Source organism: Aquimarina gracilis, from assembly GCF_035285365.1.
GTDB lineage: Bacteria > Bacteroidota > Bacteroidia > Flavobacteriales > Flavobacteriaceae > Aquimarina > Aquimarina gracilis.
In genome coordinates this window covers 115,344-173,014 of sequence record NZ_JAYKLX010000007.1, presented here as the reverse complement: position 1 = coordinate 173,014, position 57,671 = coordinate 115,344, and the positions used below count along the sequence as shown (strand labels likewise).

Below are 57,671 nucleotides of genomic sequence, written 5' to 3'. Positions count from 1 at the left end.
TTGGAAAAAACAAATCTTCATTTTACCATTTATTTGCTGATTTAGAAGTTTTTACAGAAAATTTATTGGAATTTCACTTAAGGCGTGCAAAAATGGTTTCAAAAAAAGAGTCGAATGCAAGAAGTGAGGAGGAATTGATATCAATCATCATCGAACATAAAATCGACTTGCTTTTTAATCGTCAATTAAGAGTACACAGAGACAACCCAGGGTTCAAAAAATGTTTATACCGTATAAATCAATTTTCAATTCAAGGACTAATGCCTGTATGGGAAAATATAGTTTCATTATCGGGGAATAGTCCCCTAGCAAAAATGGTTTTACATCTAAGTTTGGAAAATTTTTATCTTCAAATTACCGATGAAACATTAAACGAGACCTGGTTAAGAAAATACTTCGCAGATATTCGTAAGATGGTGCGTCTTTTCCAACTATCAAAGGATAATTAGAATAGACGGAAGCGTCTAAAGTTTAACATTAAGAGTCGTTAACTTTGTAAAAATATTCCATTACAAATGCAGACAAAAGGATTACATTTTTTAATACTCTGTTTGACGTTATTCATTAATCAAGGCTGTACCATGGTAAAAATAAAAATAAGCGAAAAAAGAAATCCTATTCCGCAACAAGTGTCTATTGGAGAAAATATAACGCTAACAACTTGGGGGACAATCAAAGTGAATAAATCACATTTTTTTCCTTCGAGTTTTCAACTTAAAATTGATGACAAGGTTATTTATATTGATCCTGTAGGAGTTGAAAACACAGAGAAAGCAGATTACATTTTAATCACTCATGCCCATCCAGACCACTTCTCCTTCAAGGATATTAAAAATCTTCTAAACGCTGAAACGAGGATTGTTTGTTCAAAAGGAGTTTCAAAAAAATTAAGTGATGTAAAAAATCAAATACAAATTGTAAAACCTAAAGAGCAATTACAATTCGAAAAATTTAGCATTCAGGCAACTTTTGCATACAACACAAAATCGGTTTTTTTATGGATCAAAGCGCATCCCAAATCTAAAGAGAATGTAGGTTATATCATTACATTGAAAAATGGTTTTAGCATTTACCATGCAGGTGACACAGACTATATTAATGAAATAAAAGAACTTAGCGATATTGATGTTGCTTTGGTTCCAATTGGAGGTGACAATTTAACTATGAATACAGAAGAAGCTGCTGAGATTATAAATAAAATTAAACCCGAAATTGTTATTCCGATGCATTATGAAATCAAAAACCACGAAGAATTGAATAGGTTTGAAACTTTGATTAACAAAAAAACCAGGGTGATTAAATTAGATTAGGAAAGTTGACCAAAAAAATTAGAATGGCGATATGACAATTCAAGATCTAGGATATAATGACAATTTCGAAAAAGCAAGAAGTGAAAATGATCTTGAGAATTTTGAAATTGGACGTGTAGTGGCCCAGCATAAAGAAAGATACATTGTCAAGAATGAAAAAGGCGAATTTGAAGCCGAGATTACAGGAAATTTAAGGTTTTCGGCCAAAAGTCGTGAAGATTTTCCTGCCGTTGGCGATTGGGTAGCATTACTAACTCAGGATTACGATTTTGCACTTATTCACAGTATCTTACCACGATATTCTGTTCTTTCCCGACAGGCAATTAACAAGTTTGGTGAGTTGCAGATCATTGCTAGCAATATCGATTATAGTATCATTGTACAATCAGTCAACAGGGATTTTAATATTAATCGATTGGAAAGATATTTAACGCTTTGTCATGCTTCCAAAATTGAACCTATAATTGTCATTTCAAAAACCGATTTAACAAATGAGCCCCACTTGGATAATTTGCTTAAAAAAATAAATGCCAGAGTAAAAAATATTCCTGTCATTCCCCTGAGCAATAAAACTAAGGTCGGGATTAATGAATTGAAAAAGTTACTTTATAAAGGAAAAACATATTGCCTTTTAGGTTCATCGGGCGTTGGAAAATCCTCGCTTATAAACAGTTTGAGCGGAGAAAATCTAATGAATACCGACGATATTAGTAAAAGTACAGATCGGGGCAAACACGTTACAACACACCGTGAGTTAATTCCATTGATAAACGGTGCGATACTTATTGACAATCCCGGCATGCGCGAAGTTGGTATTGCAGATAGTCCAGGTGGACTAGAAAGTACCTTTGAAAAAATATATGACCTGATGCAAGATTGTAGATTCTCGGATTGTACCCACACCTCAGAAAAAGATTGCGCGGTAAAATTGGCAATCGAAAATGGAGAAATACACGAATCCTACCTTGAAAACTATTTGAAAATGGAACGAGAAAAAACACACTACGAATCGACTATTGCAGAAAAACGAAGGAAAGACAAAAACTTCGGAAAAATGATAAAACATTATAAGAAGACAAAGAATCCAGATAAGTACTAATGCGCCAGATAAGTCTGGAAACGTTGCCAGTTTGTTAGTTCACCTCTACTTCTCTTTATTTCTAATACAAACTAAAGGCTAGTTTGCAACTTGTGTCCCATACATTACTTTTTTAATGGCACCAGAAACATTCTGGCGCCAGCAAAGGGGTTTTGAATCTTTTTTCCATACATCACATTGGTAAACATTGTACTTCTATATCTTATGCCATTCCTTATACCACGGCGCCCCGTAACCAAATTACCTCTCCACAGCAGTTGATCAGGCCTTCACGTAACCATACATACCCGTCCCGGGAGGTACCTCACCGCCCTGGGAGGTTGCCAGGTCATTTCTGGGGCAGTACATAGGCTTCCCGGGCTCCGGGAAAGACTTTGAAGCCTACGGGAAGGTGTTTGCAAGTGCTGTGGGATAGGTTGTTGGTGCTGTGAGACCAAATAATTGTTACGGGAAACGTATTGCGAGCTCCAGGAAAGCGGTTGTACCCTCCGGGAAGACATTGTTATATGCTGTGGAGCATACAAAAGGTTACAAAGACACTATTTTAAGAACTAAAATGAAGAAAAAAATCCCGGGACCTAGTGTAAAGGTCCTAGGATTGTGATTGTAGTATACAGAATGATGATTTCTATGCTTGGGATACGTTTTGTCTTCGAAGATCAATAAGCATATTGGCCATTTTTACTTCGTTGGTCGCTATGGTGTTTAACACCGCTACTTTTTAATTAAAATTTTCTGTCGACATACTGCCTTGTTTTAATTAATTATGATTTACGAGTGCAAGAATATGCCAGGCTAGTGTCATTTTTTGAAAAAAAGAGGCAACTGTGGAAACCCGTAAAAATATTTGATAGGAATTATTGATTTTTGGGAAATGTATGGTAATTACATTCTATCTGTAGAATATATGTACTAACACATATATTCCTACGTTGTCAATAATTTGAAAAAAAATCGATGAGCGAATTAAGTCAAAAAGAATTGGAAGTTTTTACTTCAAAAGCAAGAGCTGATAAAGCAATCAACTCATTGAAAGGAATCTTACTTGGAATAAATTTAGACAAACAAATAAATGAAAAGGAAATTAATGAACTGAAAAAATGGGTAGAAAACCATTACAGTTTAATAGATCGAAATCCTTTTAAAGAATTTATGACAATCATTAGCGAAACAGTTTCGAACAATATTTCCGCAACAGAAACAATAGAAGATTTATTTTGGCTTTGTCAGAAATATGAAAATGACAACTATTATTACAACGCTGTGACAACTGACTTACAAACCTTGCAGGGAATTTGTCATGGAATTTTGGCAGATGGAATAATAAATGAGAAAGAGGTCCGAGATCTTGAAAAATGGCTTGAGCAAAATACTCATTTAAGCACCTACTATCCTTACGATGAAATTAGGAGTTTAATGCTATCTATTATATCAGATGGAATAATTGAGGAAGAGGAAATTTTGATTTTAAAAGCGTACCTAAATCAATTTGTAAACATAGAAAGTAAAGAGATTGCTAAGCAAATTGACAAAGAAACTGCTAACATAAATATTTCGGGACATTGTACGAGCGACCCAAATATCGAATTTGACGGAAAGACTTTTTGCGTAACAGGAATTTTAAAAAGTGGAAATCGGTCTGAATTAGAAAGTTTAATTTCAGATTTAGGCGGAATACCAACAAAAACTGTTTCAAAAAAAACTGACTATTTAATTGTTGGGGATAATGGAAATCCAGCTTGGGCATTTGCGTGTTATGGACGGAAAGTGGAAAAAGCTTTAGAAATGAGGAAAAGCGGACATCAAATCTGTTTAGTACACGAATTTGATTTTATGGACGTAGTAGAAGATTTTAAATAAAGACTATTGGTAAATATGGTATAAGTAATTGCTTAGTCCTATCTATTTTTGAAAATCCCGGTAGATTTTCAGGTTGACAAATCTTTATAAAGTAAGTACTAAGTAACACAACTAAATATTGCCGAAACGTAAGCAATTAAAATAAATGAAAATGAAAAGAACTCTTTTACTATTGATCATTTCTCTGATTACAAATTTTAGTATTAATAGTCAAGAAACTTACAAAGTTGGTAATACCGAATATTACTACGGACAATATTATTCCACTACTGGAAAACCTCTTGTAAAAAGAAGTGAAGCTAATAAAAAGAAGTTTTTAAAATCATTAGGTTACGATGAAATTCCCTATGGTTATGAAATTGACCATATAAAACCTCTTTCTGAGGGAGGAACAGACGACCCCAGTAATATGCAATTATTGACTATCGAACAGCATAAAAGAAAAACAGCACGAGAAAGGGCCAACAGAAGTAATTCCACCTATAGATCAACGACACAAAAGTATTATTCAAATTCAATTTATAATAGTTCAAATTCAACCTATTCACGAATTGACAATAATGGACGAACAATTTATACTGGAAATAGAGGTGGAAAATATTATATAAATAGTAACGGAAAAAAGGTTTATGTAAAACCAAAAAAAAGTTCATCAAATAACTATTATTCGACCCCAACTTATTCTTCACCTATCTATTCAATACAAAGCAATTCATCAAGCAGATCTATTCAAACGGGACCAAGGGGTGGAAAATATTATGTTAATTCGAACGGGAATAAAACTTACGTAAAGAAAAAGAACTGATAAAAACTGTTTTACAATAATTGCAACAAGTAATTGCTTGTTTTAATCTACTTGTGAAAATTCTCGTAGATTTTCGGTTTGGTACTTGTTTGCAAAGCTATATACTAATCGAATATAACTACTAACTACTCATAGTCTAGACCATTGGCACTAATTTATACCTAGTAACGGGTATTGATTTGATAGCAAATCAAATTTAACTTATCCCATCAAAAATTAACATATTATGAATACAAAAACTCTATTACTAGCTATCTTATTTATAGTTATTTATAGCTGTAAAAATGAAGAAAAACAAGATTTCGACTTCGGAGACGAACTAGAACTGAATAGTTTTATCGAAAAATTTTCAACAAAAAGTATTGAAAGCTTTGCCGTCGATTCTTTACTAACAACTTCAACTACACCAAAAACTCGCGCCGAACTGGAAGGAATGAGAACAGTTGTAAAAATTTATGATGGAAAACAAAATGCAGGAATTAAGGTTCCTGGTTTCGGTGGTTTAACTCTTGGTAGAAAACAATCCAATATGAATGTATATTTTGTGGAAACAAAGATTGTAGAGACACCGACGGATACAACGGTTTATGGGATAGGGTATTCTATTCATTATCTATTCAGTAAAGTAAAAAGAGGGATTGATATCACAAATCTTGCAAGCGTTGCAGCTTCTGCTCAACTTCAAAGTAATAAAACATCTGTTTCATTCAGTCTTCAATCATTTGGAATTGTTGGTAAAGATTTAGGAAAATTCTTTAAACCAGAGGTTAACAGCAACTTCGATGTGGACGGTTTTGGTGTTATTCAATCTAAAATAGATGGAATCCATAATGTTATAACCGACTCTATTTTGGCTTCTAGAACAAAATTTACTCCTGAAAAATTATACTTTATTTCTTCCGAAGATTTGAGAAATTAACAGCACACGATTCTCATCAAAATACCTAAACAAAATGAAAAACATATACAATCCAGTTTTTATCCTTTATCTCCTTTTGTTTAACAATATTCTTTTAGGTCAAGAATTAAATTGTACCCCTGATCCCAATAATAGAGAACAAATTATTGAGGATAATGTTCCGAATTCATATACCTGTTATATGGAAATGAAAAGAGGTTGGACAGGGAGAAAATTGGGTACAGGAATGTTAATTCACCCAAGAGTTGTTCTTACCGCTGGACATAATACGGCATATTACTTATTTAGTAAATCTTTTCCTTATATATTTTCTTCAGTTACAAACGTAGATATGTATTTTGGCTCAATTGATAAAAACAATTATTTAATTAAAACTTCCGTAAAGCTAAAAAATAAAAAAAATAAGTTTTACAATAAGGGTTATTGGCTTAAAGGAACTATAAATAAGGACTTCTCTATTATTATCCTCCCCGATTCAACAGTTTACAAAAAAGTTGGTGGTCATTATAAAATAGAACCTATTTCAGATACTTCTCAATTGGGAGAGTTAATAACATTAATAGGTTCTCCGGGTGATAAAAATAAAAATGAAATATGGACAGAGTCGACTAAAAATTTTAAAATTAATGGAAATAAGTTATCCTATGATTTATTTACGGAAGTTCGAAATAGTGGGTCCCCAATATGGATAAAAAACACATTTGGCTATCAAGTAATTGGGGTTCATTCTCGAAAAGATTATGGTTGCAATGCCTCTGTTTTGATAAGCCAAGAAGTATATGATAAAATTATAGAGTGGTGTTCATCGGCAGGAATTAACCTGTAATAAAACTATAGCCGACTCGGCATAGATTATACCATCTGAAACAGTGACTATATATCAATATGTCTAAAAAGTTTATAGATAGTATCTCAGAACTACTGAAACAAAAAAGCTCTGAAACCAAATTCAGAGCTTTTCATGAAGAGCCGATAGAGGGACTCGAACCCACGACCTGCTGATTACAAATCAGCTGCTCTAGCCAGCTGAGCTATATCGGCAAAAGCGGTGCAAATATAATTTCTTAAACCATATTTGCAAATACTTTTTTTAAAAAAATTATAAAGCGTTTACTTTTTCTACCAGTGTCTTTGCCGTTTTTTCTAAATCGGTGCGAATGGCTTTAAAATGTTGTGAAGCATTTTCTACATCACGCTCGTTTACTCTTGCGATCAAACCATCAAAAGAGGTAATGGCTTCATCGATAATCGCTTCTCCTGCTTTGGTATCTTTTCCTGGGTTATCTAGTTCCCACACATATACTTCTTCTATAATATCGCCTAATACGTAGTTGATATCTTTTTTAAGGTCTCTTTTATTTGCCATATCTTATGTTATTTGGTACAAAATTAATGTTTTCGATCAAACCGCAGCCAATTCTTTTACTTTGGCTATGGCTTTGCCTAAATGTTTTGAGGCATTAAGGCTATTAAATTTTAACTGCACTACCCCATCCTTATCGATCACAAAGGTTTCTCTGCCTGGTAATAACCCCAGTAGCTCTGCTTTTACCCCAAATAGTTTTCTAAGGGTATTTTTGTGGTCTGATAAAAATAAAAAGGGTAGTCTATACTTGTTTTTAAATCGAGTATGTGATTTTATACTATCAGAGCTTATCCCGATCACCTCGGCACCCAAATCTTTAAAATCGGCATAGCTATCTCTAAAATCACAGGCTTCTTTGGTACAACCGGGTGTAAAGTTTTTGGGATAAAAATAAATGACTACAGGTTTTACACCAATGATACTGTTACTATCAAAATCATTGCCCTGGTCGTCTTTTACGGTAAACTGTGGTACTTTGTCCCCTACTTTTAATCCCATGTGTTATTGCCCGTTATAAATTACAAAATTGCGTGGTGTTTCATACAAGGTCACTTCGATATCATATTTGGGATCTAGTTTGGCACGCAAGCGGTTCCAGATCACTACAGCAATATTCTCTACCGTAGGATTTAGATTCTCAAACTCTGCTACTTCTTCATTCAGGTTTTTATGATCCATATAGTCTTCGACTTCGGTTTTGATATGATCCTTTAAAATCTTAAGATCAATCAAATACCCGGTTTCGGGATCTATGTGTCCAATTACCGCAACAATGAGTTCGTAATTGTGACCATGGTATCTTGGGTTATTGCACTTGCCAAACACCTGCTCGTTTTTTTCATCGCTCCAATCTTTTCGATACAAGCGATGTGCAGCATTAAAATGAGCCTTTCGGCAAGCTTTTATTCTCATAATGTAATGTGTGAATAGAATTTATCAAAAATGATCTTAAACCACGCGGTATAGATTTCTGGTCGATCACTAATATCTTGTTTTACCGCTTCTACCGGCATCCATTTCCAATCGGCCACCTCATCGGGGTTAATCACCGGATCGTCTTCATAGGTACCAATAAGTACATGATCAAACTCATGCTCGGTAAGCCCGTTATCAAAGGGTGCTTTATAAATAAACGAAACCGAATCTTTGAGCGCAGTGGTAAATCCCATCTCTTCTTGCAATCTGCGGGTGCCCGCCTGGATGTTGCTTTCACCATCGCGTTGGTGACTGCAACAGGTGTTGGTCCATAATCCCGGTGAGTGGTATTTATGCAACGCGCGCTGCTGAAGCATCAATTCATTCTTTTGATTAAGAACAAATACCGAAAAAGCACGGTGCAATACTGCCTTTTCATGGGCCTCGAGTTTTGGCATAAGGCCTATTTGTTCATCATTTTCGTTTACTAAAATGACTTTCTCTTCTTCTTTCATTAATTTTTTTGTTGATCCAAAATTACAAAATCGTACCAGTAAATCCCCTATGCATTCTATTGTTTTTAACATTTGAGGTTATAGGAATATAAAAAGATAACCTTGATAAACAAAATATAGTATGTATATTCAAAAAAACACCTCATATAGGTAAGGTGTTTCTTAAATATATATAGTTTCTGAAGCAGGTATTCTTATTTTACAATAATAAATTCGCTTCGTCTATTAAGCTGATAGTCTTCTTTTTTACATCTGGTACCGTCTACACAGTCATTGATTGGTTTGGATTCTCCATAACCTTTTGCGGTCAATCGATCTTCAGCAATTCCTTTTTCGATCATATAAGCTACTGTAGCTTGTGCTCTTTTTTCTGAAAGCATTAGGTTATAATTGGCATCACCGTGACTATCTGTATGGGATCCTACTTCGATTTTCATCTGTGGATGCTCATTCATGATCTCGATCACCTTGGCCAGTTCGATGGCTGCATCACTGCGTATATAAGATTGATCAAAATCGAAGTAAATTGTTTTAAGCGATAGTACTTCGGCCAGATCATCACCAAACGTAGCGGGTTTTACCTGCTTCTCTAGTGCTACAGGAGTATCGATAGTTTGCACCCCATTAGGCGGAGTATTTACCAATTTTTCTTCGGTGATATACCCTTCTTTTTCGGCTCTTACAAAATATTGTGCTGTACATGCTACTTTTGGATATGTATAGGTACCATCTTCACCCACTACAACACTTTGTATTAACGTATTGCTACTATCAAAAAATGAGACTTTGGTCCCGGGAAGCAGTTCGTTGGTATCCTTATCTGTAATCAATCCTTCAATAGAAATTTCGCAAGGTCTTCTAAGCTCTTCTTCTTCCAGGAAACTGTAAATATCATCACTTCCTGCACCTTCTTCTCTATTAGACGAAAAATACCCTCTTTTTGAGGTATCGTCTACAATAAAAGCAAAATCATCTTTTGGACCGTTTACGGGTTTCCCAATATTTACAATCAAGGCTTCTTCTTCGGTTTGAGGGTCAAGCCGGGTGACATACACATCGAGTCCTCCTAATCCCGTATGACCATCGGAAGCAAAATACAGATCATTATTTTGGCTTACAAAAGGAAAAGTCTCTTTTCCTTCGGTATTAATTTTCTCTCCCAGGTTTTTGGGTTCTCCAAAACTTCCGTCTCCATTAATTGCAACTTCATAAAGGTCAGAAAGCCCTTGTCCGCCAGGCATATCAGACGAAAAATATAAGGTTTTCTCATCGGGGCTTAACGCTGGGTGCGCGGTAGAATATTCATCATTATTAAATGATAAGCTTTCTGGGGTTGTCCATTTTCCCTTGTCATTTTTTTGCGCTCTATAAATCTTCAATTTAATGGTCCCTTGATTATCTTTTCCTACCTTCCGCTTATTATAATTATTGCGGGTAAAGTACATTGTTTTTCCATCTTTTGTAAATACCGGCGTTGATTCATGAAAATCTGAATTAATGACGCGGCTCAATTTCTCAACTTCTCCTAATTCTCCATTTTCTGGGTTATAATTGGCTTGAAACAGATCTAGAAAAGATTCATCATTCCATTGATGAACATTTTTTCTCATGATCAACGTGTCTCTTGAAGAAGCAAATACCACAAAATCTCCATAAAAAGCGGTTCCAAAATCTGCAAAAGGAGAGTTGATCGAAGCATTCTCAACTTTAAACCTTCCTGATTGAAAATCGATTCTTTCCAGATAATCGGGCTGGTCATTATACAATTTAACCCTTTGATCATTTTCAACAAGCTGAGTAAACTTGTCCATAAATACATCGGCTTCTTTGTATTGCTTCATAGCCTTTAGCGTTTGTGCATATCTGAAGTAATATTCTGGTTCGATATCGTTTGGATAGGTATCCAGTACTTCTTTGTACCACTTATTTGCGTCTTCAAATTGGCTATTGAAATAATAACTATTGGCAAGTTTTTTAAGAATATCAGCGTCTTTGTAGCCTTTCTCTATGATTTTTAGATACGTTTTTTGTGCATCAATATACTCGTATCTGTCGTACTGGCTTTTTGCTTTTTCTACTTTTTTGCTTTGGGCATAAAAACTATGGCTCAATAAGAGCGTTAAGAACAGTAATACTACTTTAAGTAAAGATTTCCCCATATTATAATCTTATCAATAAAAATGTCTTTAAAAGAAACGTGGTGTTAGCATTCTATTATATTTTTTGAAAAGTTCAAAACGTAACATCACTTCGTAACTTCCATCGTTAAACTGGGTTTGACCCAATTCTGTTGTTTCTCTATCATACGCGAACCCAATCATCATAGAGTCCGACACCTGAAAGCCAGCCAATGCACTAACTGCTGCATCCCATCTATAGGCCAAACCAAGGGTCAAGCGATCATATAACAAAAAATTTGCCGAAAGATCGACCTGCAACGGTGCTCCGAAAACCAATTTGGTAAGTACTGCAGGTTTAAATTTCACTTCGGTACTTAGATCAAATACGTGGCCTGCGATTAGGTAATAGTTTATACGTTCTTCGGCCAGAAAACTAATTGCCGTGCTGCTATCATCGGTTGTACTCTCATCAAAATGATCTGTTTCCAGTAAGTTTGGTGCACTTAAACCTAAATAAAACTTATCGGTATGGTAATACACCCCAATACCTACATTAGGACTAAACTTATTATCAATATTGTTCTCGAATAGATTATCATTACTATTAAACTGGGTTAATTGCTGAAAATCGACATTTAATAAGTGTCCACCAGCTTTCAAGCCAAAACTTAACTTTCCATACTCTGAAGTGGGTATGGTATACGAAAAATCTATATTAATGTACGTCTCATCAACGGGGCCAATCTCATCATTAACTACAGATAACCCAAGTCCTAAGCGTTCACTATCACCAATAGGTGTATTTACTGTGAGTGTTTGAGTTCTGGGGGCTCCATCTAACCCAACCCATTGACTTCGATGAAGTCCCATTATGCTCATCACACCACGACTACCAGCATAAGCAGGGTTTACACTTATCGTATTGTACATGTATTGGGTGTATTGCGCATCTTGTTGGGCATAGCCTCCCAACCAAAATAGGCTAAACAACGATAGTATACATATAATCTGTAATTTTTTATTCATGGTTATTTGATTTAGGGTACAACAAATATATACATTTCTATATCTAATTCTTTTTTACTCTATACGTTATATTTCTATTGGTTATTACAGTAGGTATTCGTACTACAATATCAATTGTTGCCAAATCGCAATTACCTGGGTTAGCCGTTTCGCAAATTTGATAGGTAATTGTGTAAGAACCACCAGGTACTCCAACCGGAATCGTAATAGTACCATCAGAATTTATAGCAACCCCCGTTAAACCTCCATCATTAGTAATACTTGGAGTTACATCAGAAGAACCAATGGTAGCTCCATTTAAGGTATCATTATTAAATACACTAGCGGCCGAAGTACTTCCAGGTATTATTGGAGCGCTCTTGAAATCATCATCCACGGCATCTAAAAAATTTGTATAGAATTGGCTATTACAGTTTAAAAAGATTCTGGCATCTTCCAAAAAGATATTTTTGGCTCCTGCTGTAAGGGATAATGTATTTATAATATTACCATCAGAATCATAAACCTGTGCTGTCCCTAAGAAAGGGTTATAATATACTACTGTTCCCGAGTCTGAAGCCATGCTTCGATTTACTGGGCCAGTAAAAGAAACACCTATCTGAATCAGAGAGGGTTCATTCATGTCCCATAATTCAGTAGCGCCGGTTACTGAATTATATAAAACAGTTGAATTTCCTTCGGAAGATAACTGATTAAAACCAGCAGCTCTGGTTGTAGAATCGATTAAAGTTTCTACAGTTCCATTTGTTTCATACAAAGATAATAGGCCGGTGGCTCCATCATACAAGGTAATTCTTGGACTACCGCTATTATTTTCAATTCCCACCAAAGATCCTACAGGAGCAGTAAATGTATCGAATAGAGTCCCGTATGGTGCAGTATTTCCTGATAAATCATAAACACCAACACTTCCATCGGTTCCATCATAAACAACTGCAAAACCATCCTCTGCTACAAAACTTGTTCCTCCCGCAATCGCATTAAATGTGCCTAGAACGGCACCATTACTTCCATTAATTACAGTAACTACTCCCGACGCTCTATCATAATAATAAGCCGCCGAAAAACCTCCTTCAATATCATTATTAAAGAGCTGATCAGAAAGTGGGTCCGCCGCATTGTAAGTATTCAACAATGTTCCAGATATGTTGTAATGATTTGTATTCGGGCTTAATGAGCAGGAAACGTCGGAAACCGGAATTTCTACAACAATAGTAACGTCGGCCGTATCACAATTTAATAGATTTCCGGTTTCGCAAATTTGATAGGTAACCGTGTATATTCCGGCGTTTGTATTAGCAGGTACTGTAATCATTCCATTGGAATCTATACTTACTCCTGCGAGGCCTCCATCATTAGCAATACCTGGGGTAACATCAGAGGATGTTACGGTTGCACCATCAATAGTATCATTTACGTAAACTGAAGTTGTACTACCAACAGCGTCATTAATTATTGGATTGCTTGTAAAATTATCGTTAGTTGCAACGATAACAGGCGATGCTATACAATTATTACTATTACCTAAATTAGAATAATCAAAGCTTCCATTGGTAATTTTATCAATAAATATTTGATTTATTGCAGAATTAGCTAAACCAGGTGTTCTATCAGCCAAAGTTGTAGTTTTGGTAAAGTTAGTAACATCTTCCCAATCACCACAACCGAAATAGAAAGTAGCCCTCGTACCACTACCAGTACCAGCATTAAATGAAGGATTGCCACTAATTGGAAAAGTAGGTTTAGGATCTCCGGCCATATCTGCTACGTCTCCATAAGAAAAACCATGATAAAAAGTACCATCTGGCATTCTGGTTTGCATCACATCTCCCCCATTTCTAAGTCCTATCGTGGTCCAACTTATTGGCGATACTGCGGTACAGGGAGAGTATGTAGGGTCACTTGACGAAGGCAAGGTATTGCATCCACTTAGCGAACTATCAATACTAGGAATTACATAAACACCATCATTATTAGAATCTGTAAGGTCGTCAGGAGGTAAAACACCGGAATCGGGATCACCGTTATTATAAATTACAATCAAAGATCCAGGAGGAATACTACTGTACGCACTTCCCAGAATTATATGTCCAGATGCAATCCCAACTCCAGAAGTACTTCCGTCAAAATCGCCATTATTATCATCAATAATCCAACCAGTAAGATCTACATTTGCTGTGGGATCTGTTGAGTCTCCGATCACCAAAAGTTCAACCCATTCTTTAGCCCCACCATCACCATTAGAAACTTCGTTAACAATAATACCAGGACTTTGCCCATAAAATATATTTAGGCACAAAAAGAAAAGTACACAAAGTAAATTTTGAGGTACTGGTTTTATTTTATAGGATAACTTGCCATAAAAACTTATTTGGAAATATCCATAAGTTCTTGACAGTGGGGTATTTTTTTTCATAAACCAACAGTTCTCACTACCTGCAAAAAAACAATACAATAATAATTTTGCAGCATTTATGACACTCAAAATCTTGAGGGCACCTGTAAATTACGAAATATTACAATAATTTTAACAAATAGCACTTCTAATTTCCTTTAAAAAGCACAAAAAAACCGATTTAAGGCATTTTTTATCGACAAAATGGCGATTTATTCATCAAATCAACCAAATTTCAACATTGCAAGACTATTATGTCTTATCTGCTTTTTTACTATTATATTTGCAACCTCATTATAAAATTATCATGAAGTTTACAGACGAAATTGGAAGAAGGAGGACTTTTGGGATTATTTCTCACCCTGATGCCGGAAAAACAACGTTGACAGAAAAACTATTGCTGTTTGGAGGAGCTATTCAAGAGGCTGGTGCAGTAAAATCAAATAAAATTAAAAAAGGGGCTACCAGCGATTTTATGGAAATTGAACGTCAAAGAGGAATTTCTGTGGCTACTTCAGTTTTGGCCTTTGAATATCAAGACATAAAAGTAAATATTTTAGATACTCCGGGTCACAAGGATTTTGCAGAAGATACTTTTAGAACTTTAACAGCGGTTGATAGTGTTATTGTAGTAATTGATGTGGCAAAAGGTGTTGAGGAGCAGACCGAAAAATTGGTGTCTGTATGCCGTATGAGAAACATCCCTATGATTGTGTTTATCAACAAATTAGACCGAGAAGGAAAAGATGCCTTTGAGTTGTTGGATGAAGTTGAACAAAAATTAGGATTGACCGTTACGCCTCTAAGTTTTCCAATAGGTATGGGATATGATTTTAAAGGGATCTATAATATCTGGGAGAAAAATATTAATCTTTTCAGCGGTGACAGTCGTAAAAACATAGAGGAAACTATTGAGATCTCTGATTTATCCTCTCAAGAGCTTAATACTACTATTGGTGACGATGCTGCTGATACTTTACGTGAAGAACTTGAATTAATCGAAGGGATCTATCCTAAGTTTGATCAAAACGCCTATCAAACGGGCGAATTACAACCTGTATTTTTTGGATCTGCATTAAACAATTTTGGAGTAAGAGAATTGCTCGATTGCTTTATTACCATTGCTCCTCCACCTAGGCCAAAGGAAAGCGATGTTCGCTTGGTAAAACCCGAAGAGAAAGATTTTACCGGGTTTGTATTTAAAATACACGCCAATATGGATCCTAAGCATAGAGATCGCTTGGCTTTTGTGAAAATAGTTTCGGGAACTTTTGAAAGAAATGTTCCTTATCTACATACCAGACACAATAAAAAACTTAAATTTTCTAGTCCCAATGCTTTTTTTGCCGAAAAGAAAGAAATAGTAGATGTTTCTTATCCTGGAGACATTGTAGGATTACATGATACTGGAAATTTCAAAATTGGGGATACACTTACCAAAGGTGAAGTACTACATTACAAGGGAATACCTAGCTTCTCGCCAGAACACTTCAGATATATTAACAATGCAGACCCCATGAAATCCAAACAGTTGGCCAAAGGAATTGATCAATTAATGGATGAAGGAGTTGCACAGTTGTTTACCTTAGAATTAAACGGAAGGAAAGTAATCGGTACGGTAGGAGCACTTCAGTATGAAGTAATTCAATATCGATTAGAGCATGAATATGGCGCAAAGTGTACCTATGAAAATTTAAATGTTCATAAAGCCTGTTGGGTAGATCCAGAAGATGAAACTAATGAAGAGTTTAAGGATTTTAAACGGGTAAAAAGTAAATTTTTGGCCAAAGATAAACAAGGGCAACTAGTGTTTTTGGCAGACTCGTCATTTAGTTTACAAATGACCCAACAAAAATATCCTTCAATCACGTTTCACTCTACCTCAGAGTTTTAGATTGATATATTTATTACATACAAAAAGAGCGATTTAATGTATTAAATCGCTCTTTTTGTATTACATTTTATTCTATTTAATTATGCCTCTCCTGTAGGTCCAAAATTCATAGGAATAGGAGGTTGTTCATAATCCTTTATTTCCCCATGTGCAGCCTCGAATCTATTAACATTATCACTAAGTGCCTTAAGTAACCTTTTGGCGTGTTGCGGTGTTAGAATAATTCTACTCTTTACTTTACTTTTTGGCCTTCCTGGCATAATATTTACAAAGTCAATTACAAACTCTGAAACCGAATGGTTAATAATGGCAAGATTACTATAAATACCATCTGCAATTGCCTCGTCTAATTCTATATTAATCTGATTTTGTTTTGGATTTTTATTATCTGCCATTTTGTTTTATTGAATTTTAAGTATCCCTTATAAAAAAGAAAGCCTGCCTAAAAAGGCAGGCTATTGTTATTAGTTATAATTAACTTCTTGTCGTTGTTCCATTCTGTCTTCAAACTCTTCTTTGGAACCTACAATAATAGTTTCATAGTCTCTCATTCCTGTACCTGCTGGAATTCTATGTCCAACAATCACATTTTCTTTGAGACCTTCTAGTGTATCAACTTTACCACTTACTGCAGCTTCGTTTAATACTTTTGTAGTTTCCTGGAAAGAAGCAGCAGAAATGAATGACTTAGTTTGTAGCGAAGCTCTTGTAATACCCTGAAGTATTGGCGTCGCAGTCGCCGGAGAAGCATCTCTAGCAGTAACCAAGTTTTTATCATCTCTACGTAAAACAGAATTTTCATCTCTTAAATCACGAGGAGAAACAATTTGTCCTGGCTTAAGATTTTCACTATCTCCAGCTTCCTCAACCACTTTCATTCCGAAAATCTCATCATTTTCTTCAATAAAGTCTGATTTATGAACTAATTGATTTTCTAAGAAAATAGTATCTCCTGGATCTTGGATTCTTACTTTACGCATCATTTGTCGTACAACAACCTCAAAGTGCTTATCGTTAATTTTTACACCTTGTAGTCGGTATACTTCCTGAACTTCGTTTACAAGATACTGTTGTACAGCAGATGGCCCTTTAATCTTAAGTATATCTTCTGGAGTAACTGATCCATCAGACAGTGGCATCCCTGCGCGAACATAGTCATTTTCCTGAACAAGAATCTGATTAGAAAGTTTTACCAAGTATTTCTTAATCTCTCCAATTCTAGATTCAACAATGATCTCACGGTTACCACGTTTGATTTTACCAAACGATACAACTCCATCAATCTCACTTACAACAGCTGGGTTTGAAGGGTTACGTGCTTCAAATAATTCTGTTACCCTTGGCAGACCCCCTGTAATATCCCCTGCTTTTGCAGATTTACGTGGAATCTTAACTAAGACTTTACCTACACCAATCTTGTCATTATCATCAACCATTAGGTGTGCACCCACTGGCAAGTTATAAGAGCGAAGTACTTCGTCTCCTTTACCCATTACCAGAAGAGTAGGTATTTTTTTCTTGTCTCGAGATTCTGAAATTACTTTTTCCTGGAAACCTGTTTGTTCATCGATTTCAACTTGATAAGTAACTCCTTGTTCTATGTTTTCATATTTTACTTTACCAGCAAATTCTGAAATAATAACTCCGTTATAAGGATCCCACTGGCAAATTACCTGATCTTTCTCAATCTTGTCACCATCTTTGATAAACAATTGAGAACCATAAGGAATCAGGTTGGTACTTAAAACGATTTTAGTTTTAGGATCGATTACTTTAATTTCAGAAGTACGAGAAATTACTACATCAATTTCATTTCCTTCACCATCTTCTCCTTTAACCGTTTTAAGTTCTTCTATTTCAGCTTTACCAGCAAATTTAGACTTCAATTGGTTTTCTTCAGAAATGTTACCTGCAATACCCCCTACGTGGAACGTTCGTAGTGTAAGCTGTGTACCAGGTTCTCCAATAGATTGAGCAGCTACCACACCAACAGCTTCACCTCTTTGCACCGTTTTTCCGGTAGCCAGGTTACGCCCGTAACACTTCACACAAATTCCTTTCTTAGCTTCACAAGTAAGCGCAGAACGAACTTCAACAGTTTCTACAGGAGAATCTTCAATTATTTTGGCAATAGTCTCGTCAATTTCTACACCAGCTTCCACCAATACTTCTTGAGTAAGAGGGTTTACAACATCTACAAGTGATGTTCTACCAACGATTCTGGCAGCAAGTCCTTCTATAATCTCTTCGTTTTTCTTTAATGGAGCCACTTCTACACCTCTTAGCGTACCACAGTCTTCGATATTAACGATCACATCCTGGGCAACATCAACCAAACGGCGAGTAAGATATCCTGCATCGGCCGTTTTTAATGCCGTATCTGCAAGTCCTTTACGTGCACCGTGTGTCGAGATAAAGTATTCAAGGATCGAAAGACCTTCCTTAAAGTTAGAAAGAATCGGGTTTTCGATAATTTCACCTCCAGCAGAGTTCGATTTTTTCGGCTTGGCCATCAATCCACGCATACCCGTTAACTGGCGAATCTGTTCTTTAGAACCCCTTGCACCAGAATCAAGCATCATATATACAGAGTTAAATCCTTGCTGATCCTCTCTAATACGCTTCATCGATAATTCTGTTAACTCGGCATTTGTAGAAGTCCAGATGTCAATTACCTGATTATAACGTTCGTTATTGGTAATAAGACCCATGTTATAATTGGCTACAATATTATCAACCTGCGAGTTTGCATCAGCAATCATCGTATGCTTCTCTTTAGGAATAATAATATCACCTAAACTGAATGACAATCCACCCTGGAATGCAAATTTGTATCCCAGTGTCTTGATTTCATCAAGGAATTCTGCAGTTTCAGGAACGCTGGTTACTTTAAGGATTTTACCAATAATATCACGTAGCGATTTCTTTGTCAATACCTCATTAACATATCCTGCAGCTTCTGGCACTTTCTCATTAAATAGAACTCTACCTGTCGTAGTTTCTATGATCTGATTAACCAGTTCTCCTTCTTCATTAAAATCTTTGGTACGAACTTTAATATTCGCATTAATATCCAATCGTTTCTCGTTATACGCGATCACAACCTCTTCTGGAGAGTAGAATGTTAAATCTTCTCCTTTAATTTCTAACTCTGGAGTTGATCTACGTGATTTGGTCATATAGTAAAGACCAAGAACCATATCCTGCGATGGTACTGTTACCGGAGAACCATTTGCAGGGTTAAGAATGTTATGAGATGCAAGCATCAATAACTGAGCTTCTAAGATTGCTTCTGGTCCTAATGGTAAATGTACTGCCATCTGGTCACCATCAAAATCGGCATTAAATGCTGTACATACCAATGGGTGTAACTGTATTGCTTTACCCTCTATAAGTTTAGGCTGGAATGCCTGAATACCCAGACGGTGAAGCGTAGGAGCACGGTTTAGTAATACCGGATGTCCTTTAAGAACATTCTCTAAGATATCCCAAACAACAGGCTCTTTTCTATCTATAATCTTTTTTGCTGATTTTACCGTTTTTACAATTCCACGCTCAATCAATTTTCTGATCACGAAAGGCTTGTATAGCTCTGCAGCCATATTTTTTGGAAGACCACATTCGAATAATTTCAATTCTGGTCCTACAACGATTACCGAACGTGCAGAATAATCAACACGTTTACCAAGTAAGTTTTGACGGAAACGCCCTTGCTTACCTTTTAACGAGTCTGATAACGATTTTAGTGGTCTGTTTGAATCAGTTTTAACAGCTGAAGCTTTACGTGTGTTATCAAATAAAGAATCTACCGACTCCTGAAGCATACGTTTTTCGTTTCGAAGAATTACCTCTGGAGCTTTGATTTCCATTAAACGCTTCAAACGATTATTACGTATAATTACTCGACGGTAAAGATCATTTAAATCTGATGTTGCAAAACGACCTCCATCAAGTGGTACCAAAGGACGTAATTCTGGTGGAATTACCGGCACTACTTTCAAGATCATCCATTCTGGACGATTTTCTCTGTTCTTATTTGCATCACGGAACGACTCTACAACCTGAAGTCTTTTAAGAGCTTCAGTTTTACGTTGCTTAGAAGTTTCGTTATTCGCTTTATGTCTTAATTCGTAAGAAAGTGCATCAAGATCAATTCTTCTCAAGATTTCGATCAAACACTCTGCTCCCATTTTAGCGATGAATTTGTTTGGATCTGTGTCATCCAAGTACAAATTCTCTTGTGGAAGGCTATCCAGGATATTAAGATATTCTTCTTCGGTAAGGAAATCCATTTTTTGCACAGGCTCACCTTCTTCATTTTTGGCAATACCTGGTTGAATTACTACGTAACGTTCGTAGTAAATGATCATGTCTAATTTCTTAGACGGAAGTCCTAATAAATATCCTATTTTGTTTGGTAAAGAACGAAAATACCAGATATGTGCTACTGGTACCACAAGGTTAATGTGACCAACGCGATCTCTTCGTACTTTCTTTTCGGTCACTTCTACACCACATCGATCACAAACAATACCTTTGTATCGAATTCTTTTATATTTACCACAAGCACATTCGAAGTCCTTTACAGGCCCAAAAATACGCTCGCAGAACAAACCATCACGCTCTGGTTTGTGGGTACGATAATTGATAGTTTCTGGCTTAAGCACTTCTCCGTTTGAAACTGCCAAAATTGATTCTGGAGAAGCTAAACCAATAGAGATCTTATTAAATCTCTTTACTGTATTCTTATCATTATTTCTTGCCATAATATATGGTTGCTAAAGAATTATTGTAATTTAATTTTGAATAATACTATATTTAATCATACCCTTCGACTTTGCTCAGGGTATGATTTTGCATGTATTATTCTTCCAATCTAATGTCCAGACCCAGACCTTTTAATTCGTGCATTAATACATTAAAAGATTCTGGTAATCCCGGTTCTGGCATAGGCTCACCTTTTACAATACTTTCGTATGTTTTGGCTCTTCCTATAACATCATCAGATTTCACAGTCAATATCTCACGTAGGGTACTTGAAGCACCATAAGCTTCAAGAGCCCATACCTCCATTTCTCCAAAACGCTGACCTCCAAATTGTGCTTTACCACCAAGTGGTTGCTGAGTAATCAACGAGTAAGGACCAATAGAACGTGCGTGCATCTTATCATCTACCATGTGACCTAATTTAAGCATATAAATTACACCCACAGTAGCCGCTTGATCAAAACGGTCTCCAGTTCCACCATCATATAAATAAGTATGTCCGAATCTTGGAATTCCCGCTTCATCAGTTAACTCATTAATCTGATCAAGAGAAGCACCATCAAAAATTGGAGTAGCAAATTTTCTACTTAATTTTTGTCCTGCCCATCCCAATACTGTTTCATAAATCTGGCCAATGTTCATACGAGAAGGTACCCCAAGTGGATTCAATACAATATCAACAGGTGTTCCATCTTCTAAGAATGGCATATCTTCTTCTCTTACGATACGTGCAACAATACCCTTGTTACCGTGACGACCTGCCATTTTATCTCCTACTTTAAGTTTACGTTTTTTAGCGATGTAAACTTTAGCAAGTTTTATAATTCCTGAAGGTAATTCATCTCCTACAGAGATAGTAAATTTCTCTCTTCTAAGGTTACCTTGTAAATCATTTTCTTTAATCTTATAATTATGAATAAGATCTGCTACCATTCTATTAAGGTCATCGTCTGTAGTCCATGTACCTTTGGTAAGGTGAGCATAATCATCAACACTATTCAGCATTTTTTGAGTATACTTTTTCCCTTTTGGAAGTACTTCTTCACCAAGGTCATTCATTACACCTTGAGAAGTTTTACCTCCTACGATAGCGAATAACTTATCTACTAATTCAGATTTAAGAAGCTCAAATTTAGTATCATACGATCTTTCTAAGATTTCGATATCTTCTTTATCCTGAGATCGTTTTCTTTTATCTTTGATTGCTCGAGCGAACAATTTCTTGTCGATAACAACCCCATGCAATGATGGAGAAGCTTTTAATGAAGCATCCTTAACATCACCGGCTTTATCACCAAAAATTGCTCTTAACAGTTTTTCTTCAGGAGTTGGATCACTTTCACCTTTTGGAGTAATCTTACCTATAAGAATATCTCCTGGCTTGATCTCTGCTCCTACTCGAATCATTCCGTTTTCGTCAAGATCTTTTGTAGCTTCTTCAGATACATTAGGAATATCATTGGTTAATTCTTCGTTACCAAGTTTTGTATCTCGTACTTCAAGAGAATACTCATCAATATGAATAGAAGTAAAGATATCGTCTCTTACTACTTTTTCAGAAATTACAATTGCATCCTCAAAGTTGTATCCTTTCCAAGGCATAAAGGCCACTTTCATGTTTCTACCAAGAGCAAGCTCACCATTTTCGGTAGCATATCCCTGACATAGCACCTGCCCTTTTGCAACCTTATCACCTACTCTTACGATCGGCTTCAGGTTAATACTGGTACCTTGGTTTGTTTTACGGAATTTAATAAGATCATACGTCTTAGAATCTCCATCAAAACTTACCATTCTTTGCTCTTCAGTTCTATCGTATTTGATAGTAATCTTATCGGCATCAACATATTCAACTACTCCTGCACCTTCTGCATTGATCAATACTCTAGAATCTGAAGCTACTTGTCGCTCTAGTCCTGTACCTACAATAGGAGCATCTACTCTTAATAAAGGAACTGCCTGACGCATCATATTCGATCCCATCAATGCACGGTTCGCATCATCATGCTCCAAGAAAGGAATCAAAGAAGCCGAAATAGAAGCTATTTGGTTTGGTGCAACGTCTGCATAATTTACATTGGTTGGATCAATCACTGGAAAATCACCTTCCATACGTGCAATTACCTTATCTGAATCGATGGTACCATCTTCCTTTAATGGTATATTTGCCTGAGCGATAAGTTTTTCTTCTTCCTCCTCTGCACTCAAGTATGTAAAACCACTAAGATCAACCCTTCCTTCTTCAACTTTTCGGTAAGGGGTTTCAAGGAATCCCATTGAGTTCACCTTGGCAAATACCGATAATGAAGATATCAGACCAATGTTTGGTCCTTCAGGTGTTTCAATCGGACATAGACGTCCATAGTGTGTATAGTGTACATCTCGAACCTCGAATCCTGCGCGCTCACGAGATAAACCACCAGGCCCTAAAGCCGAAAGTCTACGTTTGTGAGTAATCTCGGCCAATGGATTTGTTTGATCCATGAACTGAGACAACTGGTTTGTACCAAAGAACGAATTGATTACAGAAGATAACGTTTTAGCATTGATCAAATCGATCGGTGTAAAAACTTCATTATCTCTTACATTCATACGCTCACGAATAGTACGCGCCATACGAGCCAAACCAACACCAAATTGTTGAGATAATTGCTCTCCTACTGTTCTAACACGGCGATTAGAAAGGTGATCAATATCATCAATTTCAGCTTTAGAGTTGATAAGCTCAATCAAATACTTAATAATGGTAATGATATCTTCTTTGGTAAGCACCTGCTTATCCATATCGATATCAAGGCCTAATTTCTTATTCATTCTATAACGACCAACTTCACCAAGGTTGTAGCGTTGATCAGAGAAGAATAACTTGTCAATAATACCACGTGCAGTTTCCTCATCTGGCGGTTCTGCATTACGTAATTGACGATATATGTGTTCTACTGCCTCTTTTTCAGAGTTAGTAGGATCTTTTTGCAATGTATTATGGATGATAGCGTAATCACCTTTTTGATTATCTTCTTTATGAAGCAATATTGTCTTTGCTCCAGATTCGATAATCTCTTCTAGGTGGTCCTTGTCAAGAATAGTATCACGATCAAGAACAATTTCATTACGCTCGATAGATACAACTTCTCCTGTATCCTCATCAACGAAATCTTCATGCCATGTATTTAATACACGGGCTGCCAATTTACGTCCAAGTACTTTCTTTAATCCGGATTTAGAAACTTTTACTTCTTCAGCAAGGTCAAAAATTTCTAAAATATCTTTATCACGTTCAAAACCAATCGCACGGAAAAGTGTAGTAACCGGTAATTTTTTCTTTCTATCGATATAAGCGTACATCACGCTATTGATATCGGTAGCAAATTCTATCCAGGATCCTTTAAAAGGAATTACCCTGGCAGAATATAATTTTGTTCCATTTGCATGGAAAGATTGTCCAAAGAACACCCCTGGTGAACGGTGTAACTGGGATACTACAACACGTTCTGCACCATTAATACAAAAAGTACCACTTGGCGTCATATACGGAATTGTTCCCAAATACACGTCCTGAACAATAGTCTCAAAATCTTCGTGTTCTGGGTCTGTACAGAATAACTTAAGACGAGCTTTTAATGGTACACTATAGGTAAGACCTCTTTCTATACACTCCTGAAGATCATATCTTGGAGGATCAACGAAGTAATCTAAAAATTCTAGTACAAATTGATTACGAGTATCTGTAATCGGGAAGTTTTCCATGAAGGTGTTGTATAGACCTTCGTTTCCTCTTTCTTCAGACTTTGTTTCTAATTGAAAGAAATCCTGAAAGGATTTGATCTGAATATCAAGAAAGTCAGGATATTCAGGTCTGTTCTTTACGGAAGAGAAATTCAATCTTTCAGTTTGCGTTGCTAACATCAATGGACGGAATTAAATTAAAATTTTAAAAAGGTACGCGTATTTTCAATACTTAACATTTATATACGCAAAATGGTTTAGACCTCAGAGAATACTCTCTGGGTCTAAACCTATGTGTTAATCTGTGGTAAGCTTACTTAAGCTCAACCTCAGCTCCAGCCTCTTCTAATTGAGCTTTAAGAGCTTCTGCCTCATCCTTAGCTACTCCTTCTTTGATTGCTTTAGGAGCACCATCAACTAATTCTTTAGCATCTTTAAGACCAAGACCAGTTAATTCTTTAACAAGTTTTACAACTGCTAATTTAGAACCACCTGCAGCCTTAAGGATTACGTCGAATTCTGATTTTTCTTCAGCAGCTTCTCCACCACCAGCGGCACCACCACCAGCAACAGCTACTGCAGCAGCAGCAGGCTCGATGCCATATTCTTCTTTTAATATATCAGCTAACTCATTAACTTCTTTTACTGTTAAGTTAACTAATTGTTCTGCGAAATCTTTTAAATCTGCCATTTTCTATCGTTTTAATAAAATTTTTTAATTGAAATATAATTTGTTAAAAAGTGCGTACACTATTGATATTATCCTTCTTTTTCGGATAATGTTTTAAGGATACCCGCGATTGTACCTCCACCAGACTTCAATGCTGAAATAACATTCTTAGCAGGTGATTGTAACAATCCGATAATATCTCCAATAACTTCTTCTTTAGACTTGATATTAACTAAAGCCTCAAGGTTTTCGTCACCGATAAAGATAGCCTCTTCAACGAAAGCGCCTTTTAAAAGAGGTTTCTCAGATTTCTTACGAAACTCTTTGATAACCTTTGCAGGTGCGTTACCGGTCTCGGCAAACATTAATGAAGTATTACCTTTTAATACATTAGGTAAATCTCCGAAATCCTTATCAGAATTCTCCATTGCCTTGGCAAGAAGAGTATTCTTAATTACTTTTAATGATACATTAGCTTTGAAACAAGCTCTTCTTAAGTTTGAAGTAGTACCTGCATCCAATCCTGAAATATCAGCTAAATAAATATTAGCGTTTTCAGCCAACTGAGCAGTTAAGTCTTCAATTACTTGTGATTTTTCTTCTCTTGTCATAATCGTTTATCTTAATTACCCAGCAAAGTTTTTAGCGTCTATTTCTATACCAGGACTCATAGTAGAAGACATATATATAGATTTAATATACACTCCCTTTGAAGCCTGCGGCTTTAACTTTACTAATGTTGTTATCAATTCTTTAGCGTTTCCAGCTATTTTATCTGCATCAAAAGAAGATTTACCTATCGCCGCGTGAACGATACCCGTTTTATCCACTTTGAAATCTATCTTACCAGCTTTCACATCTGAAACTGCCTTTGCAACATCCATAGTTACAGTTCCTGTCTTAGGGTTAGGCATTAACCCACGTGGTCCTAATACTCGACCTAATGGACCTAATTTACCCATAACACTAGGCATTGTGATGATCACATCAACATCAGTCCATCCACCTTTGATTTTATCAAGGTATTCATCAAGACCAACATAATCTGCTCCTGCATCTTTTGCTTCAGCTTCTTTATCTGGAGTAACAAGCGCTAATACTTTTACATCTTTTCCTGTTCCGTGAGGTAACGTTACCACACCACGCACCATTTGATTGGCTTTACGTGGATCAACGTTCAAACGAACAGCAAGATCTACAGAAGCATCAAAATTTACATTTGTTATTTCTTTTACCAAGGAAGATGCTTCTGCCAATGTATAGGCTTTATTCTTTTCAACCTTAGCTTGTGCTTCTTTTTGCTTTTTTGTCAATTTTGCCATTTTGTAAACGTTTTTGATTTAGAAAGGAGCTTGTCCTTTTACGGTTACACCCATAGAACGAGCAGTACCAGCGATCATTTTCATTGCAGACTCCACTGTAAACGCATTTAAATCCTGCATTTTGTCCTCTGCAATTGCTTTAACTTGATCCCAAGTAATACTTGCTACTTTTTTACGGTTTGGCTCACCAGAACCTTTTTTCTGTTTTGCTGCCTCCAGTATTTGCACAGCTGCAGGTGGAGTTTTGATCACAAAGTCGAAAGACTTATCTGTGTACACATTGATAACAACGGGCAATACTTTACCAGCTTTATCTTGTGTTCTACCATTGAATTGCTTACAGAATTCCATGATATTCACTCCGGCAGCACCTAAAGCAGGTCCAACAGGTGGTGACGGATTCGCCGCTCCACCACGTACTTGTAGTTTAACAACCTTACTTACTTCTTTAGCCATTTTTCTAATTTTAAATTAGAATTGCTCTACATTTGGAAGCATCAGAACAATTCTGGATCTATATAATGTAACAATTATTATACTTTTTCAACTTGCATATAACTTAACTCTAGTGGCGTTTTTCTTCCGAAAATCTTCACCATAACCTCAAGTTTACGCTTTTCTTCATTTACCTTCTCAACAGTTCCATTAAATCCATTAAATGGACCATCGATAACTTTTACAGTTTCACCAACTGTATAAGGTATAGCAACATTATCGGTTTTAACTGCCAATTCGTCTACTTTACCTAGCATTCTATTAATTTCGGCTTTTCTTAAAGGAACAGGATCTCCTCCTTTTACCTCACCAAGAAAACCAATAACACCATTAATAGACTTTATAATGTGTGGTATCTCTCCAGAAAGATTAGCTTCAATCATTACATAACCCGGAAAGTATACACGCTCTTTATTAATTTTTTTTCCATTACGAATCTGAACTACCTTTTCAGTCGGCACAAGGATTTGAGCAACATAGTCCTGCAACCCCATATGAGCTATTTCGCGCTCAATATAATCTTTTACCTTGTTCTCTTGACCACTAACAGCCCTTACAACGTACCATTTCTTTGAATTATCCACCTCGGCCATTTTCACGATATTTAAGATTTAACTAAAGTAAAATAATACTCTATCAAATTACTAAATACAGTATCTACTCCCCAGATAGCCAAAGAAAAAATAACCGAAAAAACAATTACCACCAAAGTAAGCCTTTGTGCTTCTGACCATGGAGTCCATGTTACATGGTTTTTTAATTCGTTATATGATTCTGTTACGTAATTTATAAATCCAGCCATCTTGTTATTATTTATACGAATAAACATTATAATTTATTCGCAATAAAACTTCATATTTATTACAGTTAACATCTTAATACAAACCTTAACTGCGAAAGCACGGGTTGAGAGGCTCGAACTCCCGACACCTGGTTTTGGAGACCAGTGCTCTACCAACTGAGCTAAACCCGTATACATAAGGTAAGGTATTCGCCAAGGCGAATACCTCACTTACATATAATATAATTAATTAGTCTAAAATTTCGGTTACCTGACCAGCACCTACTGTTCTACCACCTTCACGGATAGCAAAACGAAGACCAACATTCATCGCGATTGGCTGAATCAACTCAACAGTAATAGTTAAGTTATCTCCAGGCATTACCATCTCTACTCCATCAGGAAGAGCGATGTTCCCTGTCACGTCAGTTGTACGTACGTAGAACTGAGGACGGTAGTTATTATGGAAAGGAGTGTGACGTCCACCTTCTTCTTTCTTAAGGATATATACCTCAGCTTTGAAGCTTTTGTGTGGAGTTACAGACCCTGGCTTAGTAATAACCATACCTCTAGAGATTTCACTTTTTTCGATACCTCTTAATAGGATACCTACGTTATCTCCAGCTTCACCTCTATCTAATATCTTACGGAACATCTCTACTCCAGTAATTGTAGAAGTCAATTTCTCTGCTCCCATACCGATAATCTCAACCGGGTCTCCAGTATTAGCAACACCAGTTTCGATACGACCAGTTGCCACAGTACCACGACCAGTAATCGAGAATACATCTTCGATAGGCATTAAGAAATCCTTATCAACATCACGCTTTGGTAATTCGATCCACTCATCAACAGCAGCCATAAGCTCCATTACAGTATCAACCCACTTTTTCTCTCCGTTAAGAGCTCCAAGTGCAGAACCAGCGATTACAGGACCATTATCTCCATCATACTCATAGAAAGAAAGAAGATCTCTTACTTCCATTTCAACAAGCTCTAAAAGTTCGTCATCATCAACCATATCCACTTTATTAAGGAATACAACGATTCTAGGAATACCTACCTGACGACCTAAAAGGATGTGCTCACGAGTTTGTGGCATAGGACCATCTGTAGCAGCAACTACCAAGATAGCACCGTCCATTTGAGCAGCACCAGTAACCATGTTCTTTACGTAATCGGCGTGACCTGGACAGTCAACGTGAGCGTAGTGACGATTTTGGGTTTGGTACTCTACATGAGATGTATTAATTGTAATACCTCTTTCTTTTTCTTCTGGAGCGTTGTCGATAGTATCGAAATCTCTCGCTTCAGAAAGACCAGCTTCTGCTAATACTTTAGTAATTGCAGCAGTCAAAGTTGTTTTACCGTGATCAACGTGTCCAATAGTACCAATATTTAAGTGCGGTTTGGAACGATCAAAAGTTTCCTTTGCCATAATTAATTTATTTAATCTTAGTTATATATTAGTGTTCAATTTATGCTTTTGCACTAAGAGCCAATGACGAGATTTGAACTCGTGACCTCTTCCTTACCAAGGAAACGCTCTACCCCTGAGCTACACCGGCTTTAAAAAGTACGAAGACAAATCTGAGTTCTTTAATCTTTTATTAAAAGAAAACCGATTTACCTTACTACTTTGTTTTAAAAATCCAATGCTAAAAACGCATCAAGATTAGCTTTGTTGAGCGGGAGACCGGGTTCGAACCGGCGACATTCAGCTTGGAAGGCTGACGCTCTACCAACTGAGCTACTCCCGCATTATAATTACGTATTCAAAAAACTTGAATTACGAATTAAAAGTGGGGAGAGCAGGATTCGAACCTGCGAAGGTAAAAACCAACAGATTTACAGTCTGTCCTCGTTGGCCGCTTGAGTATCTCCCCAATCAAAAAATTCAATATTTTGGTATGAACTTTACTAGTTTTGAGTGCGCAAAAATAGTCATTTATTTTACAATTCAAAATCTAATTAAAAAAGTATTGTTTTTTATTAAAAAAACCTTCTTTTTTTGAGCCGATAGAGGGACTCGAACCCACGACCTGCTGATTACAAATCAGCTGCTCTAGCCAGCTGAGCTATATCGGCTTTTCACTATGTTTTAGAACATAAAAAAGTCCGCTATTTCTAACGGACTGCAAATGTATAATAATTTATTTTTTACACAAAACTATTTTTCAAAAAAATAGTCAAACATGTGCATTTAATTTTTCTTTCCGTTTTTTTAATTGCCTTTCCAAAGAACTAACACACTCGTCTACACCCTCTTCAAATGTTTTATTGATTTTTTTTATCATAAATTCATCTCCTGGCACGCTCAATAAAATTTCAGTAATCTTATTTTCTTTTCCGCTTGTATTCATAACTTTTAAAAACACGTCTGCATGAATTATACGATTAAAATAAGTTTCTAATTTATCCAATTTTGCTTGAGTAAAATCCACCAACTTTTGATCTACATTAAAATTTACGGATTGCAAGTTCACTTTCATAGGTGTTAGTTTAATTGGTTTAACAAATATTTTAAGCCTAAAAGAAAGATAAGGGGGAGCTTATCACTCACTTTTTATTCCTTGGGTGGGATTGTTTATAAACTTTTGTTAGCTGAGCGACACTATGATGCGTATATACCTGTGTAGCTGCCAAACTGGAATGACCAAGCAATTCTTTTACAGCATTTAAATTTGCCCCCTCATTAAGCAAATGAGTCGCAAAAGAATGTCTTAAGATATGCGGACTCTTTTTTACTTTTGAAGAAGCCTTACTAAAATAACTATTTATGATTCGATATACAAGTGTTTCATATATTTTAACTCCTTTTTTGGTAAGCAACATATAGGGTTCATTGGGATCTACAAGTATATCTTTTCGAAGATCTAAATATAACTTTAATGTATCGCAAATCGATTCTAGCAAAGGCAGATACCTCTCCTTGTTTCTTTTTCCAAGTACTTTTATTTGTTTGGCAACAATATCAACATCTGTAACTTTTAAGTTTACCAACTCTATACGACGAATACCTGTTCCATAAAAAAGCTCTACAATTAATCTATTTCTAACGCTATCAAAATCTTTTTCTTCTTTTAACATACTCAAAACACCTTCAACTTCATCTACCGAGAACGGTATTTGCAATTTTTTGGGTGCTTTTAACGCTTGATGTTTGGCCAATGGGTTATTTTCAATTTCTCCTATTTTGAGCAAAAATTTATAATAGGTTTTTAAAGAAGAAACTTTTCTATTTACTGTTCTATTCGAAATACCTTGGTCTATCAAGAAAACAATCCAGGATCTAATTTGTTGATAATTTGCCTGGGATATATTGGAAGTCCCGTATCTATCTTCGTAAAATTCTGAAAAAGACAACAAATCGGACTTATAAGCTGTAACGGTATGAGCAGAATACTTCTTTTCCAGAAGCAGATAATCCAAAAACTGAGTAATAAACATAAAAAAACCGTTAAAAAACAAAAGTAACAAACTTTTGGCTTCTTAACGGTTAAATCTATACTGAAAAACGAAGTCTTCCTGTTAGGAAACTATAGACTACGCTTCAACTTTTTAAATTTCTTCCTGATCTCTTAAATGCTGAATGTATTGCGCTTTTTGGATCTGAGCTCTACGCTCTACAGAAGGTTTTGTAAACTGTTGACGTTTACGAAGCTGACGCATCGTTCCTGTTCTATCAAATTTACGCTTAAAACGTTTTAACGCTCTATCTATATTTTCTCCGTCTTTAACTGGTATAATTAACATAGTTGCACCTCCTTTCTTTAAAAATTAGGCTGCAAAGATAATATAAAACTATTATTTACAAAGTTTTTTTTTTATGAAGTTGAAAAACTTCATTATTTAGCTAAAAATAATCAAAGAAAAACGACTTCTTGTCTATTATAGGGGGCTGTTGATAAACAAAAAGCCGTTCAAAGTTTTTAGTGCTATCAAATTATTTAAGAGACCATACGGAGTATCCTTTCGGCGGAGCCTGAATCTTCACCCATCTACCTCCTTGTGTTACAGGTTCCCATCCAGAGCTGCCTGTATAATCCTTGATTCTTCTATTTGACCAATTGGTTTCTACCCATCTTTCTTTCCAAGAATTAGAGTTATTGATATAAACAATTAAACCATTCTTTCCTCCTCCTCCATTTCTCTTGGCGATATATTCATCGTTGTCTGTCCACAGGTTTGTAGTACTACCGCCAGCAAGGTTGTTATGAATCCATATAAGGTTATTTAATTTATTTTTATCCAACCAATCTTCATAATCCCTATAGAAAATAGCTGGATATCCTTCATGAGTTAAAATATAAGCATAAGCCAATAGCTTATTATTAATAATTTCATCGGTATCATGATTTGCAACAAAAGTAACGGCTCGCGATGCGTTTCTTTTCCATAACATATCCCCACTAAGAGCATTAAGGTTGTTACCCATAAAGGCATCTCTCATCTTATAATAACAACCAAAATCAAAGGCCGACATTTGGGCTTCAGTAGTCCACCAATCCAGTGTATTTACATTTCCGTCCCAATACTCTCCAACAGAGAAACCTCCTACATTATTCTTCCATTCTCTAACAACCCAAGGTTCAAAACCTTTTACATAATCGAACCTCCAGCCATCAAAGCCCATTGTATTCTTATAATATTTTGCTACAGAGTTTGATCTACCCCATAACCAATCCTGCACATACGCTTTGCTATGACTTAAATCTGGAAAACCGCCAAAAATTCCACTATCAGAATAATATTGATCGTTTGGATGAAAGTCGTACTTTGTTCTATTAAATTTGCCCGATAAAGGATTATAATCGGTATACGTATTCTTTCCGGCAAATTCGTTCCATTCTAGATCTCCACCACTATTGTGATTTATCACAATATCGGCAATTACGCTTAGACTATTATTATGAGCAGTAGAAATGAGGCTTTCTAACTCTGATCTGGATCCAAATCGGGTTTCTACACTACCCATTTGGTTGTATTCTCCAAAATCATAATAATCAAACGGGTCATAACCCATTGAAAAGGCACCATTTTGGGCCTTACTTACAGGTGGCAACCAAATTGCATCAATACCTGCATTACTCCAGTCATCTACTTTGCCTTTTACAACATTCCACCAGGTACCTCCTGCTGGCACATCCCAATAAAATGCTTGCATCATGACTCCAGAACCAATAGGTTTGAGTGCTTTGGCAGCCGGCGCCTCTTGAAGATCTATAGATTCTGCTTCTACAGAATCAAGAACTTCATTCTTACTACAACTAATGAAGAAAAACGTTGTAGCAACAAATCCATAAAAAAACTTGCTGAATTTCATAATTTACTTAGTGTTTGTGTTAATTTTATTTCAAATTAATAATTTATACCAGACCGAAAACGTTTGAAATATAACGAAAACGTTTTCGTGTTAATAAAGACTTAAAATAAACATGAAATTACAAGTATTTTTATTTAAAGTATACTTAAAAAATAAAGAAAAGCGCTAAAAAACAATGATCTAGCACTTTTCTTTTAAAAAAAATGATTTTGTTTAGTTTTATGTAACTGGCTTATATTCTTTTTTATCGATAACCATTTTGGCGATAATCTCTCGTAGAATTTCTGAAGTTCCTCCTCCAATAGGTCCTAATCTGCTGTCTCTAAATAATCTCGCCAACGGATATTCTTCCATATAACCATAACCGCCTAAAAGTTGCAGGCAATCATATATTACTTTGTCTGCCATTTTTGTAGAAAGTAATTTAGACATACTCGCTTCTTTTACAACATATTCACCTTCATTTAGCCTTTTGGCAATCGAATAATTAAATTCTTTACACATTTCTATTTCACTAGCCATATCTGCTACAGAATGTCTTAAGGCCTGAAACTTATCTATCGTTTTACCAAAAGCTTCTCTTTCTGACATGTATTGAACTACATATTCTAGTGCATACTCTGCTCTAGCATGTGAGTTCACACCCATAATCAACCTTTCTAGTGCAAAATGCTGCATGATATATGAGAATCCTTTGTTTTCTTCTCCCATTAAATTTTCTAACGGGACCTTCACATTATCAAATGCTATTTCCCCAGTATCAGAAGCTCTCCACCCCAATTTTTCTAACTTCGTAGCAGAAACTCCAGGTACATCTCTATCAATTACAAAAATGCTAATCCCTTTGTTCCCAAGCTCAGGACTTGTTTTGGCAGCAACCACGAGATAGTCACTATATACCCCATTAGTAATAAAAGTCTTAGATCCATTAATTACATAATGATCTCCATTTTTAACAGCAGTAGTTCTCATACCAGCAACATCTGATCCACCAAAAGGTTCTGTTATTGCCAAACAACCAATTTTTTCGCCTGTAATACTCGGAGCTAGGTATTTTTCTTTTATGCTATGATCCCCTTCTTTGTTTAAATGAGTCATTGCCAAATAAACATGAGCCCATATTGCTGCTGCAAAACCACCAGAGTTAATTTTTTGTAATTCTTCTAAAAGAATTACCATATAAAAAATATCCAGGTCCAATCCACCATACTCCTCGGGATATGAGATCCCAAAATAGCCCATTTCTCCAAATTTTTCCCAAATAAAACGATCAATGGTTCCTGTTTTTTCCCAATTCTCTATATAGGGAGTCACTTCTTTCTTGAGAAAATCTTTGAGGCTTTTCCTAAATAATTCGTGTTCTTCTGTAAAATACATGCTGTTCATATGATAACTGCTACTTTATTAGTTAACATATTACTGTGTATATTGACAAATTAACATAGAGATTGTATCCTTAAAAAATCTCTATTATGATTTTCACAATTCATCAAAATTCACAGCAATTTTTTTCCGATTTTTAATTTAATGTCAAATATAAAGCTATTCTATCTATTTTATCTAAGGAAAAACCTTTGATTTTTCCTAATTCTTTAAAGTTAGAAATGCTTCCATTATTTTTAATATAATCTCTTATTTCCAATGCCACTTCAAAATCAATATAAGGTACCTCTATCAATTGATTGACCGAAGCGTTATTTATATTTTGTTTTTCTATTCTCTGCGGCGTTTTAACGGTAAAAAAGGAAAGTAATTTTTTTCTTTGATTTTCGTAAAGTCCAGAAACATCTTGAAGCTGTATATCATCAATGAAACCTCCAATTTTATTTCTATAATTTATAATACGTTGAGCGATGAAGTCTGGCACTTTTACCTTTTCTAAAATTTGCTCTTGTGTAACCAGATTCAAGTCTTGCTTTTCAGAGTACGTTTTGATCGTATATGTTTTATTGAACCTTTTCCTTCTTTTGTTTTGAGTTGTCCAATCCGGGAATCTAAACAAAGGAGATATTGTCGATAAAAGTGAATCTGAAACCATGGTAACCTGCTTGAATTGGGTAACAGAATTTATCCATTTCCCTTCGTTCCTATAAATATTAAGTCGATCAAGTTCTTGTGGTGAAAGCCCTAATTGATACCCTTTATAATCAGAGATAAAATTAGGATTAAAAGGTTTAATCTTAAATATCTTCGTTTCTTTATGAGCAATCTTTTTTAAGGAATCTACCTCTTTTTGAAATGAGGTAAGTTCTACAAAGCTTTTTTCTTCAGTTCTGGGATTTGGATAAAAATAAAATAAAATTACACTACTAAATAAAAGCATCGATAAAAGAAAAATCCCATTTCGAAAACGGGTATGTATCTCGAAATGGGATCTTATATTTTTCATGAAGTGAACTATTCTATTTATTGGCAGCTTTTATAGCATCAAAATATCTTTTCAATTGTTTTTTAACTACCGGGAACAAGAAGTATAATCCAATCATATTAGGGAATACCATAGCAAAAATCATTGCATCAGAGAAGTCCCAAATAGACTTCATACTCGCTGCGGCTCCGATAACCACAAATGTTAAGAATAATAATTTGTATACCAAATCGGCTTTCTTTCCTCTTCCGAATAAAAATTTCCAGGATTGCAATCCATAATATGACCATGAAATCATTGTAGAGACTGCAAAAAGAACCACCGCGATAGTAAGGAATACATTAGAAAAAGGTATATATTTTGCAAAGGCTTTTTGTGTAATTCCGGCACCTTCATAGGAAGCTCCATCAATCATAACAGCTCCACTTCCATCACCTCCATAAACGAATGCTCCATCAGAATTAAAGATAATAATAACAAGAGCGGTCATTGTACAAATTACTACCGTATCGATAAACGGTTCGAGCAATGCTACTAGACCTTCAGATGCAGAATATTTAGTTTTTACAGCAGAGTGAGCAATGGATGCTGATCCCGCTCCGGCTTCGTTTGAGAATGCAGCTCTTTTAAAGCCTACTAACAGTACACCAATTACTCCACCAACTCCAATAGCTTTTGGATTGAATGCTTCTGTAACAATCAGCCCAATAGCATCATCGATAAATGAAAAATTACTCAAAATAATATACAAACATGCTATAATATAAAGTAGTGCCATAAACGGGACTACTTTTTCTGTTACCGATGCAATACGCTTAATTCCTCCTATAATTATAATCCCAACCAAAATAGCCAGAATAATACCTATCCAGAATCCAGCAGCAGTACTTTCTAAACCTAAAAGCTCTTTCAGTACAACTGTCGCCTGGTTGGATTGCGCGGCATTTCCTCCTCCAAAGGATCCGCCAATACAGAATATAGCAAATAGTACAGCAGCAATTTTACCTAACCATACAAACCCTTTTTCTTTGAGTCCCTTACTAAGATAATACATTGGTCCACCGTATACGGTTCCATCTTCCCCAACATCTCTATATTGAACTCCTAGAGTACATTCTACAAATTTGGTAGACATCCCAAGCAAACCGCATATAATCATCCAAAATGTAGCTCCTGGTCCTCCTAGTGCAATTGCCAAAGCAACACCGGCAATATTACCATTACCTACCGTACCAGAAACTGCTGTTGCCAAAGCTTGGAAATGAGAAACTTCGCCTTCTTTAGACTCATCCCTAATAGTGTCTCGAATATCACCATCGACAATACTAACCTCGGGCTTTCCTTCGATCCCGTGACCTTCGACATCGTCGTATTTACCTCTTACTACATTAATTGCTTTTGCAAAATATCTAATATTTGGAAACCCAAAATAAATTGTAAAAAACAAAGCACTTAAAACTAAAAGTATTAAGACAAATGGCGTTCCTCCAATGGTAAAGAAAATAACGTTGGAGAAAAAATCGGATACCGGTTTAAAACCTTCATCTATCCTTTGGTCGAGGCCTTTTTCTACGTTGTCTTGTGCGAATGTTAATATGGGGAGTGTGAGTGCTAAAATCGAAAGAAGAATTCTCTTCATAATCTGTGAGTTAATTTAATTTTTGTGTTTAAGAAGTCAGCAAGATGCTAAAAAAAACCATTGTGTACAATTTTTATAGAGTTAAATGTTTGGGAATTGTTAAATATTGAACTCTCTATTTAACAGGTTTATTTGTTCAGGGCGACCCAAAACAACAACCTTAGAACCAGGTTTAAGAAGTGTATCGGCTTCAGGATTTACAATATAATCACCATCTGGAGATTTATAACCTATAATTGTACAGCCAGTTCTTGATCTCATATCAATATTACGGATGGTGCGTTCTTGACGATCATCAAACATATCTTCAAAAGAGATTTCTTCGATATTTATAGATCTTTTACCAACTATAGAAAGGTTATCTAAAAATTCTATTAAATCGGGCACTACCACCAATGAAGCCATGTGATCACCCCCTATACGGTCGGGCATAATTACATTGTCTGCACCTGCCAATCTGATTTTTTTATAAGATGTATCCTGAGAAGCTCTACTAATAATTTTCAGATCTTTATTAATCTGTCGCGCGGATAAGACAATAAATAAGTTATCTGCATCTTCGGGTAGTGTACATATAAGACAAAACGCCTTTTTAATACCTGCTTCTATCAAGATAGAATCTTCGGTTGCATTTCCTTTAAGAAACAACAATTGATCGTTTTGATATCTTTCTATAACCTGTTCATCTTTCTCAATAATGATAAATGGTTTGTTGTATGCCAACAACTTAACCGCTGCTTGTTTACCATTACGCCCATAACCAATAATAATGATATGGTCTTCAAGTTGATGTATCATTTTTTGTGTTTTTCGAAGTTGTACTCTTTTGGGGTCATTCTTACTTACTATGTATTCTGTAATCACCGATACCGAATAAGCAAAAATAGCAACGCTTGTAGAAATTAGAAATACGGTAAACAGCTTACCATTGTCATCTAGAGGTTCTACCTCTTCAAAACCAACGGTAGTCATTGTAATAACAGTCATATACAAAGCATCGACCCATGTATAATCTGAAAAAAAGCGAAATCCCAATACGCCAATAGCTATTACCACGATCAATAAGATTATAGCAATATATACTTTTGGTCTTCCCCAATTATATATTTTTATCATAAGTCAAATACAGAGGTTCGTTTTGTATATACTAAATCTTTTAGCTTAAGCCAAAATGCCATATTGAGATATAAAACAAATCCTAAGCCTGCAGTAGCAAAAGTCAAATAAATAAAGAAAAGCCTGACATTTTTTGCACGCATGCCTAATCTATCTGCTAACCTAGAGGATACATAAAACCCGTTTCGTTCTAGAAAATGTCTTAAATTATAAAGCATATCGCAAAATAATTATATTATCCTAAACTTTGATCCCGATTCAACAAATAATTACCAATTGCACATTGTAGACAAGCTTTTTGATCGCAATACTTGCTTTTGAGTTGTATTATAGCTTGAGAATGCAAGGCATTTTTAATAGGCGCTCCCAAATTTTCAAAATCATTTACCAACCTGTTATTCTCTCTTGAAATATTAGAAATTAGCTTAAAGACTTGATCTTCTAGGTTTTTACCTTGGTTTTTGGCATAAACAAACTTCATTGGGATTACAGTATTGATAAATAAGAGATCAATAAACGAATCTGTTAAATTCTTACTTCTTTTTACAGATTGCTTATTAAAAGTATAATGATCCTCCCAAAAACTACTCACCCCAACTTTAAAAAGCGTATACATTTTTGTGAGGTCATTAAAAATTATAATATCATTAAAAAGTCTTTGATTAGTATGATACAAATTTGCAAATTGTGCCAACCGTATCGTAGGAAAATTTAAAGGTCTTAACCTAAAAAATTGAGGACGGATTACCCCAACTGAGTTTAGTTTGAACTTATTTTTAAGGAAGTTATATTCTTCGGCAAGTTTTTTTGCATAACTATTGTTTATACCATCTTCAAAAAACCCTGCTTGACCAAAAAACAAGGCTTCCAATTTATGTAAATCTTTACTACATTTTCTGACGATTGAAAAGTCTAATGAATTTGCCAAACTCAAAAAGGCATCACCATTTATTTTTAATCCAAAATTTTTTGCCAACAACTTAAAAAGTACGGCTTCCCAATCGTTAGACGTTTTTTTTAACAATTCTAGAATTAATATTGATTTTTGTTCTAACCGTTCTATAAACAATCTTTCCTGCCAATTCGATAGAATAAAATCGGGAACTTTTGAAAACTGTTTTTCACAGGAGATCCAAATCGTATTACTTTGTTCGAACAATTCTTTATAACGCAATAACATTTCTTTAGAAACATAATCTTTTAGCTGTAAGGCCGGCAACAAGGTATTGTCTTTCCTAAAAACAGAAACATTATCCTCCCAAACAACGTGCAAAATTACATTATCATAAGCCTTGTCGTTCTCATGATTATGTGTATACCAATCACTAGATTTCATATGTATTTCTACATTTCCGGCCCATTTTTGGCCATTAATAGCGATCATTGCATTGAAAAAATCGGGTCCCGATTCATTAATATTATGCACACCAACACGTTTGATAACAACTTCTTGTTCTTGTGTTGTTTTAAGATTGCATAATTCGAACTTTTTGTGTTTCCAAAGATAGTGGAGAAAATCTTCATTCATTTGTTTATGTGTAGCTTTAAATTCTTAATACTTCCCAATCAAAAGGAAAATTAATAGAATTTGCTATTCACATTTTGGGTAGGATCGAGACAAATGTTGTAGCGAATCTAAATAGGTTGATGAAATTAATAAAATTATTCTAAACTTGTAAGAGAATGGTGATAACATTGACTAAAAGTAAAACCTTCAATATATGAACAGTATTCTGAAATCTATATTTATATCAGTTTTTCCAGTAATTGCACTTTATTTTGCTATTGATAGTGTAGTACATCTTGTTAATCATGGCATATCATACCGTTACATTGGCAGGTTGATTATCGCATCTTCTATTGCTTTGCTTTTTATCATGATATTTATAAAACCTGTTGCCCGTACCGATGCAAATCTCAAATCATATACTATTCCGGTTGCTCTTGGCTTTTTAATTAGTCTTGTTTCCGGTGGAGTTATTGAAGGAGATATAAATGGTTCACTACCAAGCATAGGCCTATTTTTGGGATGGGTTCTTTATATAAAGTGGTATTCGATTTTTAATAAAAGAGCTTCAAACGATCTTCTTAAGATCGGAAAGAAGCTACCTAGTTTTGAATTGCAGGACTCAGAAAAGAACAAAATAGACTCATCATCATTTATAGGAAACCCGTCGATATTTCTTTTTTATCGTGGTAATTGGTGTCCATTATGTATGGCTCAAATTAAAGAGATTGCCTCTCAATATAAAGAGCTTGAAAAAAGAAAAGTAAATATGGTCCTTATTAGTCCGCAACCCCATAAATACACTAAATCTCTAGCAAAAAAGTTTGATGTAAACTTCAATTTCCTGGTAGACGAAGGCAATAAAGTAGCCCGGCAACTAAATATCTTTGCAAAAAATGGAATCCCAATGGGGTTTCAGACTTTGGGGTATGATAGTGATTCGGTATTACCAACTGTACTTATTACCAATAAAGAAGGGAGAATAATATTTGCTGATCTCACCGATAATTATCGTGTTCGACCTGAACCCGAGACATTTCTTGCCATTCTTGATAAACAATTAATTTGATAAATAATTCCTATTTTTTTTGCACCCCCAACAAAAGGAAGGTCAAAAGTTAATTCTTTCGTAAAAAAGGGTTTCTACCCTGATAAATTTTGGCGCAGGTAAGCTAAATTTCTTAAAATCAAGTTAATTACTAGTAGAAATGTACTATTGGTAAGATTTTCTGTATTAATGGAAAGCCTTACCACATTTTCATTTCTTTACTTTGTTTAACGAATAAAGGGAAAATTTATATTCAAAACGACATAAAGATTACAAAACCCTAAGCTAAGTTGAGTTTGTGTTAGGTTATAGATGGTTGCCATTTTTTGGTGACCATCTTTATTTTCTACAGGTTGGTATCTGGATAAATATCAAATTTATTAAAGAAAGCTTTCTTAAACTTAGAAGAATTAGAATAATTAAGAGTATCCATCACTTCTTTAATCGACAATCCATCACTAAATATCATGTTGTATGAACTCTCCAATTTCTTATTGTTAAAAAATTCCAGAGGTGTCTGGTCATGAATTTCTTTGAACATATTAAAGAAATTTGTACGGCTCATATGTGCCATTGCAGCCAATTGATCAACTCCCACAAAAGGTTCATGAAGATTTTCTTTTAGGTAATTACTTACTTTATAAATGTTGCCTACTTGCGCACTATTAATTTGAAAAGGGTTGCTTTCTGTCTCCCATTTTAAAACGTCTTTCCAAAATGTTTCTAACAAACGAATCCCCCTGGCTACATAGTATAGATAATTTTCGACCTTTTTACTATCTGGATCTACTATTTGATCAAAAAGATTAGACTGCTTATAAGAAAGATAAAACTTATTAATATGTTGATGAGAGTAACGTATATAGCTATCTACTTTTTCGGCCATGTTATTACTTTTCATAAAATAATCTTTGGTATAAGAACTCTTAAGCACTATCATTGTTGATTTTACTACTGCTCCTTTTGTAATAAAAACCTGTTCTCCTTGCTTGGCATGCATACATCTCATGTTCCCGGGGGTATAGCCATCAGAATATCTGCTAATGATCTGATCTTTTTCGAGCTGGTGGTCAAGGGAATATTTTCTAAAATGTAAAATTATATCTTTTTCATCGATGGGCCTTCTAATGTATTCAATAGCCGCATTAGCCTTATAATTGTTAACCAAAAGAAAAACTTCGGAAGATATTTTATAATATGATAAGTACCCCTCTCCTATTTCAGGCGGAAAGTAAATACGATCTGAAGAACTATTAGGATCTAGTTGAGATCTGAAATAATCCCTAAGTTTATCAATATCAGAAAAGTCAAAAGAATATTTATACATAGCAGCCCCACATTTTACATGTTTCTCTATTACTAATAGATAAGCATACTCTTATAGAGTTGCGTTAACATGTATCAAATTATAAAAATAACCCCTTTATTAGTTTATAAAAACTAATAGAGGGGATAGGCAATGACATTATAAATATAGTAATTTATTTTATATGACTTATTACATCATACTTTGTAACGATATGGTGTTTTCCATTTCCTAGATCAACCAAAACGGCTGGGTTTCCATTTTTAATAAGCTTAGAAATATCATCCAGAGAAGCCTTTGCGCTTACTATAGGAAAAGGATCTTTCATTACTTCTTTAATTGGTGTACTATCCATATTTTTATCTTCCATAAAGGCTTTAAACAAAGCACTTTCGTCGACAGAACCCACAAATCCTTCACTATCAACGACAGGGATTTGCGAAATCTGAAATTTACGCATACGCTCTATGGCGTGCGAAACCAACTCTTCAGTTTTTACGGTAACCAAAGGCTTATCGGAATGATCTTTTATGAGATCTACCGCAGTAGAAACCTCTTCTTCCAGAAAACCTCTTTCTCGCATCCAATCATCATTAAACATTTTACCTACGTATCGGCTTCCGTGATCATGATATAAAATCACTACAACATCATCTTTTGTAAAATGTTCTTTTAATTGTAATAATCCTTTTATTGCCGCTCCTGCACTGTTTCCTAAAAACATCCCTTCTTCCTTGGCTAGCCTCTGTGTATAGATAGCTGCATCTTTATCGGTTACTTTGGTAAATCCATCAATTACCGAAAAATCAACATTTTTTGGAAGAATATCTTCCCCTATACCTTCTGTAATGTATGAATAGATTTCATTTTCATCAAAAATCCCAGTTTCATGGTACTTTTTGAATACAGAACCATAGGTATCAATTCCCCAAATTTTAATATTTGGATTCTTTTCTTTTAAATACTTTCCAACTCCTGATATTGTGCCTCCTGTACCAACACCAACTATAAAGTGTGTCACTTTTCCTTCGGTTTGTTCCCAAATCTCTGGTCCCGTAGTTTCATAATGTGCTACGGCATTCGAGGGATTATCGTATTGATTTACATACCATGAATTTGGAGTTTCTTCGGCAAGACGTTTGGATACAGAATAATAAGATCGTGGATCATCTGGTTCTACATTTGTAGGACACACCATAACTTTTGCTCCTACTGCACGTAGAATATCCATTTTTTCTTTGGATTGTTTATCGGCCATTACACAGATTAACTTATACCCCTTTACAATTGCTACCAAGGCCAATCCCATACCTGTATTTCCCGATGTACCTTCAATTATAGTACTTCCAGGTTTCAAACGACCATCAGCCTCTGCATCTTCAATCATTTTTAAGGCCATTCTATCTTTTACAGAATTGCCCGGGTTAAACGTTTCATATTTGGCCAATACTAAGGCATCTACATCCTTAACCAAGGAGTTCATCTTTACCAAAGGTGTATTCCCAATGGTTCCTAATATATTTTCTGCGTATTCCACATTCGTAATTTTACTTCCCAAAAACAGGAATTTTGATGCAAAGATACGATCTAGAACATCGATTTCAATATACTCTTATTACTTTTTTATTTGCCCTAAAATTAAATACATATGTTTTTAAGTTCACCTCGAACTAAATGGTTATACCCGTTAAAAAGAGCTATTAATTAAAATAAATGTATAACTATTCTTGTACTTTTGTTTTATGAAATCTTCAATACTTATTATCATTTCATTTTCTATGTTTTCTTATTCTTATGGGCAACAGAAAACAGAAAGTTTAGATACCCAAGATAGTATACATATTGAGAAGTTATATGGGCTTGCCAAAGAAAATTCAGATCGCAAACCTTATGAAGCTAAAAAATATCTTTATGAAATAGTACAGTATATAGATAGCTTAGTAACCCCCAGACAATCAAAAAATAATTATTTCAATAAAAGAAAGGCTGACGCGTATCATTTTTTGAGTTATTATGAACGTCGAGAAAATAATTTTGATGAAGCTGCAATATTGGCTCAAAAAAGTATCGATATAAAACTTGCGAATGGACTAGACTCATTACTAGCTATATCGTACCATCAAAAAGCTAAAGCTTGGATTGCTGTTTTAAACTCTATGGAAGATGGTATCCAACAGCTTGAAAAAGCAGAGCAGGTTGCTAAAAAATACAAACAAGCAGGACAGTTGTCAGAGATATATAGCTCACTTGGATCTGCTTATGGAGTAACAAGTGATACGATCAAATCCATGAGATATTACAAAAAATCGATTCGTCTTGTTGATTCGATTGGAACAGACTATCAAAAAGCTGCTATGTATGCCAATTATGCAGCTATACTAAGACGTTTTAAGGATTATAAAAGTAGTTTGTCGTATTTGCAGAAGGCTATAGTGCTCCATAAGAAAAACAATAACAAAATAGGTCTAGAATCTGGGTTGTACGCACTGGGGGTTCACTATACAGATATAGGCCAACCTCTAAAAGGCATAACCTATTTAAAACAAGCTATAGATTTATGTGTAGCTCTTAAAAGTGAAGCCGTAATACCTTTCAGATATCTTGAATTAAGTAGAAGTTATGAAGCTATAGGAAACTACAAAGAGAGTTATAAAGCATATTTAGAATATCACAAATTATTAGAAAAGCGCAACGACGTTGAAGAAGCGAAAAAGCTGGCTAAACTTGAGACTGCCTTTGCGTATGAAAAACAGAAAGTTCGAGACAGTCTAGAATTTGCATCCGAAAAACGTGAATTGGCATTGATTACAAAGTCTGAAACTGCCAAAAAACAATTATACTTTATTTTATTGATCATTACGGTACTGGGCGGATTGATTATTGGATTTCTCATCCGAAGAATCTATAAAAATAAGGCTATTGCAGCGACTTTAGCATTAGAAAAGAATAAACAAGAATTAGCAGAATTCACCTCGCAACTTATTGAAAAAAGTAAGGCTCAAGAAGCTCTCACCATTGAACTAGAAGAATTAAAATCAGAATTTGGAGAAAAAGAATCTATAAAGAACTTACAAGAACTTATGGCAACAAAAATTCTTACCAAAGAAGATTGGTATATTTTCAGAGAGAAATTCGCGATAGTTCACCCGGGATTCTTCAACAAGATTAAAAACAAAGGATTTGAACTTACCCAATCTGAAGAACGTTTAATTGCCATGGAAAAATTAGGCCTTGATACCAAACAGATATCAAATATGCTAGCGATTTCTGAAGATAGTGTAATGATGAACCGTTATCGCCTGCGTAAAAAGATCAACGCCCCTAAAGGAGCTCCTATTCTTGAACACCTTCAAGTGGGTCAATAGATTCATCCCTCTTTTTACTTAAAATGATACTCTCAGAACGGCATTTGGTGTAAAACCTAATGAAAATCGTTGAATTACTTGTTCTAAAATCACTTCAAGTTCTTCTGGTGTTGATCCATCGGTACCGGGCACTGCAATTCCTCCATCATCTAGTGGTTTTCGCTCTGCTTTGTAGATTAAATTTAAAGGCTTAACCCGATCATAAATATTCAAGAATGATAATCCAACCTGGGCTTTCAACGTATTGTTACCTGTACTAATATCAAAATCATACAATACAGAAGCATCTAACCTATGAAAATCAGGTAATCTATCACTATTCACACTTCCAAAATTAACCACACCAGCATTCTCACCATCGGCATCAATTTGAATTGTATAACTATTTACGGGAGTAATAGGTTTACCGCTTCTAAATTGCCATCCTAAAGAGAATTGCCACTTTTCTAATTGTAAGGTATTCGAAATTCTAAAAGAATGTGTTATATCATTATTTCCGGGAAATTCAAATGCGGTTTCGGCAAGGTTAGGAAATTGAAATGTTATATCATTATAGGTATACCCTGCCCAAATTTTATAATTATTCCATCTATATTTTAATAAAACATCTAAACCTTTTATAGTGCTTTCACCCTCCTCCAGATTTTCTAATGGATTACTAAACCCATTTGTGAACGTCGTTAACCCGTCAAGTTCTTTATAATAGGCATCTACATCAATATTTAAGTTTTTATAGTGATATAATACACCACCAGAAATCTGATTGCTACTTAACAACGGAAATTGATCATCATCAGATAAACGCCATAATTCGTTTTCTAAGCGCAACTCAGTATGATTAAATTCTACCAACTGAGAAATTGGTTGGTTTCTTCTTTCAAGAGCAGTTTTAATCCGGAAACGATCGCTCAAAGGATATTCAAAATTTAGACGTGGTTCGATCAAAAATTCATCTAAAGAGCTATAATGTACAAATCGAACTCCGGCATTAATGAATCCTTTGTTCGTAAAACTAAAAGTATACTCGCTAAACAAAGCATTTTGAATGTTTTCATCATCCTGACCAGAACTTTCAAATTCTGCATCCACAGGGTTTTCTTTACTTATAACTACATCCAAATCAGTATATGAAAGCTCATATCCCAAGGTAAGTTTTTGTGTATCTTTAATGGCAATACCCGAAGTAAATTTCAAGCCCAGATCGATAATATCATTTTGACGAATATTGATTTCTGCCAATTCTGGAACACCATCACCTGTTTCATCTTTAATTTCGTCGTTTTCATAAAAAGAATTGTATTCTGAATAATACGCACTAAGTTTTTGTTGATATATATCGTTTGAAGTATATTTCCAGTTGACACTTGCACCTTTGTTTTGAGTAATTAATGAATCTATTACAAGCTCATCACCTCCAGTAAAATCAAAATCCAATCTATTTCTGGTATACAAACCACTTACAGAAATACTATTTTTATCATTAGGTTTTACAACGACTTTGGCATTAACATCGGTGAAATAAAAGTCATTGTTACTGGAATCAGGATCAAAATCATCATCAGTTTCTAATTCTAGCACATTTCCGTTGATATCCCTGGCAACACCAAAATTTGTAAAAATTTTATCCTCGTAGCTATTATAAGTAGGAGTCTCTAGGATATTAGAATACGACCTCCTTGCAAAAGCGTATAGTGCTACTTTTTCAGACAACGGAGTTTTTACATAACCATTTACAGACAATCCATCAATTTCTATCCCACCTTCTGTTTTTTTTGGGATAAGATCTCCACTTGAAATATCAATAATCCCAGAGATGCGATCCCCGTAGGAAGCGCTAGTACCTGACCTAAAAATAGTTGCCTTTTTTGTAGCGAACGGATTGAACAAAGAGAACATCCCATAAAAATAGCCGGTATTATACAACTTGATCTCATCATACAATATTAAATTTTGATCTGGTGACCCTCCTCTGATCTGAATACCCGTTGCAGATTCATCTAATGTCGAAATACCCGGAATCAATTGAATACTTTGGGCAATATCTGGAGTTACTAAACCTGGTAAAATACCAAGTTTATCAGTATCCATCCCTATCGATCCATCCCGATTTCTATCAATTCCAGAAGTTACATATCCCAAAACAACAACCTCATCCAGGGCAGATGAAATTGGATCTAATGCTATGGTCGGGCAAGGATTGCCAGCGGTAATTTCTACTTCTTTATCGTCATATCCAATAAAACTTATCCTTACATTTTCTGTGGACAAGCTAGTATCTTCGATACTAAAATACCCATTATCATCGGTGGTTGTATTCAAACCTTCATTAATAAAAATAGTAACAAAAGGTAATGTAGCCTTGGTATCACTATCCACAACATATCCACAGATTACCTTTCTTTGGGTTATAATAATTTGTTGTGTAGATACTTTTTCAAAAATAAGGCCCGTTTGAGTAGCTAAAAGAGGTAAAAGGTCATCAATTGATATTTCTTGTGGAGATAACGAAATACTTTTATCCACTACAAATTCTTGTGCATAAGAAAAAAGAACCCCCGATTTTGATTCTATATCGGTTAGCACTTCTTTTAATGGGGTGTTATCGTATGATATCGATAATTTTTCTTGTGCATGGCATACTATTGAAAAAAGTAATACCAATGCCAATAATATTCGTTGGTTCATAAATATTTGGTAAGCAGGTTTATTGCAAATATACAACAGTTTTATCTTCAGAAATAGTATAAGAAATTCCCATTGGAGCTAGCGTAGATCTTAAGGCTTTTTCGAGATCGTTATGTACAAAACTACCTGTAAACAACCTTGAAAGATCTACTCCATTATTTTGAAAGGTAACACTGTATTGTCGTTGGATTTCATCCAATACCTCCTGCAAAGGTTTTTCTTTAAAAATGCTAATACCATTTATCCAATTGGGAAGTGTTTCTTTTACTTTTTCATTAATTACGGTTTGTCTGGATAGGCGAATTTTGTCATTTGCTTTAAGAATATGATATTCGTCTGAATTCAACTTATCAAATCGCACCGCTCCTTCGAAACAATTTACTTCAAAAGTTTTGTTTCTTGTTTTAATGTTAAATTTGGTTCCTAAAACAGATATATCACCGTAGGATGTCGATACTACAAAATCACCTCCTTTTTCGACTTCAAAATACGCTTCTCCTTTTAAACTTACATTTCTATTATTCAACCAGAAAAAACGTTTATGTGTTATTTCCGAATCTGCATTGAGTTGTATTTTTGATCCATCTGGTAACGTTACTGCCAGTTGTTCTCCATATGAAGTTGTATAGCTTTGGGTAGAAGTAAAAAATCCAAAAACTCCCAGTATTACAACAATAGATGCTGCAATCGCATACCAAGTCATAGGTATAACTTTGCTCCTCTTACCAAAGGTAATTTGCTCTTTGGTCCTGATCAAAGCTTTACGTGTATCTACTGGTGGTGCCTTAAATTGTTGTGCTTCCTGGTTGATTCGAACAAAATCGGCATAAGCCTTTGATTTCTTAAACTCGGAAAGCTCCTGTTCGCTCAATTCGCCAGCTATCCAACGAGCTATAAATGTTTCATCTGATTCGTACTTTTCCATAATATTGAGAAAGTCTTCTTACTTTCGGCATTATAATTTGTTTTTCTCCTTACTTCATCTCCCTCCTTAACTATAATACAGACAAACAAGATTTTACCCTATTTTTTATTAAATTTTCAGGTCATTACCTAACATTTTTCTTAGGTTAATAAAGGCATGGCTCATCCTTCTTTCTACTGCTTTAACAGTAATTCCTGTTATCTCAGCAATCTCTTTGTAGGTCTTTTTATCAATCCTACTTAAGAGAAACACTTCTCGTTCTTTTACAGATAAGTTTGCGATAGCTTGTTCTAATTTGTTTTTAAATTCTTCAGTTTCCAAAATAAAATCCGGGCTTTCATGATCTTTATCATCTCTAGGTATAGCTTCATAGCGTAGTACTACTTTTTTATGCGCAAATTCGTTCAACAACGCGTTATTACATATCTTAAAAATGAGCGATTTTGCAGTTGCATAAATAATATCGGCACATTGTTTCCAAATTTTCACAAAAGCATCCTGTACAATATCTTCTGCTTGTTGTAAATCACCACACTTATAGTATAGGTAATTTCTTGCTGATTCATAATGGGAATTGAATAGCGTGTCAAAATTTTTTTCTTCGCAAACTGATATTTCTTTGTCGGGCATGGAAAACAAAAATTATACAATATTCAAAGCTATAAAAAAAAGTAAAGTGATACACCTTTCTTCTTCCTTATGCTTACTTAATTAAATATACAAAAGAAACTGCTATCCGGGTATTATCCAAGCTTCCTAAGTTTTGTAGGGGTATTTGTAGGGGTAGTTTTTCATAACCAAATACCTAGGTCTCATACATTTGCCTGGCAAACCCCAAACATAACACTATGACCATCAGAGATCTCTACCAGTTTTTGTTCTAAAAAAAACATTTCAACTCTACTAGCAACAGCAAAGACATTTGCAGTATACCTAATTCTTTGTTTTTTCTAAAAATTTAAAAATAAAAATAGGGTATCCTGAAAGTTGCTTGTATTAGATACGAAACAACGATTAAACAATTAAATTCTATAAACCCCTTATTTATGAAAAAACTACTACTATTGTTATTGGCATCTTTCTGTTTTGCTTATAACGCGCAAGCACAATGCGGGTCAGGAGAGGATACTACGCCTCCTGTCTTTGGTAACGCCGGAGATGGCACCATGGCCAATCCATTCCGAAATTTATTGCAAACTACTGTAGGTAGTGTTCCTAGCGGAACGTATTATTTTAACTTCAATGGCAACACTTTCCAAGGAGAATTAGACAACGATACCGATGGTGGTGGCTGGTTAATGATCTTGAACTATGTTCATGTTGCAGGCGACAATTCTGCACTAACGGTAAGAAATACCGATTTACCATTACTAGGCTCATCTACGCTTGGTGATAATGAAGGAGGAACTACCAATTGGGGACATATGGGAAATGCTCTTGCTGCAGCAATCGATTTTGAAGAAATGCGATTTTATGGGGCAACGACCGGACATAACCGTGTTATCGATTTTAAGACCAATTATACTAATGCTTTGAATTATGTAAAGACAGGTACAGGTTCTTTTAACGGAATTAATATTGCTTCAAATTTCACCACTTTAGCTGGTCATACTGCTAACATCCCTGCGCTAGCGTTTAACACCTTTTCGAATCAAGGTGATTTGGCATTGACCAATTTTCCATTTTGGAGAAGTGGACAATTTCACTGGGGAATTGGAGCATCAGGCCGTTGGGAAGTTGATGATTTTGCAGTTAATACGGAAAGTACCATACATCGAGTATGGGTACGAGGAGATTTATCTCCCGCTGCAACAACCACGCTTAATCTTAATTTGGATGCTACAGGAAATCTAACCATAGCACCTAGTGATTTTGGATTAACAGCTACAGATAACTGTGCTACAACACCAAGTCTTAGTTTAAGTCAAACCGACTTTGACTGTACAAATATTGGAAACAACATCGTACAATTAACAGCTACCGACGATCAAAACAATAGCACTGTTATTGATGTTACCGTTGTTATCGTTGAGTCTGCCCCAGTGATTACCTCAGATAATTTTGCGACTATTAATCTGGATGCTACAGGTAATGCTTCCATTACATTAGCAGATCTCAATGCCAGTGCAACCGATGATTGCGGGTTACAAAGCTTTACACTGGACCAAACAGATTTTGATTGCACTAATGCATCTCGTACAGTAACGGTAACGCTAACCGCTACTGATTTTAATGGAAACACAAGTACCCGTGAAGTAAGCGTAGCTGTTCAAGACCCTATCGATCCTGTGGTACAATGTGTGACCCCATTTACTTTAGAATTAGATGCTACTGGTAATGCCACTATTACTGAGAACGATATAGTGTTAAGTGCAACTGATAATTGTACTGTAAGAGGTATCAGTTTAAGTAAAAGTTCATTTACTTGTGCAGATATCGGGGATAATGTGGTGACAGTATTCGTAAGAGATAATGATGGAAATCAGGTAAGCTGTTCTACTACAGTAACTGTTACTATTCCATCTTGCCCTTCTGACTTTACGTTAGAAAGTGATCCTACAACGTGCGGAGCGATATACAATTACCCATGTGCAAGTAATATCACTAGTGGCCCACCAAGTGGGACGTTATTAGCCGTAGGAAGCACAACAACGTTTACGTATGATACACTTGATAATACTGGAGGTACAGTATCGTGTAGTTATGATGTAACTGTGGTTGATACCAGAGCTCCTTTATTTAATACACAAGATCATATAATTACCTTAAATGCAAATGAAACTGCGACTATATCAGCTTCAGATATTATAGGATTCGATCCTTTGGCACGTGATTATACTCTTGACACTTCTGGAACTTTTGATCGTACAGATATTAGTACTACAGGAACCAAGGTTACTTTAGACGATGACGACGTATCTAATGCCCTACCTATTGGTTTCGAGTTCGGTTTTTATGGAAATCTATACACAGAATTTTATATTTCGTCAAACGGATTTATCACATTCTCTGATGAAGGAGATGATGGATGTTGTGATGGGCAAAATTTACCAAATACAAGCACTCCAAATAACCTAATCGCTTATGATTGGACCGATATTAATCCTGAAGAAGGCGGGACCATACGCTACACCACTATCGGAACAGCACCAAATCGTATTGCCATTATTGACTTTGATGCGGTACATTACTATGATACAACTCCTGATGCTACAACAACTCAAATAAAATTATTTGAAGGTACCAATCGCATCGAAATTCACGGAACCAGCACTTTTGATGCCGGCAACGACAAAACCCAAGGTATAGAAAATATCGATGGAACGGCAGCCATTGTGGTCCCAGGAAGAAATGAATCAGTTTGGGCAACTACAAATGATTATGTCGCATTTGTTCCAACATCAGGTACTTTTGATAACTGTGGAATCGATACTATGGAGGTTTCTCCTAATACTTTTGATTGTAGTAATAAAGGAGATAACATGGTAACACTTACCATAACCGATGTAAATGGTAATAGTACCAGTAAAACAGCCATTGTAAGAATTGAAACGGCAGATGCCACTGCTCCTGTAATCACTTTAACCGGTGCTGATCCTCAAATTATTGAGTTTGGAGATGGATATACCGAATTAGGAGCAACCACAGATGATGGATCAACTGTTGTAATAGACACTTCGGATTTTGTTGATACGGTTGGATCTTATAGTATTCGTTATAATGCTACCGATGATTCTTGTAATACTGCAGAAGTTACTCGAACCGTAAATGTAGTGGACACTACTGCACCTGTAATTACTTTATTGGGTGACAATCCACAAACTATAGAATTGGGAGACGGGTATACCGAACTTGGTGCTACTACTGACGATGGTACCAATGTGACAATAAACGGTAGTAATTTTGTAGATGCAGTAGGAACATACTTTATAACTTATACTGCTACAGATGCTTCAGGAAACATGGCAATTGAATTGACAAGGACGGTTAATGTTGTAGATACTACTGCACCTGTAATAACTCTATTAGGTGACAATCCGCAAATTATAAACCAAGGGAGTGGTTATACAGAATTAGGCGCCACCACTAATGACGAATCTGAAATAATCATTGATGCTTCTCAATTTGTTGATGCTGAAGGTACTTATACAATTACCTATAATGCTACCGATACTTCGGGGAATCGAGCTACCCAGATTACCCGAACCGTAATTGTAGTGTCGTGTGCTATTGACAATTTACCTGCTAACAATTTCGAAATTCTTGCTTCAAGTGAAACGTGTCCCGATAAAAACAATGGTGTCATTTCTATCAACACCTTAGAAACCGAAAATTATATTGCAACCATAAATAATCAAACTTATCCGTTTGCATCAACTCTTGAGGTTACCGATCTAGCTCCTGGTCGCTACCCGGTTTGTATCATCATAGATGGAGAACCTAATTGTGAATTATGTTTTGAGATGATGATCGAAGAAGGTGAGGCCATGACTGGTAAAACATCGGTTACCACTAACAGAGACTTCAATAAAGAAGTGCAAGTTGAGATTGAAACTGGTACGCCTCCTTTTATTGTTACCATTAACAATAGTGTAATTGGTGAGTATAATACGAAGAGTTTTATGGTGGCTGCAAAAAACGGGGATCTAATAGAAGTGACTTCTCACCTCGCTTGTGAAGGAAAACTTTCTACCAAAATTGAAGGAGTACTGTCAAACAATATCAGCCTTTATCCTAACCCTACACGATCAAATGTTTCGTTAGCCTTACCGCAAACTGCTATTGAAAAACTTACCGTCACTATTTATAATACCTTGGGAGCTGTTGTTCATTCTAAAACCTATAGCAAAGTAGGAAACCAGGTGGCACTCCCTATGGAAGATTTACCTGCAGGAGCATACTTTGTAAGAGTTAATGAAGTAGCTAAAACATTTAAAGTGATCAAAAAATAAATCTTGAATTAGTACCATTGAGTGTAGTCGAAGACACATGCCAAAATCTATATCCAAGACTACACTCAATCTAATAAAACTTCAAAATATCTATTTATAAATAAAATTATCATGAAAAAAATATATACTCTATTACTAAGTATACTTATAATGTTGTCTTGTACCGATGAACAACTTGACGAAATACAGCTAGACTTCCCATTTCATGTAACACTTAGTCCCACTGTTCCCAAATTAATATACCCAAGTAATAACTTGGTTTGCACCAATTTTGATTTAGAATTTGAATGGCGAGCATCAAGATCTGAACTTGAAAACTCAATTGCATATACTATTGAAATTGCTTCAGATAACCTCTTTTCTAACATCTTGTTCAAAACAAATACAGCCCAAACCATTAAATCTTTTAATCTTGAAAAAGGTACTACCTATTTCTGGAGGGTAAAAGCGATCGACGAAAAAGGGTATCAAAGTACTTATTCGCGTATTTATACTTTCTTTACAGAACCTGAAGCGGGAGTAAATACCATTCCGAATACACCTGTTATTCTATCGCCCACAATGGGAGCTTCAGTTTCGGAAACACAAACGACATTAAGTTGGAATGCTACTGATAGCGATGGCGATCCATTACTATTTGATATATACTTTGGAGAGTCAAACCCACCACAATTATTTGCAGAAAATCAGAACGCAATGACATTAAGCGTGCAAACAGAAGCTAATAAAACATATTACTGGAGAGTTGTGGCCAAAGATGATAAGCAAGGAATTGCCATGGGACGGGTTTGGAATTTTAGAACTGAATAAAACGGGGAATTATATCGCAATCTAAAAGTCTATATCAAGTCCTTGTAAAAACCACTCATTTTGAAGTGCCCCCAAAAAGTTAGACACTATTTGGGGGTATTTTTATCAAAATCTTTATCCTAATAAATACAGTGCAAAAGGTAATTTAAAAATAAAAAACGGAAGCTACTGTAAGGTAAGCTTCCGTTTTTAATAGTAATTGATTGTGTTTACTATCCCCTTTATTATTTAGGCATCATCACAGATTCGATGGTATGAATGATCCCATTTGATGTCTCAATATCATTAATCATTAATCGACCGGCATTGCCTGTTTTATCGATCAAATAGATTTTACCACTTTTCATAGAAGCAGTTAATCGTTGCCCGCCAATAGTTTTTAACTTTACACTTCCCCCATACTCTTTTATTGCTTTAATCATGTCTTCTTTGTTAATCACTCCAGGGATGATATGATAATTTAAAACAGAAGTCAATTTTTCTTTGTTTTCCGGATTACTAAGTGCAGAAAGCATTTTTGGAGATAATCGTTCCAAAGCACCGTTGGTTGGCGCAAATACGGTATATGCTCCTTTTTCTTCAAACTTTTTGGCATACGCTGTAACTTGTACCATTTCGTTTAATTTTGTAAACCCAATATCGTTTGACAATATTTCGGCAATACTAGGGATTTTTTCTTCAGTCGGTAAGACATTAGCCTGCGCAATTAATTTTTCATTTTCAGAAGTGCTTACTTTTTTGGTTTCGTTACAAGCACTAAAAATCAATAATCCTGAAATGGCAAAAATGTGGAGTGAAGTTTTAAGTTTCATTGGTTAAATTTTGAATTCAAATATATTTTACCTCAAAATAAAATAGGTAGATAAATGAGAATTCGTAGGGTTCTAATTAGTAAGTGTGTTTTTAAAGCTCAAATCTATTATTTAGCTAAAAAGACTATACTTCCAATTTCTTGTTAAACCATAAGTTTTGATTTTTAAAAAAACATTTTTAATCACCCAAAAACCCTTCGTAACTCCTACAAAATAAGACTTAAAAACTTTGTAGGGGTATTTGTAGGGGTGCTTTTTTCTTTTAAAACATATCCTTAATATACTTTTGTCGAACCCAAACCCAAATCTTTAAACCTATGCATATCATGAACTCTTTTAACCGTATTTCTTTCACTTCAAAAAATGCTCTTCTAATGGTGATGCAAAAAAAAATTCAAAAAATATCAAAATAAAAATAGGGTATTCTAAAACATACCTGTAATACCTATACAGGCACCATAAAAATTGCCAATAAAATTTTAGTAATAACATCTAAGCCCCTAGAATTATGAAACAACATTACTATCTCAATGATCAACCCGCGATATGGTCTAATCATATAAAACAAGTTGGTTTTCCAGACCAGCAAAAAGGAGTAACACTACACAAAGTACTTCTTAGTTAATCATTATCAAATAGCATCAAAATATCACTCAAGTATGTCTGCATAGCATACCTGAGTTTGTAATGTAAAAACAATTCCAATTATTAATAAACCCCTTAATTATGAAACTTCTTTTGCCCGATATTTATCGAGAAATTACCAAAAGATTACGAATACTTCTTTTTACAATGTTGTGTTCTTTGGTTACTTCTTTCTCTTATGCTCAAACAGAAACAGAACCCAATAACACACCCGATGAAAGTGGTGTAATTACATTTACCGGAACTCAGGAGTTCTTCGGAAACGTTTCTGCTGTTGACCCTACAGATTATTGGCGTATCGCAAAGTCTCCAATAGCAAGTGGCTCTGTAAGTATGTCGGTAATATCGCGAACAGGATCAAGACAGATCCCAGTGTTTTTAGAAAAAAGGTCAGGAAGCTACTCCGGAACTTTAATTTCAGAACAGGAAATACATCCTGGGACCGATCAATCGAATAGAGCTTTTACTCTGGATTATACCGGAGATTTTTACTATTCGATACGTTTGGGAAGAGCAGATGGATCGATCGTAGGTGGGTATGCCTACCGAGTTAATTTTCCTAATTGTCGTGTGCTTTTTGATGTGGATGTACTTACTTCCACGCCTTTTAGTAATCAAATTCGGATAGATGGTGTTTCAGCCGGTTTCGGGTCATTATACATGGTAAAAATAAATACCATAAATAGCTTTACAGATCCTCAAGAAGGCTTTTTTACTCCAACGATCGATGGAACTAACTACAGTGGTTCAGGTGAACAAATCGTATATTTTGGAGGTGGTGTAGCTAATACTACCATTACAAACCTTTCTCCCAACACTAGCTACTACCTTAAAGCTTGGGCTTATGATGATTGTGATAGTGGTGAATTTAAAAGATCTACAAACGGAACTGTTTTTACCGCAACTACATGTGGAGCAGCTCCTGCTACAGCAACAGCTTTAGAGTTGCTACCAAACAACGAGAATTCTGCCTATGTAAGCTCTATCACAGGAGCTACAGCAGCCTCAACACGATTTGTGGTAAAAGTAAACACCACCAATAATTTTACGGCACCTACAAACGGAAGTACACTACCTACAACCAATACAGTTTATGGCGGTGGAGAACAAGTGGTATATGCAGGAGATTCTGCAACTCCAAATGCTTTAGTTACCGGATTAACTACTGGGACTGAATATTTC

General features: G+C 35.4%; 46 protein-coding genes and 6 tRNA genes (2 of these 52 cut by a window edge). 13 read left to right on the top strand and 39 right to left on the bottom strand.

Annotated features, from left to right (window positions below; translation table 11 throughout):
* The 7 genes from U6A24_RS15545 to U6A24_RS15515 all read left to right on the top strand — a co-directional run.
* On the top strand, positions 1-449 hold the 3' portion of the coding sequence (locus U6A24_RS15545) for a hypothetical protein (protein ID WP_324180908.1). It extends 97 nt beyond the left edge of the window; the window shows 449 of its 546 coding nt (coding positions 98-546); its start codon lies off the left edge, out of view; its stop codon occupies positions 447-449.
* A 132-nt stretch (positions 450-581) separates the two neighbouring features.
* Complete coding sequence (locus U6A24_RS15540; protein ID WP_324180907.1) at positions 582-1,310, top strand: MBL fold metallo-hydrolase; 729 nt, start codon at positions 582-584, stop codon at positions 1,308-1,310.
* Positions 1,311-1,341: 31 nt separating this feature from the next.
* Positions 1,342-2,409 (top strand): ribosome small subunit-dependent GTPase A, encoded by a 1,068-nt coding sequence (gene rsgA / locus U6A24_RS15535; RefSeq protein WP_324180906.1) that lies wholly within the window; start codon positions 1,342-1,344, stop codon positions 2,407-2,409.
* A 957-nt stretch (positions 2,410-3,366) separates the two neighbouring features.
* Positions 3,367-4,269, top strand: a complete 903-nt coding sequence (locus tag U6A24_RS15530) for a BRCT domain-containing protein (protein ID WP_324180905.1) — start codon at positions 3,367-3,369, stop codon at positions 4,267-4,269.
* A gap of 151 nt (positions 4,270-4,420) precedes the next feature.
* On the top strand, positions 4,421-5,074 hold the full coding sequence (locus U6A24_RS15525; RefSeq protein WP_324180904.1) for an HNH endonuclease: 654 nt from the start codon (positions 4,421-4,423) through the stop codon (positions 5,072-5,074).
* A gap of 226 nt (positions 5,075-5,300) precedes the next feature.
* Complete coding sequence (locus U6A24_RS15520) at positions 5,301-5,993, top strand: hypothetical protein (protein ID WP_324180903.1); 693 nt, start codon at positions 5,301-5,303, stop codon at positions 5,991-5,993.
* 34 nt (positions 5,994-6,027) lie between these two features.
* Positions 6,028-6,819 carry a trypsin-like serine peptidase gene (locus U6A24_RS15515; protein WP_324180902.1) on the top strand — a complete coding sequence of 264 codons (792 nt, stop codon included), beginning with the start codon at positions 6,028-6,030 and terminating at the stop codon, positions 6,817-6,819.
* Positions 6,820-6,960: 141 nt separating this feature from the next.
* Here U6A24_RS15515 and U6A24_RS15510 read toward each other — a convergent pair.
* From U6A24_RS15510 to U6A24_RS15475, 8 genes are all read right to left on the bottom strand, one after another.
* Positions 6,961-7,034 (bottom strand) — tRNA-Thr (locus U6A24_RS15510).
* Between the two features lie 58 nt (positions 7,035-7,092).
* Positions 7,093-7,359, bottom strand: a complete 267-nt coding sequence (locus U6A24_RS15505) for a hypothetical protein (RefSeq protein WP_324180901.1) — start codon at positions 7,357-7,359, stop codon at positions 7,093-7,095.
* A gap of 36 nt (positions 7,360-7,395) precedes the next feature.
* A complete protein-coding gene (locus U6A24_RS15500; protein WP_324180900.1) occupies positions 7,396-7,857 on the bottom strand; it encodes a peroxiredoxin in 462 nt (153 codons plus the stop codon).
* Between the two features lie 3 nt (positions 7,858-7,860).
* Complete coding sequence (locus U6A24_RS15495) at positions 7,861-8,271, bottom strand: 6-pyruvoyl trahydropterin synthase family protein (RefSeq protein WP_324180899.1); 411 nt, start codon at positions 8,269-8,271, stop codon at positions 7,861-7,863.
* Positions 8,268-8,789, bottom strand: coding sequence for an isopentenyl-diphosphate Delta-isomerase (gene idi / locus U6A24_RS15490; protein ID WP_324180898.1), 522 nt, complete (start codon positions 8,787-8,789; stop codon positions 8,268-8,270). Before idi ends, U6A24_RS15495 begins: the two co-directional genes overlap by 4 nt.
* Positions 8,790-8,983: 194 nt before the next feature.
* Complete coding sequence (locus U6A24_RS15485) at positions 8,984-10,948, bottom strand: OmpA family protein (RefSeq protein ID WP_324180897.1); 1,965 nt, start codon at positions 10,946-10,948, stop codon at positions 8,984-8,986.
* 27 nt (positions 10,949-10,975) lie between these two features.
* Complete coding sequence (locus U6A24_RS15480; protein WP_324180896.1) at positions 10,976-11,935, bottom strand: PorP/SprF family type IX secretion system membrane protein; 960 nt, start codon at positions 11,933-11,935, stop codon at positions 10,976-10,978.
* A 43-nt stretch (positions 11,936-11,978) separates the two neighbouring features.
* Complete coding sequence (locus tag U6A24_RS15475; RefSeq protein WP_324180895.1) at positions 11,979-14,351, bottom strand: hypothetical protein; 2,373 nt, start codon at positions 14,349-14,351, stop codon at positions 11,979-11,981.
* Between the two features lie 286 nt (positions 14,352-14,637).
* On the opposite strand from U6A24_RS15475, the gene U6A24_RS15470 reads away from it, so the two are divergent.
* Complete coding sequence (locus U6A24_RS15470; RefSeq protein ID WP_324180894.1) at positions 14,638-16,224, top strand: peptide chain release factor 3; 1,587 nt, start codon at positions 14,638-14,640, stop codon at positions 16,222-16,224.
* A gap of 80 nt (positions 16,225-16,304) precedes the next feature.
* Here U6A24_RS15470 and U6A24_RS15465 read toward each other — a convergent pair whose 3' ends face one another.
* From U6A24_RS15465 to U6A24_RS15345, 25 genes are all read right to left on the bottom strand, one after another.
* Positions 16,305-16,619 carry a DUF3467 domain-containing protein gene (locus tag U6A24_RS15465; RefSeq protein ID WP_324180893.1) on the bottom strand — a complete coding sequence of 105 codons (315 nt, stop codon included), beginning with the start codon at positions 16,617-16,619 and terminating at the stop codon, positions 16,305-16,307.
* Positions 16,620-16,688: 69 nt separating this feature from the next.
* Positions 16,689-20,990: a DNA-directed RNA polymerase subunit beta' gene (rpoC, locus tag U6A24_RS15460; RefSeq protein ID WP_324180892.1), complete on the bottom strand. Its 4,302-nt coding sequence runs from the start codon at positions 20,988-20,990 to the stop codon at positions 16,689-16,691.
* A gap of 97 nt (positions 20,991-21,087) precedes the next feature.
* Positions 21,088-24,897 carry a DNA-directed RNA polymerase subunit beta gene (gene rpoB / locus U6A24_RS15455; protein WP_324180891.1) on the bottom strand — a complete coding sequence of 1,270 codons (3,810 nt, stop codon included), beginning with the start codon at positions 24,895-24,897 and terminating at the stop codon, positions 21,088-21,090.
* Between the two features lie 133 nt (positions 24,898-25,030).
* Complete coding sequence (gene rplL / locus U6A24_RS15450; protein ID WP_324180890.1) at positions 25,031-25,408, bottom strand: 50S ribosomal protein L7/L12; 378 nt, start codon at positions 25,406-25,408, stop codon at positions 25,031-25,033.
* Positions 25,409-25,476: 68 nt separating this feature from the next.
* Positions 25,477-25,998, bottom strand: a complete 522-nt coding sequence (rplJ, locus tag U6A24_RS15445) for a 50S ribosomal protein L10 (protein ID WP_324180889.1) — start codon at positions 25,996-25,998, stop codon at positions 25,477-25,479.
* Between the two features lie 15 nt (positions 25,999-26,013).
* Complete coding sequence (rplA, locus tag U6A24_RS15440) at positions 26,014-26,709, bottom strand: 50S ribosomal protein L1 (RefSeq protein ID WP_324180888.1); 696 nt, start codon at positions 26,707-26,709, stop codon at positions 26,014-26,016.
* Between the two features lie 18 nt (positions 26,710-26,727).
* Positions 26,728-27,165, bottom strand: a complete 438-nt coding sequence (rplK, locus tag U6A24_RS15435; RefSeq protein WP_324180887.1) for a 50S ribosomal protein L11 — start codon at positions 27,163-27,165, stop codon at positions 26,728-26,730.
* Positions 27,166-27,242: 77 nt separating this feature from the next.
* Positions 27,243-27,797 (bottom strand): transcription termination/antitermination protein NusG, encoded by a 555-nt coding sequence (gene nusG, locus U6A24_RS15430; RefSeq protein ID WP_324181137.1) that lies wholly within the window; start codon positions 27,795-27,797, stop codon positions 27,243-27,245.
* Positions 27,798-27,808: 11 nt separating this feature from the next.
* Entirely contained in the window at positions 27,809-28,006 is a 198-nt protein-coding gene (secE, locus tag U6A24_RS15425) for a preprotein translocase subunit SecE (RefSeq protein WP_324180886.1), read from the bottom strand.
* 98 nt (positions 28,007-28,104) lie between these two features.
* Positions 28,105-28,177 (bottom strand) — tRNA-Trp (locus U6A24_RS15420).
* A gap of 58 nt (positions 28,178-28,235) precedes the next feature.
* Positions 28,236-29,423, bottom strand: coding sequence for an elongation factor Tu (gene tuf, locus U6A24_RS15415; protein WP_324180885.1), 1,188 nt, complete (start codon positions 29,421-29,423; stop codon positions 28,236-28,238).
* Between the two features lie 58 nt (positions 29,424-29,481).
* A tRNA-Thr gene (locus tag U6A24_RS15410) sits at positions 29,482-29,553 on the bottom strand.
* Positions 29,554-29,672: 119 nt separating this feature from the next.
* Positions 29,673-29,745: transfer RNA gene (locus U6A24_RS15405), tRNA-Gly, on the bottom strand.
* Between the two features lie 43 nt (positions 29,746-29,788).
* Positions 29,789-29,871: transfer RNA gene (locus tag U6A24_RS15400), tRNA-Tyr, on the bottom strand.
* Between the two features lie 128 nt (positions 29,872-29,999).
* Positions 30,000-30,073 (bottom strand) — tRNA-Thr (locus tag U6A24_RS15395).
* Positions 30,074-30,174: 101 nt separating this feature from the next.
* Positions 30,175-30,477, bottom strand: a complete 303-nt coding sequence (gene hpf / locus U6A24_RS15390; protein ID WP_324180884.1) for a ribosome hibernation-promoting factor, HPF/YfiA family — start codon at positions 30,475-30,477, stop codon at positions 30,175-30,177.
* 67 nt (positions 30,478-30,544) lie between these two features.
* Entirely contained in the window at positions 30,545-31,435 is an 891-nt protein-coding gene (locus tag U6A24_RS15385) for a tyrosine-type recombinase/integrase (protein ID WP_324180883.1), read from the bottom strand.
* 111 nt (positions 31,436-31,546) lie between these two features.
* A complete protein-coding gene (gene rpsU / locus U6A24_RS15380) occupies positions 31,547-31,741 on the bottom strand; it encodes a 30S ribosomal protein S21 (RefSeq protein WP_130286235.1) in 195 nt (64 codons plus the stop codon).
* Between the two features lie 190 nt (positions 31,742-31,931).
* Entirely contained in the window at positions 31,932-33,311 is a 1,380-nt protein-coding gene (locus U6A24_RS15375; protein WP_324180882.1) for an alpha-amylase, read from the bottom strand.
* A 219-nt stretch (positions 33,312-33,530) separates the two neighbouring features.
* Entirely contained in the window at positions 33,531-34,697 is a 1,167-nt protein-coding gene (locus tag U6A24_RS15370) for an acyl-CoA dehydrogenase family protein (RefSeq protein WP_324180881.1), read from the bottom strand.
* Positions 34,698-34,830: 133 nt separating this feature from the next.
* A complete protein-coding gene (locus U6A24_RS15365) occupies positions 34,831-35,700 on the bottom strand; it encodes a ComEA family DNA-binding protein (RefSeq protein WP_324180880.1) in 870 nt (289 codons plus the stop codon).
* A 13-nt stretch (positions 35,701-35,713) separates the two neighbouring features.
* Positions 35,714-37,318, bottom strand: a complete 1,605-nt coding sequence (locus U6A24_RS15360) for an alanine/glycine:cation symporter family protein (RefSeq protein ID WP_324180879.1) — start codon at positions 37,316-37,318, stop codon at positions 35,714-35,716.
* A 99-nt stretch (positions 37,319-37,417) separates the two neighbouring features.
* The gene (locus tag U6A24_RS15355) at positions 37,418-38,434 is read right to left on the bottom strand and encodes a potassium channel family protein (protein WP_324180878.1); all 1,017 of its coding nucleotides are present in this window, start codon (positions 38,432-38,434) and stop codon (positions 37,418-37,420) included.
* Positions 38,431-38,652 carry a PspC family transcriptional regulator gene (locus tag U6A24_RS15350; protein WP_109299935.1) on the bottom strand — a complete coding sequence of 74 codons (222 nt, stop codon included), beginning with the start codon at positions 38,650-38,652 and terminating at the stop codon, positions 38,431-38,433. The genes U6A24_RS15355 and U6A24_RS15350 overlap by 4 nt, the downstream gene beginning before the upstream one ends.
* Before the next feature lie 17 nt (positions 38,653-38,669).
* Positions 38,670-39,962 carry a DUF2851 family protein gene (locus U6A24_RS15345; protein WP_324180877.1) on the bottom strand — a complete coding sequence of 431 codons (1,293 nt, stop codon included), beginning with the start codon at positions 39,960-39,962 and terminating at the stop codon, positions 38,670-38,672.
* 193 nt (positions 39,963-40,155) lie between these two features.
* Here U6A24_RS15345 and U6A24_RS15340 point away from each other — a divergent pair, with 193 nt between their 5' ends.
* Complete coding sequence (locus U6A24_RS15340; RefSeq protein ID WP_324180876.1) at positions 40,156-41,010, top strand: peroxiredoxin family protein; 855 nt, start codon at positions 40,156-40,158, stop codon at positions 41,008-41,010.
* 325 nt (positions 41,011-41,335) lie between these two features.
* On the opposite strand, the gene U6A24_RS15335 is transcribed toward U6A24_RS15340, so the two are convergent.
* Positions 41,336-42,316 carry a helix-turn-helix domain-containing protein gene (locus U6A24_RS15335; RefSeq protein WP_324180875.1) on the bottom strand — a complete coding sequence of 327 codons (981 nt, stop codon included), beginning with the start codon at positions 42,314-42,316 and terminating at the stop codon, positions 41,336-41,338.
* Positions 42,317-42,470: 154 nt separating this feature from the next.
* Entirely contained in the window at positions 42,471-43,832 is a 1,362-nt protein-coding gene (locus U6A24_RS15330; RefSeq protein ID WP_324181136.1) for a pyridoxal-phosphate dependent enzyme, read from the bottom strand.
* Positions 43,833-44,037: 205 nt separating this feature from the next.
* Here U6A24_RS15330 and U6A24_RS15325 point away from each other — a divergent pair, with 205 nt between their 5' ends.
* Positions 44,038-45,660 carry a tetratricopeptide repeat protein gene (locus U6A24_RS15325; protein WP_324180874.1) on the top strand — a complete coding sequence of 541 codons (1,623 nt, stop codon included), beginning with the start codon at positions 44,038-44,040 and terminating at the stop codon, positions 45,658-45,660.
* An 18-nt stretch (positions 45,661-45,678) separates the two neighbouring features.
* Here the strand turns inward: U6A24_RS15325 and U6A24_RS15320 are convergent, their stop codons facing one another.
* The 3 genes from U6A24_RS15320 to U6A24_RS15310 form a co-directional block, all read right to left on the bottom strand.
* Entirely contained in the window at positions 45,679-48,345 is a 2,667-nt protein-coding gene (locus tag U6A24_RS15320) for a TonB-dependent receptor (protein ID WP_324180873.1), read from the bottom strand.
* A gap of 19 nt (positions 48,346-48,364) precedes the next feature.
* The gene (locus U6A24_RS15315; protein WP_324180872.1) at positions 48,365-49,270 is read right to left on the bottom strand and encodes a FecR family protein; all 906 of its coding nucleotides are present in this window, start codon (positions 49,268-49,270) and stop codon (positions 48,365-48,367) included.
* 108 nt (positions 49,271-49,378) lie between these two features.
* Positions 49,379-49,900, bottom strand: coding sequence for an RNA polymerase sigma factor (locus U6A24_RS15310; protein ID WP_324180871.1), 522 nt, complete (start codon positions 49,898-49,900; stop codon positions 49,379-49,381).
* 416 nt (positions 49,901-50,316) lie between these two features.
* Between U6A24_RS15310 and U6A24_RS15305 the strand changes: the two genes are divergently transcribed.
* Positions 50,317-54,222 (top strand): immunoglobulin-like domain-containing protein, encoded by a 3,906-nt coding sequence (locus tag U6A24_RS15305; protein ID WP_324180870.1) that lies wholly within the window; start codon positions 50,317-50,319, stop codon positions 54,220-54,222.
* A gap of 111 nt (positions 54,223-54,333) precedes the next feature.
* Complete coding sequence (locus U6A24_RS15300; protein ID WP_324180869.1) at positions 54,334-55,032, top strand: fibronectin type III domain-containing protein; 699 nt, start codon at positions 54,334-54,336, stop codon at positions 55,030-55,032.
* 224 nt (positions 55,033-55,256) lie between these two features.
* Here U6A24_RS15300 and U6A24_RS15295 read toward each other — a convergent pair whose 3' ends face one another.
* Complete coding sequence (locus U6A24_RS15295; protein ID WP_324180868.1) at positions 55,257-55,844, bottom strand: fasciclin domain-containing protein; 588 nt, start codon at positions 55,842-55,844, stop codon at positions 55,257-55,259.
* A gap of 726 nt (positions 55,845-56,570) precedes the next feature.
* Between U6A24_RS15295 and U6A24_RS15290 the strand changes: the two genes are divergently transcribed.
* On the top strand, positions 56,571-57,671 hold the 5' portion of the coding sequence (locus tag U6A24_RS15290) for an MBG domain-containing protein (RefSeq protein ID WP_324180867.1). The gene runs 7,917 nt beyond the window's last position; the window shows 1,101 of its 9,018 coding nt (coding positions 1-1,101); it begins with the start codon at positions 56,571-56,573; the stop codon falls past the right edge of the window.

Excerpts from the sequence above, each read along its gene's own strand:
- U6A24_RS15385 (WP_324180883.1), bottom strand. The coding sequence starts at position 31,435 with ATGTTTATTACTCAGTTTTTGGATTATCTGCTTCTGGAAAAGAAGTAT.
- U6A24_RS15530 (WP_324180905.1), top strand. The coding sequence starts at position 3,367 with ATGAGCGAATTAAGTCAAAAAGAATTGGAAGTTTTTACTTCAAAAGCA.
- U6A24_RS15465 (WP_324180893.1), bottom strand. The coding sequence starts at position 16,619 with ATGGCAGATAATAAAAATCCAAAACAAAATCAGATTAATATAGAATTA.
- U6A24_RS15505 (WP_324180901.1), bottom strand. The coding sequence starts at position 7,359 with ATGGCAAATAAAAGAGACCTTAAAAAAGATATCAACTACGTATTAGGC.
- rpoC (WP_324180892.1), bottom strand. The coding sequence starts at position 20,990 with ATGGCAAGAAATAATGATAAGAATACAGTAAAGAGATTTAATAAGATC.
- U6A24_RS15335 (WP_324180875.1), bottom strand. The coding sequence starts at position 42,316 with ATGTATAAATATTCTTTTGACTTTTCTGATATTGATAAACTTAGGGAT.
- U6A24_RS15515 (WP_324180902.1), top strand. The coding sequence starts at position 6,028 with ATGAAAAACATATACAATCCAGTTTTTATCCTTTATCTCCTTTTGTTT.
- secE (WP_324180886.1), bottom strand. The coding sequence starts at position 28,006 with ATGGCTGGATTTATAAATTACGTAACAGAATCATATAACGAATTAAAA.
- nusG (WP_324181137.1), bottom strand. The coding sequence starts at position 27,797 with ATGGCCGAGGTGGATAATTCAAAGAAATGGTACGTTGTAAGGGCTGTT.
- U6A24_RS15480 (WP_324180896.1), bottom strand. The coding sequence starts at position 11,935 with ATGAATAAAAAATTACAGATTATATGTATACTATCGTTGTTTAGCCTA.
- U6A24_RS15300 (WP_324180869.1), top strand. The coding sequence starts at position 54,334 with ATGAAAAAAATATATACTCTATTACTAAGTATACTTATAATGTTGTCT.
- U6A24_RS15540 (WP_324180907.1), top strand. The coding sequence starts at position 582 with ATGGTAAAAATAAAAATAAGCGAAAAAAGAAATCCTATTCCGCAACAA.
- U6A24_RS15350 (WP_109299935.1), bottom strand. The coding sequence starts at position 38,652 with ATGCTTTATAATTTAAGACATTTTCTAGAACGAAACGGGTTTTATGTA.
- rpsU (WP_130286235.1), bottom strand. The coding sequence starts at position 31,741 with ATGTTAATTATACCAGTTAAAGACGGAGAAAATATAGATAGAGCGTTA.
- U6A24_RS15485 (WP_324180897.1), bottom strand. The coding sequence starts at position 10,948 with ATGGGGAAATCTTTACTTAAAGTAGTATTACTGTTCTTAACGCTCTTA.
- U6A24_RS15370 (WP_324180881.1), bottom strand. The coding sequence starts at position 34,697 with ATGAACAGCATGTATTTTACAGAAGAACACGAATTATTTAGGAAAAGC.
- U6A24_RS15360 (WP_324180879.1), bottom strand. The coding sequence starts at position 37,318 with ATGAAGAGAATTCTTCTTTCGATTTTAGCACTCACACTCCCCATATTA.
- U6A24_RS15325 (WP_324180874.1), top strand. The coding sequence starts at position 44,038 with ATGAAATCTTCAATACTTATTATCATTTCATTTTCTATGTTTTCTTAT.
- U6A24_RS15305 (WP_324180870.1), top strand. The coding sequence starts at position 50,317 with ATGAAAAAACTACTACTATTGTTATTGGCATCTTTCTGTTTTGCTTAT.
- U6A24_RS15375 (WP_324180882.1), bottom strand. The coding sequence starts at position 33,311 with ATGAAATTCAGCAAGTTTTTTTATGGATTTGTTGCTACAACGTTTTTC.
- U6A24_RS15470 (WP_324180894.1), top strand. The coding sequence starts at position 14,638 with ATGAAGTTTACAGACGAAATTGGAAGAAGGAGGACTTTTGGGATTATT.
- rplJ (WP_324180889.1), bottom strand. The coding sequence starts at position 25,998 with ATGACAAGAGAAGAAAAATCACAAGTAATTGAAGACTTAACTGCTCAG.
- U6A24_RS15345 (WP_324180877.1), bottom strand. The coding sequence starts at position 39,962 with ATGAATGAAGATTTTCTCCACTATCTTTGGAAACACAAAAAGTTCGAA.
- U6A24_RS15495 (WP_324180899.1), bottom strand. The coding sequence starts at position 8,271 with ATGAGAATAAAAGCTTGCCGAAAGGCTCATTTTAATGCTGCACATCGC.
- rplA (WP_324180888.1), bottom strand. The coding sequence starts at position 26,709 with ATGGCAAAATTGACAAAAAAGCAAAAAGAAGCACAAGCTAAGGTTGAA.
- U6A24_RS15315 (WP_324180872.1), bottom strand. The coding sequence starts at position 49,270 with ATGGAAAAGTACGAATCAGATGAAACATTTATAGCTCGTTGGATAGCT.
- rplK (WP_324180887.1), bottom strand. The coding sequence starts at position 27,165 with ATGGCTAAAGAAGTAAGTAAGGTTGTTAAACTACAAGTACGTGGTGGA.
- rplL (WP_324180890.1), bottom strand. The coding sequence starts at position 25,408 with ATGGCAGATTTAAAAGATTTCGCAGAACAATTAGTTAACTTAACAGTA.
- U6A24_RS15475 (WP_324180895.1), bottom strand. The coding sequence starts at position 14,351 with ATGAAAAAAAATACCCCACTGTCAAGAACTTATGGATATTTCCAAATA.
- idi (WP_324180898.1), bottom strand. The coding sequence starts at position 8,789 with ATGAAAGAAGAAGAGAAAGTCATTTTAGTAAACGAAAATGATGAACAA.
- U6A24_RS15320 (WP_324180873.1), bottom strand. The coding sequence starts at position 48,345 with ATGAACCAACGAATATTATTGGCATTGGTATTACTTTTTTCAATAGTA.
- tuf (WP_324180885.1), bottom strand. The coding sequence starts at position 29,423 with ATGGCAAAGGAAACTTTTGATCGTTCCAAACCGCACTTAAATATTGGT.
- rsgA (WP_324180906.1), top strand. The coding sequence starts at position 1,342 with ATGACAATTCAAGATCTAGGATATAATGACAATTTCGAAAAAGCAAGA.
- hpf (WP_324180884.1), bottom strand. The coding sequence starts at position 30,477 with ATGAAAGTGAACTTGCAATCCGTAAATTTTAATGTAGATCAAAAGTTG.
- U6A24_RS15520 (WP_324180903.1), top strand. The coding sequence starts at position 5,301 with ATGAATACAAAAACTCTATTACTAGCTATCTTATTTATAGTTATTTAT.
- U6A24_RS15355 (WP_324180878.1), bottom strand. The coding sequence starts at position 38,434 with ATGATAAAAATATATAATTGGGGAAGACCAAAAGTATATATTGCTATA.
- rpoB (WP_324180891.1), bottom strand. The coding sequence starts at position 24,897 with ATGTTAGCAACGCAAACTGAAAGATTGAATTTCTCTTCCGTAAAGAAC.
- U6A24_RS15525 (WP_324180904.1), top strand. The coding sequence starts at position 4,421 with ATGAAAAGAACTCTTTTACTATTGATCATTTCTCTGATTACAAATTTT.
- U6A24_RS15500 (WP_324180900.1), bottom strand. The coding sequence starts at position 7,857 with ATGGGATTAAAAGTAGGGGACAAAGTACCACAGTTTACCGTAAAAGAC.
- U6A24_RS15310 (WP_324180871.1), bottom strand. The coding sequence starts at position 49,900 with ATGCCCGACAAAGAAATATCAGTTTGCGAAGAAAAAAATTTTGACACG.
- U6A24_RS15340 (WP_324180876.1), top strand. The coding sequence starts at position 40,156 with ATGAACAGTATTCTGAAATCTATATTTATATCAGTTTTTCCAGTAATT.
- U6A24_RS15365 (WP_324180880.1), bottom strand. The coding sequence starts at position 35,700 with ATGAAAAATATAAGATCCCATTTCGAGATACATACCCGTTTTCGAAAT.
- U6A24_RS15295 (WP_324180868.1), bottom strand. The coding sequence starts at position 55,844 with ATGAAACTTAAAACTTCACTCCACATTTTTGCCATTTCAGGATTATTG.